The organism is Rhizobium sp. CG5, assembly GCF_023701945.1.
In the GTDB taxonomy this organism is placed as follows: domain Bacteria; phylum Pseudomonadota; class Alphaproteobacteria; order Rhizobiales; family Rhizobiaceae; genus Allorhizobium.
The window spans coordinates 57,672-110,129 of sequence record NZ_JABAEF010000015.1 but is presented as its reverse complement, the minus strand read 5'-3'; the positions used below and the strand labels follow the sequence as shown (position 1 = coordinate 110,129).

Annotated in this window: 48 protein-coding genes and 2 pseudogenes (1 of these 50 cut by a window edge); 19 read left to right on the top strand and 31 right to left on the bottom strand. The window is 57.8% G+C overall.

Annotation, left to right across the window (positions count from 1 at the left end):
- Together HGO38_RS22290 and HGO38_RS22285 are read right to left on the bottom strand one after the other, a co-directional pair.
- Positions 1–1,073: tartrate dehydrogenase (locus HGO38_RS22290; protein WP_250958070.1), on the bottom strand; the 1,073-nt coding region annotated here is incomplete at its 3' end.
- A 116-nt stretch (positions 1,074–1,189) separates the two neighbouring features.
- Positions 1,190–2,158 (bottom strand): tripartite tricarboxylate transporter substrate binding protein BugD, encoded by a 969-nt coding sequence (locus HGO38_RS22285; protein WP_060719965.1) that lies wholly within the window; start codon positions 2,156–2,158, stop codon positions 1,190–1,192.
- 148 nt (positions 2,159–2,306) lie between these two features.
- On the opposite strand from HGO38_RS22285, the gene HGO38_RS22280 reads away from it, so the two are divergent.
- Complete coding sequence (locus HGO38_RS22280) at positions 2,307–3,050, top strand: GntR family transcriptional regulator (protein WP_156551357.1); 744 nt, start codon at positions 2,307–2,309, stop codon at positions 3,048–3,050.
- Here the strand turns inward: HGO38_RS22280 and pyk are convergent.
- Genes pyk through HGO38_RS22260 form a run of 4 tightly spaced genes read right to left on the bottom strand, consistent with a single transcriptional unit; the run spans position 3,036 to position 8,175 of the window.
- Positions 3,036–4,484, bottom strand: a complete 1,449-nt coding sequence (gene pyk / locus HGO38_RS22275; protein WP_060720094.1) for a pyruvate kinase — start codon at positions 4,482–4,484, stop codon at positions 3,036–3,038. The genes HGO38_RS22280 and pyk overlap by 15 nt on opposite strands.
- Before the next feature lie 8 nt (positions 4,485–4,492).
- Positions 4,493–5,761 carry a glycerate kinase type-2 family protein gene (locus HGO38_RS22270; RefSeq protein ID WP_071201628.1) on the bottom strand — a complete coding sequence of 423 codons (1,269 nt, stop codon included), beginning with the start codon at positions 5,759–5,761 and terminating at the stop codon, positions 4,493–4,495.
- Positions 5,758–6,852 (bottom strand): tartrate dehydrogenase, encoded by a 1,095-nt coding sequence (locus tag HGO38_RS22265; RefSeq protein ID WP_071207341.1) that lies wholly within the window; start codon positions 6,850–6,852, stop codon positions 5,758–5,760. The genes HGO38_RS22270 and HGO38_RS22265 overlap by 4 nt, the downstream gene beginning before the upstream one ends.
- Before the next feature lie 21 nt (positions 6,853–6,873).
- Positions 6,874–8,175: an MFS transporter gene (locus tag HGO38_RS22260; protein ID WP_046802348.1), complete on the bottom strand. Its 1,302-nt coding sequence runs from the start codon at positions 8,173–8,175 to the stop codon at positions 6,874–6,876.
- A 123-nt stretch (positions 8,176–8,298) separates the two neighbouring features.
- Here HGO38_RS22260 and HGO38_RS22255 point away from each other — a divergent pair, with 123 nt between their 5' ends.
- Entirely contained in the window at positions 8,299–9,213 is a 915-nt protein-coding gene (locus HGO38_RS22255) for a LysR family transcriptional regulator (RefSeq protein WP_071201483.1), read from the top strand.
- Between the two features lie 243 nt (positions 9,214–9,456).
- Here HGO38_RS22255 and HGO38_RS22250 read toward each other — a convergent pair whose 3' ends face one another.
- The 10 genes from HGO38_RS22250 to HGO38_RS22205 are packed head-to-tail and all read right to left on the bottom strand — an operon-like array spanning position 9,457 to position 17,201.
- A complete protein-coding gene (locus HGO38_RS22250; RefSeq protein ID WP_070149870.1) occupies positions 9,457–10,095 on the bottom strand; it encodes an ATP-binding cassette domain-containing protein in 639 nt (212 codons plus the stop codon).
- An 8-nt stretch (positions 10,096–10,103) separates the two neighbouring features.
- Positions 10,104–10,868 carry an ATP-binding cassette domain-containing protein gene (locus HGO38_RS22245; RefSeq protein ID WP_070149958.1) on the bottom strand — a complete coding sequence of 255 codons (765 nt, stop codon included), beginning with the start codon at positions 10,866–10,868 and terminating at the stop codon, positions 10,104–10,106.
- Positions 10,861–11,706 (bottom strand): alpha-D-ribose 1-methylphosphonate 5-phosphate C-P-lyase PhnJ, encoded by an 846-nt coding sequence (locus HGO38_RS22240; RefSeq protein WP_062553581.1) that lies wholly within the window; start codon positions 11,704–11,706, stop codon positions 10,861–10,863. Before HGO38_RS22240 ends, HGO38_RS22245 begins: the two co-directional genes overlap by 8 nt.
- A complete protein-coding gene (locus HGO38_RS22235) occupies positions 11,699–12,760 on the bottom strand; it encodes a carbon-phosphorus lyase complex subunit PhnI (protein ID WP_070149869.1) in 1,062 nt (353 codons plus the stop codon). Before HGO38_RS22235 ends, HGO38_RS22240 begins: the two co-directional genes overlap by 8 nt.
- The gene (phnH, locus tag HGO38_RS22230) at positions 12,744–13,319 is read right to left on the bottom strand and encodes a phosphonate C-P lyase system protein PhnH (RefSeq protein WP_070149868.1); all 576 of its coding nucleotides are present in this window, start codon (positions 13,317–13,319) and stop codon (positions 12,744–12,746) included. Before phnH ends, HGO38_RS22235 begins: the two co-directional genes overlap by 17 nt.
- Positions 13,316–13,795 (bottom strand): phosphonate C-P lyase system protein PhnG, encoded by a 480-nt coding sequence (gene phnG / locus HGO38_RS22225; RefSeq protein WP_070149867.1) that lies wholly within the window; start codon positions 13,793–13,795, stop codon positions 13,316–13,318. Before phnG ends, phnH begins: the two co-directional genes overlap by 4 nt.
- Positions 13,770–14,285 carry a hypothetical protein gene (locus tag HGO38_RS22220; RefSeq protein WP_062553577.1) on the bottom strand — a complete coding sequence of 172 codons (516 nt, stop codon included), beginning with the start codon at positions 14,283–14,285 and terminating at the stop codon, positions 13,770–13,772. The genes phnG and HGO38_RS22220 overlap by 26 nt, the downstream gene beginning before the upstream one ends.
- 20 nt (positions 14,286–14,305) lie before the next feature.
- The gene (locus HGO38_RS22215) at positions 14,306–15,058 is read right to left on the bottom strand and encodes an ABC transporter ATP-binding protein (RefSeq protein ID WP_070149866.1); all 753 of its coding nucleotides are present in this window, start codon (positions 15,056–15,058) and stop codon (positions 14,306–14,308) included.
- Positions 15,055–16,107 carry a FecCD family ABC transporter permease gene (locus HGO38_RS22210; RefSeq protein ID WP_070149865.1) on the bottom strand — a complete coding sequence of 351 codons (1,053 nt, stop codon included), beginning with the start codon at positions 16,105–16,107 and terminating at the stop codon, positions 15,055–15,057. The genes HGO38_RS22215 and HGO38_RS22210 overlap by 4 nt, the downstream gene beginning before the upstream one ends.
- Positions 16,104–17,201 (bottom strand): ABC transporter substrate-binding protein, encoded by a 1,098-nt coding sequence (locus HGO38_RS22205; RefSeq protein ID WP_070149864.1) that lies wholly within the window; start codon positions 17,199–17,201, stop codon positions 16,104–16,106. The genes HGO38_RS22210 and HGO38_RS22205 overlap by 4 nt, the downstream gene beginning before the upstream one ends.
- 82 nt (positions 17,202–17,283) lie before the next feature.
- On the opposite strand from HGO38_RS22205, the gene HGO38_RS22200 reads away from it, so the two are divergent.
- Entirely contained in the window at positions 17,284–18,231 is a 948-nt protein-coding gene (locus HGO38_RS22200) for a LysR family transcriptional regulator (RefSeq protein ID WP_070167286.1), read from the top strand.
- Between the two features lie 223 nt (positions 18,232–18,454).
- On the opposite strand, the gene HGO38_RS22195 is transcribed toward HGO38_RS22200, so the two are convergent.
- The 7 genes from HGO38_RS22195 to HGO38_RS22165 form a co-directional block, all read right to left on the bottom strand.
- Positions 18,455–18,964 (bottom strand): hypothetical protein, encoded by a 510-nt coding sequence (locus HGO38_RS22195; protein ID WP_070149862.1) that lies wholly within the window; start codon positions 18,962–18,964, stop codon positions 18,455–18,457.
- The gene (locus tag HGO38_RS22190) at positions 18,957–20,267 is read right to left on the bottom strand and encodes a hypothetical protein (protein ID WP_156629846.1); all 1,311 of its coding nucleotides are present in this window, start codon (positions 20,265–20,267) and stop codon (positions 18,957–18,959) included. Before HGO38_RS22190 ends, HGO38_RS22195 begins: the two co-directional genes overlap by 8 nt.
- Complete coding sequence (locus HGO38_RS22185) at positions 20,264–21,022, bottom strand: ABC transporter ATP-binding protein (protein ID WP_250958069.1); 759 nt, start codon at positions 21,020–21,022, stop codon at positions 20,264–20,266. The genes HGO38_RS22190 and HGO38_RS22185 overlap by 4 nt, the downstream gene beginning before the upstream one ends.
- The gene (locus HGO38_RS22180; protein ID WP_081344225.1) at positions 21,019–22,071 is read right to left on the bottom strand and encodes a FecCD family ABC transporter permease; all 1,053 of its coding nucleotides are present in this window, start codon (positions 22,069–22,071) and stop codon (positions 21,019–21,021) included. Before HGO38_RS22180 ends, HGO38_RS22185 begins: the two co-directional genes overlap by 4 nt.
- Before the next feature lies 1 nt (position 22,072).
- Complete coding sequence (locus HGO38_RS22175; RefSeq protein ID WP_070167313.1) at positions 22,073–23,158, bottom strand: ABC transporter substrate-binding protein; 1,086 nt, start codon at positions 23,156–23,158, stop codon at positions 22,073–22,075.
- Positions 23,159–23,472: 314 nt separating this feature from the next.
- Entirely contained in the window at positions 23,473–23,787 is a 315-nt protein-coding gene (locus HGO38_RS22170; protein WP_156629847.1) for a VpaChn25_0724 family phage protein, read from the bottom strand.
- Between the two features lie 94 nt (positions 23,788–23,881).
- Positions 23,882–27,181, bottom strand: coding sequence for a DEAD/DEAH box helicase family protein (locus HGO38_RS22165; protein ID WP_197434239.1), 3,300 nt, complete (start codon positions 27,179–27,181; stop codon positions 23,882–23,884).
- Positions 27,182–27,458: 277 nt separating this feature from the next.
- On the opposite strand from HGO38_RS22165, the gene HGO38_RS22160 reads away from it, so the two are divergent.
- From HGO38_RS22160 to HGO38_RS22120, 9 genes are all read left to right on the top strand, one after another.
- Positions 27,459–29,090, top strand: a complete 1,632-nt coding sequence (locus HGO38_RS22160; RefSeq protein ID WP_156629849.1) for an AAA family ATPase — start codon at positions 27,459–27,461, stop codon at positions 29,088–29,090.
- Positions 29,090–29,968 (top strand): hypothetical protein, encoded by an 879-nt coding sequence (locus HGO38_RS22155; protein WP_156629850.1) that lies wholly within the window; start codon positions 29,090–29,092, stop codon positions 29,966–29,968. Before HGO38_RS22160 ends, HGO38_RS22155 begins: the two co-directional genes overlap by 1 nt.
- A gap of 66 nt (positions 29,969–30,034) precedes the next feature.
- The gene (locus tag HGO38_RS22150) at positions 30,035–30,643 is read left to right on the top strand and encodes a DUF2026 family protein (RefSeq protein WP_156629851.1); all 609 of its coding nucleotides are present in this window, start codon (positions 30,035–30,037) and stop codon (positions 30,641–30,643) included.
- A gap of 177 nt (positions 30,644–30,820) precedes the next feature.
- Positions 30,821–31,888: a hypothetical protein gene (locus HGO38_RS22145; RefSeq protein ID WP_156629852.1), complete on the top strand. Its 1,068-nt coding sequence runs from the start codon at positions 30,821–30,823 to the stop codon at positions 31,886–31,888.
- A 93-nt stretch (positions 31,889–31,981) separates the two neighbouring features.
- Complete coding sequence (locus tag HGO38_RS22140; protein ID WP_156629853.1) at positions 31,982–34,213, top strand: hypothetical protein; 2,232 nt, start codon at positions 31,982–31,984, stop codon at positions 34,211–34,213.
- A gap of 104 nt (positions 34,214–34,317) precedes the next feature.
- Positions 34,318–36,246, top strand: a complete 1,929-nt coding sequence (locus HGO38_RS22135) for an ATP-dependent nuclease (RefSeq protein ID WP_156629854.1) — start codon at positions 34,318–34,320, stop codon at positions 36,244–36,246.
- Positions 36,243–37,973: a UvrD-helicase domain-containing protein gene (locus tag HGO38_RS22130; protein WP_250958068.1), complete on the top strand. Its 1,731-nt coding sequence runs from the start codon at positions 36,243–36,245 to the stop codon at positions 37,971–37,973. Before HGO38_RS22135 ends, HGO38_RS22130 begins: the two co-directional genes overlap by 4 nt.
- A 102-nt stretch (positions 37,974–38,075) precedes the next feature.
- Positions 38,076–39,317, top strand: coding sequence for a phosphoribosyltransferase-like protein (locus HGO38_RS22125; RefSeq protein WP_156629855.1), 1,242 nt, complete (start codon positions 38,076–38,078; stop codon positions 39,315–39,317).
- A gap of 181 nt (positions 39,318–39,498) precedes the next feature.
- Entirely contained in the window at positions 39,499–40,674 is a 1,176-nt protein-coding gene (locus HGO38_RS22120) for a reverse transcriptase family protein (protein WP_156629856.1), read from the top strand.
- 192 nt (positions 40,675–40,866) lie between these two features.
- Here HGO38_RS22120 and HGO38_RS22115 read toward each other — a convergent pair whose 3' ends face one another.
- Entirely contained in the window at positions 40,867–42,006 is a 1,140-nt protein-coding gene (locus HGO38_RS22115) for an RHE_PE00001 family protein (RefSeq protein WP_156629857.1), read from the bottom strand.
- 179 nt (positions 42,007–42,185) lie between these two features.
- Here HGO38_RS22115 and HGO38_RS22110 point away from each other — a divergent pair, with 179 nt between their 5' ends.
- Genes HGO38_RS22110 through HGO38_RS22095 form a run of 4 tightly spaced genes read left to right on the top strand, consistent with a single transcriptional unit; the run spans position 42,186 to position 44,255 of the window.
- Positions 42,186–42,479 (top strand): type II toxin-antitoxin system Phd/YefM family antitoxin, encoded by a 294-nt coding sequence (locus HGO38_RS22110; protein WP_250958067.1) that lies wholly within the window; start codon positions 42,186–42,188, stop codon positions 42,477–42,479.
- Positions 42,476–42,853 carry a type II toxin-antitoxin system VapC family toxin gene (locus HGO38_RS22105; RefSeq protein ID WP_250958066.1) on the top strand — a complete coding sequence of 126 codons (378 nt, stop codon included), beginning with the start codon at positions 42,476–42,478 and terminating at the stop codon, positions 42,851–42,853. Before HGO38_RS22110 ends, HGO38_RS22105 begins: the two co-directional genes overlap by 4 nt.
- Before the next feature lie 11 nt (positions 42,854–42,864).
- Positions 42,865–43,113, top strand: coding sequence for a type II toxin-antitoxin system Phd/YefM family antitoxin (locus tag HGO38_RS22100; protein WP_250958065.1), 249 nt, complete (start codon positions 42,865–42,867; stop codon positions 43,111–43,113).
- Positions 43,110–44,255: a tyrosine-type recombinase/integrase gene (locus HGO38_RS22095; RefSeq protein WP_250958064.1), complete on the top strand. Its 1,146-nt coding sequence runs from the start codon at positions 43,110–43,112 to the stop codon at positions 44,253–44,255. The genes HGO38_RS22100 and HGO38_RS22095 overlap by 4 nt, the downstream gene beginning before the upstream one ends.
- A 179-nt stretch (positions 44,256–44,434) precedes the next feature.
- On the opposite strand, the gene HGO38_RS22090 is transcribed toward HGO38_RS22095, so the two are convergent.
- The 4 genes and pseudogenes from HGO38_RS22090 to HGO38_RS22075 form a co-directional block, all read right to left on the bottom strand.
- Positions 44,435–44,689: a GlsB/YeaQ/YmgE family stress response membrane protein gene (locus HGO38_RS22090; protein WP_250958063.1), complete on the bottom strand. Its 255-nt coding sequence runs from the start codon at positions 44,687–44,689 to the stop codon at positions 44,435–44,437.
- Between the two features lie 729 nt (positions 44,690–45,418).
- The gene (locus tag HGO38_RS22085) at positions 45,419–46,633 is read right to left on the bottom strand and encodes an acyltransferase family protein (protein WP_250958062.1); all 1,215 of its coding nucleotides are present in this window, start codon (positions 46,631–46,633) and stop codon (positions 45,419–45,421) included.
- A 374-nt stretch (positions 46,634–47,007) separates the two neighbouring features.
- Positions 47,008–47,408: pseudogene (locus tag HGO38_RS22080) on the bottom strand (plasmid maintenance toxin (PemK-like)).
- Between the two features lie 16 nt (positions 47,409–47,424).
- Entirely contained in the window at positions 47,425–47,694 is a 270-nt protein-coding gene (locus HGO38_RS22075) for a type II toxin-antitoxin system Phd/YefM family antitoxin (RefSeq protein WP_250958061.1), read from the bottom strand.
- A gap of 74 nt (positions 47,695–47,768) precedes the next feature.
- On the opposite strand from HGO38_RS22075, the pseudogene HGO38_RS22070 reads away from it, so the two are divergent.
- The 3 genes and pseudogenes from HGO38_RS22070 to HGO38_RS22060 all read left to right on the top strand — a co-directional run.
- Positions 47,769–47,966 (top strand): annotated as a pseudogene (locus tag HGO38_RS22070) (integrase); the annotation flags it as partial.
- Positions 47,967–48,286: 320 nt separating this feature from the next.
- A complete protein-coding gene (locus HGO38_RS22065; protein ID WP_250958060.1) occupies positions 48,287–48,472 on the top strand; it encodes a hypothetical protein in 186 nt (61 codons plus the stop codon).
- Between the two features lie 66 nt (positions 48,473–48,538).
- On the top strand, positions 48,539–49,504 hold the full coding sequence (locus HGO38_RS22060; RefSeq protein ID WP_250958059.1) for a helix-turn-helix domain-containing protein: 966 nt from the start codon (positions 48,539–48,541) through the stop codon (positions 49,502–49,504).
- A 283-nt stretch (positions 49,505–49,787) separates the two neighbouring features.
- On the opposite strand, the gene repC is transcribed toward HGO38_RS22060, so the two are convergent.
- From repC to repA, 3 genes are all read right to left on the bottom strand, one after another.
- A complete protein-coding gene (gene repC, locus HGO38_RS22055) occupies positions 49,788–51,044 on the bottom strand; it encodes a plasmid replication protein RepC (RefSeq protein ID WP_250958058.1) in 1,257 nt (418 codons plus the stop codon).
- Between the two features lie 155 nt (positions 51,045–51,199).
- Positions 51,200–52,195 carry a plasmid partitioning protein RepB gene (gene repB / locus HGO38_RS22050; RefSeq protein ID WP_250958057.1) on the bottom strand — a complete coding sequence of 332 codons (996 nt, stop codon included), beginning with the start codon at positions 52,193–52,195 and terminating at the stop codon, positions 51,200–51,202.
- A gap of 84 nt (positions 52,196–52,279) precedes the next feature.
- On the bottom strand, positions 52,280–52,458 hold the 3' portion of the coding sequence (repA, locus tag HGO38_RS22045) for a plasmid partitioning protein RepA (RefSeq protein WP_250958056.1). 1,012 nt of this gene lie beyond the right edge of the window; 179 of the gene's 1,191 nt are visible here — the last part of the coding sequence; the start codon falls outside the window, past its right edge; it ends in the stop codon at positions 52,280–52,282.

The window sequence follows — 52,458 nt, the reverse complement described above, 5'->3', positions numbered from 1 at the left end:
ATGATATTCGATCCTGCGATTGCGTTGCATACGGCTTCGGTGACTTGGCTGGTGTTGGCGGTGCCACCCACGTCAGGGGTCAGGATACCCGCTTCGGTCACGCGCTCGACGGCGCTCATCAGCCGTGCGGCGGCGTCGCGTTCACCGAGATGCTCGAGCATCTGCGCGGCAGTCCAGAAAGTGGCGATCGGGTTGGCGATACCCTTGCCGGTAATGTCGAAGGCAGATCCGTGGATCGGCTCAAACATTGATGGGAAACGGCGCTCCGGGTCGATGTTGGCCGTCGGCGCAACCCCGAGGCTGCCAGCGAGAGCACCAGCCAGATCCGACAGGATGTCGGCATGCAGATTGGTCGCCACTATCGTATCCAGCGTCTCCGGCTTCAGCGTCATGCGCACCGTCATTGCATCAACCAGCATCTTGTCCCAGGTGACATCCGGGAACTCCGTCGCCACTTCGGCCGCGATCTCGTCCCACATCACCATGCCATGGCGCTGGGCGTTCGACTTGGTGACGACAGTCAGCAGTTTGCGCGGGCGCGCCTGGGCCAGCTTGAAGGCGTAGCGCATAATGCGGGTCACGCCGACGCGGGTGAAGATCGCCACTTCCGTGCCGACCTCTTCCGGAAGGCCCCTATGGGCGCGGCCGCCATGGCCGGAATACTCGCCTTCGGAATTCTCCCGCACGATGACCCAGTCGAGATCGCCTGGACCGCAATTGCGCAAGGGCGGCGTGATGCCGGGCAGGATCTTCGTCGGGCGCACATTGGCGTACTGGTCGAACCCCTGGCAGATCGGCAGGCGCAGGCCCCAGAGCGTGATATGGTCGGGAACGTCAGGGGCGCCGACCGCACCGAAGAAGATCGCATCGAACTTCTTCAGCGTGTCCAGCCCGTCGGCCGGCATCATCACGCCGTGCTTCTTGTAATAGTCCGAACCCCAGTCGAAGGTTTCGGTATGGATCTTGAAGTCGCCGCTGCGCTGTTCCAGCGCCTCCAGAACCTGAAGACCCGCAGCTATAACCTCAGGACCAATCCCATCCGCAGGGATCGCTGCAATCTTGTATTCACGCATGGGAAGTTCGCTCCTGTTCAAGGGCTAGCGCTCAGGGTCAAGCGCCGGACGCATGGCCCGTGGCCATGACGAATGATGGATCGGCGGCTTATTCTCAGCCGCCGACCAAACCGAGGTTACTTGCCGCTTTCGCTGATCAGCTTCGTCAGTCGCTCGACTTCAGACGCGAACTTCTGGTCAAGCGCCGCCGGTGTCGCCAGATCTTCCGATACCGGTGCGGTTCCAAGGCTCGCAAAACGCTCGATCACGACCGGATCCTTGAGTGCGGCGCGCAACGCTTCCGCAAGCTTGCTGCGGATGGCTTCAGGCGTTTCCTTGGGTGCCCAGAGCGCATGCCAGGCACTGAGCTCGAACCCTTGCAGGCCGCTCTCTTCCACAGTCGGAAGATCTGGCAGCACGCCAATCCGCGCCTTCGTTGTCACCGCATAGGGATGAACCTCACCGGCCTTGATCTGGGTCGTGGTGTTGGTCGTCTGGTCGCAGGCGAGATCGATGCGACCTCCAATGAGATCGGTCATTGCGGGGCCCATGCCCTTGTAAGGGACCAGAGTGATCTTGGTGCCGAGCGCGTCCTGCAGCAACCTGCCGCAGAGATCGGAAACGGCACCCGTGCCGGCGGTCCCGAAGGTGACGGCAGGCCCGTTTGCCTTCACATAGGAGAGGAGATCGGTGAACGTCTTCGGCTCGAAGTCCTTCCTGCCGACGACCGTCATCGGGACCTCGGTAATCAGCCCGACGCTCGAAAAGTCTTCGATCGGCTTGTAGGTCAGGTTCGGGTAGAGCGCAGCGAAAGTGGCCACCCCGATATGGTAGAGCAGCAACCGGTAGCCATCGGGGTCCGCCTGCGCCACTGTTGCGGCACCAAGCGAGCCGCCAGCGCCGCCCATGTTTTCGATCAGCACCTGCTGGCCAAGGGTCGTGGACATCGACTGCGCCACCAGGCGCGCCACGGTGTCACTCGGTCCACCTGCCGCTGCAGGCACCACGATTGTGATGGGTCGATCAGGATAGTTCTCCTGCGCCAGCACCATATGGCTGGACATGGCAAACAGGACACCTGTGAGGGACAACAGTACCTTTTTCATCGCGCTTTCCTCCCTGAGATCGCGAAGGATGCCTCCACATCCTTTTCCATGCTATCTTGCATGCAAGCTTACATTTATTGATGCGCGCCCGTTTGTCAAGCTCCAGGAGAGCGGCTATAACGAGCCTTGAAACAACGACAGGCAGTTCATGATCAGGACGATCGACATTCCCGGAGCCGCGCCACGCGATCCGGCCACAGAACAGAATTCAGCAAACTCCGACATCAACGGTTCGGGTCGGGTTTCTGCCGCCTATCTCGCCATCAAGGAGGCGATACGCTCCAATGCGTTTCCCCCCGGGTACCAAGCCGCAGAAATTGAAATTGCGCGTCAGCTCGGCATGAGCCGAACCCCGGTGCACGAAGCCATGGCGCGACTGCAGGAAGACGGACTGGTCCGGATACTTCCCAAGAAGGGCATCATCATCTGCGCCCTGTCTCCCGCGGACATCGAAGAAATCTACGAAGTCATCACCGCGCTCGAGGGTGCCGCGGCGGCACGGCTCGCCCGGCTGCCGATGGAGGAACGCGCGCCCGTCATCCAGCTTCTGAAGGCCGCCACAAAGCGGATGATTGAGGCATTGGCCGACAACGACCTTCCACGATGGGCTGTGGCCGACGAGGATTTTCATCAGACTCTCGTAATAGAGAGCGGAAACAGCCGCCTCATGCGGATGGCGGGGACCGTCGCCGATCAATTGCATCGCGCCCGCATGTTCACCCTCAACCTACGGCCCTTGCCGCTGCACTCGGCCGGTGAGCATGCGGAAATCATAGAAGCAATCGAGCAGGGTGATGGGGATGCGGCGAGCCGCGCCGCACGGCTGCACCGCAAACATGCTCATGACGCATTGATCCCCCTTATTGCTCGATACAATCTACGCAATCTCTAGGTTGTCGGTTGCGGCGATCTGAACGACGCGGAGATTGTTGGTGCTGCCCTGTTGCGCAAATGGAAATCCCGCCACGATGACAATGTGATCGGAGGGACTTGCCAGCTTTGCTTCCTGCACCGCCTGTTGCGCATGAATCAGCGACGCCTCATAGGTGTGGACATCTTGTGATCGCACGCCGACAACCCCCCAGAACATGTTGAGCCGGCGCGCGACTTGTTCGGACGGAGTGAGAGCCAGAATTGGCAATGCCGGTCTGGCACGCGAAATTCTGGCCGCGGTTGTTCCGCTCGATGTATAGGCCACCACAACCGGCGATCCCAGAGCCACGGCAACGTTGGCTGCTGCAGTGGCAACTGCATGCGGCGGTGATTGAGCGACATCGGGTTCCGTTGCCTCAAGGATCGGCCGGTAGTGCTTGTGCTTCTCCGTCTTCTCGATGATCCGGTTCATAATTTCGACCGCCTCCACCGGGTAGGCGCCTGTTGCGGTCTCGGCGGAAAGCATGACGGCATCTGCCCCATCATAGATGGCACCGGCAACGTCCGAGGCTTCAGCGCGCGTCGGCGTTGGCGAACTCACCATCGAGTCGAGCATCTGTGTGGCGACAATCACGGGCTTGGCCGCTAGCCGGCATGCACGGATGATTTCCTTCTGCTTGCCCGGAACGTCCTCCGGCGGGATCTCCACGCCGAGATCACCTCGCGCAACCATGACGCTGTCCGAAAGCCTGACAATATCCTCGATGTCATCGAGGGCAGACGGCTTCTCGATCTTGGCAATGAGGCCAGCCCTGTCTCCAACGAGGGACCGGGCTTCGATCATGTCGCGTGCCCGCTGAACGAAAGAAAGTGCGACCCAGTCGACGCCAAGCTCGAGCCCGAATTCCAGGTCCTCACGATCTTTCGCCGTGAGCGGGGAAATGTCCAGGACAGCGCCGGGCACGTTGACACCCTTGCGGTTCGACAAGGCGCCTCCATTGAGGACCTCGCAAACAAGCCGCCCGTCCATCACCTCCATGATCCGGACTTTTATTCTACCGTCGTCGATCAGGAGGTCCATTCCGGGCACCGCCACCTCGAAGATTTCCCGATGAGGTAGCGGAATATCGTTCATTCCTTCACCACCCTCACGGCCAAGGATAAATCCGATGGTGGATCCAAGTGCGAGATCGAGCCTGCCATGTGCCAGAACTCCGATCCGGATCTTCGGACCCTGAAGATCCTGCAGCACGGCGATAGCAGCATCATGCTCCTGCTCAAGAGCCCGGATGTTCCTATAGACTTCCGCGTGATCGGCCCGGGCACCATGGCTGAAATTCAGCCGGAACGTATCGACACCGGCGAGAAACAGTGAGCGAAGCATGTCGGGCGAACTTGACGCCGGTCCGACCGTCGCGACGATCTTTGATCGCCGGTTGTTGCGTATGAACATGTCCAAACCTAACCTATGAGAATTGCGCGGATGTCGTTGACGTTCGTAAGCGTTGGGCCTGTGACCACCAGGTCGCCGATGGCCTTGAAGGCCGTGTAACTATCATGGGCAGACAAGGTCGCCCGTGGATCGATACCAGCATCGCGCATTCGGATAAGACTGTCCGGCGCGACCAGCGCACCGGCAGCATCCTCGACACCGTCGATACCATCAGTATCACCGGCGATGGCCCAGATGCCGGAAGCTCCCTTAAGGGCAACCGCAAGGCTTAGAAGGAATTCCGTATTTCTTCCACCTCGCCCGTCGGTCATGCCACCAAGGGACACAGTGCCCTCACCACCGGACAGGATGATGGCAGGTGCTGCTATAGGCAGGCCCTTGTCGCGCGCGGACAGCGCGATGCCCGCCATGACACGCCCCATTTCGCGAGCCTCACCTTCCAGGGCATCTCCGAGGATAAGTGGACACAAGCCGGCATCTAGCGCAGCCGCGGCGGCCGCATCGAGCGCTATCGAGGGGGCAGCAACCAGCCGAATCTCGCCTGCGACCCCCTCTGCCTTAGGCGTCTCGTTGCCTTGCACCAGCACTGCGCGCGCAGACTCGGGCAGGTCAATGCCGTAGCGGGCGACGATGGCTGCTGCGTCTGCCAAGGTGGTCGGATCCGCGACCGTTGGACCCGAGGCGATCTCCGATGGATCATCACCCGGCACGTCGGAGATGACCAGTGTCACCAGTTTTGCTGGCAGTGCTGCGCGGGCCAGACGGCCTCCCTTGATAGCGGAAAGATGCTTACGGACGGTGTTCATCTCGGAGATGGTAGCACCGCTGGCAAGCAGTGCCTGATTGACCGCCCTTTTGTCGGCCAAAGTCATCTTGCCCGCAGGCGATACAAGCAATGACGAACCGCCGCCGGAGATGAGAGCCACCACGAGATCGTCCGGACCAAGGCCCTGAACCGCAACGAAAATCTTCTCTGCAGCCTTGATGCTCATCTCATCCGGGACGGGGTGGGAGGCCTCCAGGATTTCGATGCGTCCCGCCGGAACGGCGTGGCCGTAGCGAGTGACCACGATGCCCGAGAGATCGACATCGGGCCAGGCGGCGTCGACCGCAGCCGCCATCGCAGCCGACGCCTTGCCCGCTCCCACCACAACGCAGCGACCTCTGGGACGCTCTGGGAGGTTGTTGACAACAGCTATTTTCGGATCCGCGCTGGCAACGGCTGCGTCGAAAATTCGACGCAGCACCTGGCGAGCGGACACATCGTTCCAGGTCATTCTGCAGCGGCCATCTTCAAGATATTCGATCCTGCGATTGCGTTGCATACGGCTTCGGTGACTTGGCTGGTGTTGGCGGTGCCACCCACGTCAGGGGTCAGGATACCCGCTTCGGTCACGCGCTCGACGGCGCCCATCAGCCGTGCGGCGGCGTCGCGTTCACCGAGATGCTCGAGCATCTGCGCGGCAGTCCAGAAAGTGGCGATCGGGTTGGCGATACCCTTGCCGGTAATGTCGAAGGCAGATCCGTGGATCGGCTCAAACATCGATGGGAAACGGCGCTCCGGGTCGATGTTGGCCGTCGGCGCAACCCCGAGGCTGCCAGCGAGAGCACCAGCCAGATCCGACAGGATGTCGGCATGCAGATTGGTCGCCACGATCGTATCCAGCGTCTCCGGCTTCAGCGTCATGCGCACCGTCATTGCATCAACCAGCATCTTGTCCCAGGTGACATCCGGGAACTCCGTCGCCACTTCGGCCGCGATCTCGTCCCACATCACCATGCCATGGCGCTGGGCGTTCGACTTGGTGACGACAGTCAGCAGTTTGCGCGGGCGCGCCTGGGCCAGCTTGAAGGCGTAGCGCATAATGCGGGTCACGCCGACGCGGGTGAAGATCGCCACTTCCGTGCCGACCTCTTCCGGAAGGCCCCTATGGGCGCGGCCGCCATGGCCGGAATACTCGCCTTCGGAATTCTCCCGCACGATGACCCAGTCGAGATCGCCTGGACCGCAATTGCGCAAGGGCGGCGTGATGCCGGGCAGGATCTTCGTCGGGCGCACATTGGCGTACTGGTCGAACCCCTGACAGATCGGCAGGCGCAGGCCCCAGAGCGTGATATGGTCGGGAACGTCAGGGGCGCCGACCGCACCGAAGAAGATGGCATCGAATTTCTTCAGCTTGTCCAGCCCGTCGGCCGGCATCATCACGCCGTGCTTCTTGTAATAGTCCGAACCCCAGTCGAAGGTTTCGGTATGGATCTTGAAGTCACCGCTGCGCTGTTCCAGCGCCTCCAGAACCTGAAGACCCGCAGCTATAACCTCAGGACCAATCCCATCCGCAGGGATCGCTGCAATCTTGTATTCACGCATGTCTTTTCTCCACTTTGAGATTTAACGATGTTGGACCGGGGCGACTTTGCCCCCGTTTTCCGGTGCGGTACGCGACAACACGAGCGTCACGATCGCGGATACGACCAGCAAGCCGGCGACGAAGTAGAGCCCGCCCGCAAAGCTGCCCGTAGTGTCTTTGATCCAGCCGATCATCGAGGGACCAACGAAGCCGCCCAGGTTACCGATCGAGTTGATGGTAGCGATACCGGCTGCGGCCGCTGGTCCTGACAGGAAGAGCGTGGGCATGCTCCAAAGCGGCGGCTTCGAGCAGCTGATGCCGATGTTAACCAGCGTCAGCGCAATAAGGACGGTGAAGACGCTTGTCGCACCCGTGGCAAAGGCAAGCCCGACGGCGGCAAGCAGACACGCGCCAACCACATGCCAGGTCCGTTCACCGGTCTTGTCGGAATGACGCGCCCAGAGAACCATTGCAACAACTGCGAAAATGCCCGGTACCGCGTTGATAAAGCCGACCTGAAGGGACGATAGGCCGAACTCCTTGATGATCTGCGGCGCCCAGATGCCGAGGGTGTAAAGGCCGGCGGACGTACCGAAATAGACAAGGGCGAGCGCGATAACCCGAATGTCAGCGAGCCCTGCAAGAATGCTGTGGCTGGCCTTGCCCTTTGCGGCCTGCTCAGCGTTCATCGTCTTCACAAGCCAGTTGCGCTCATCTTCCGAGAGCCACTTGGCTTTTTCCGGACGGTCGGTGAGGTAAAAGAGGACGACGACGCCGAGGATGACCGCAGGAGCGGCTTCAATCAGGAACATCCACTGCCAGCCGGCAAGACCGAGGAAACCATGCATCTCCATGAGCGCTCCGGAGATCGGCGAACCGAGGACGGTCGAAAGCGGGGCTGCGGCCATGAAAATCGCTGTCACTGCCGCACGTCGACGAGCCGGAAACCAGAAGCTCAGGTAAAGGATAATCCCCGGGAAAAAGCCCGCCTCGGCAACGCCGAGAAGGAAGCGTAACGCATAGAAACTTGTTGTTCCCTGTACGAACGCCATGAGGCCGGACACGATCCCCCAGGTGATCATGACGCGGGCAATCCAGATGCGCGCACCGACTTTGTTGAGAATGAGGTTGGACGGAACTTCGAACAGGAAGTAGCCGACGAAGAAGATGCCTGCGCCGATACCGAAGACGGTCGAGGAAAAGCCGAGATCCTCGTTCATGGTCAATGCGGCGAAACCGATATTCACCCGGTCCAGGAACGCTACAAAATAGAGCAGCATGATAAATGGCACGATGCGCAGAGTGATTTTGCGCAGAACGCGCGTCTCCAGGTCGCTGTTCATAGCGAACTCCTCCCAATGATCCGTTGGGCGCACCTCCTGCGCCTTCAGGAAAGACGTTAATTCTTACTTTCCTCCCAAGCGACAATGCTTTAATTATATAATTAAATGTTATAAAGGCATGTCATGGAACTGGAACAATTAAAATGCTTCGTCGCTGCGGCCGAAGAACTGCATTTCGGTAGGGCTGCGCAGAAAATGGGAATATTACCGGCATCGCTGGGACGGCATTTAAGACTGCTGGAGGAGTCCCTCGGCACTCGCCTCATGTCCCGGACAACCCGAAGTGTCGCCTTGACCGAAGATGGAGTCGCCCTGCTAGAGGAGGTGAGGCCCCTTCTTCATCGTCTCCAGACACTTGCGGAAGAGTTTCGATCAAGGAAAACGCAGCAGGCGACCGTGCTCCGCATAGGTGCGATAGACAGCGCTGCAGCAGGTCTTATACCGCCGCTGCTGCATGATTTTCGGGAGCGATTCCCCGGGATCATCACGCAACTTGTCGAAGACAAGTCGATACGTCTCATTCCAAAACTGATTGCCGGGCGTCTGGATATCGTCTTTATTCGACCTCGAGACGGACTGAACCGGAACCTGGTCGTTCGCACCCTGACGCAGGAAACACCCGTTATTGCACTGCCTGTCACGCATCCGCTCGCGAACCGCGAGCGGATCTCCGTCGATGAACTGCGCGAGGAGCCCCTCATCGTGCCAGAGCGTCGCTCTCGTCCCCACAGCTATGACCTGACCATGAAACTCTTCGAGGACGCCGGACTACACCCGCGCATCGCTCAGATTGCTGACGAGAAACAAACGATTATCAACCTCGTTGCGGCAGGAATCGGATCCGCCATCGTCCCCCGCTGGACCGCGAAACTCGCGGTATTCGGGGTGACTTTCGTTCCCCTCATGACGGTTGGCGGCATTTCACTCCGGAAACTGCCTCTTGCCGCAGCCTGGGCAAAAGCTGTTCGTGATCCCGGACGCGACCAGTTGCTGGAACTTCTCGACACAAACATCGACCGATATGCCGAGCAGGCGTAGGCTCGCCCGCCTCTTCATTCCATCTGTCTGCACCCGATAGAGAGGCGGACGCCAACATCTGGTTCCTCTTCGCTCTTGAAGGGTATCGAACCCTTGACGCGTAGTTTTCGAACCGCAACCTACAGAAACTTCAGCGCCCCAACTCTCAACGTGTCGATGCGCAAGATCCCTAATTGTATCGGGCCCGCTCCCCAATTGCCGGAAATCAGGCTAATCCGTCGAAAACTCACAAGACATGCCTGATCAATCAAGGACAACCAGTGTTTCTGCCCCTGCTGTAGAGGAGCTTGCCTTATGGACCCCAAGCAATATTGCGGAGCCACCATCAGCCAACGCCGATAGAACCGACCAAACGACAGGGTGCAGTGCTTCATCCAGCGCGGAGAATGGCTCGTCGAGCAAAATTAGTTTTGGCTTGCGAAGGGCAGCGAGCGCTATGTTCAGGCGCTGTTTCTCGCCGCCAGACCATGAAGACACCGGCAGGGTCCAGAGTCGTTGCGGCAAGGCCAATCGATCCAACAGCTCGGTGATATCGGCCGAACTTGTTTCTGCGCAAGCAGCTTCATTTGCGAGGTCTGCTGCCAATTTTCCGGGGATCGCCGGCAAAAATTGGGTACAGTAACCAATGGCCACGCTTCGAATTGAAACGAGTTCCGCGACCGATATGTCGAAGAGATCTCGCTGCCCGTCACCAACACACAAGAAGGCACTTCCTCGGCTCGCTCTTTTTGTCCCATACAGCACATCGAGCACCGTCGATTTTCCCGACCCTGAACCGCCGACGATCAATCCTATTTCACCGGCCCTCAATCTAAAGCTCACCGGACCGACGGCTCGTGCTTCGTAGTCCTTTTCCAGGTTCTCGACACGCAAGATGTCCATAGCCGTCCTCAAATCATTGCCGCGACGAGGTCGCGGGCCGCAGGATGACAAGGATCAGCGATGAGCCGGTCTGGTGGAGCCTCCTCGACGATCCTGCCTTCGTCGAGCACGATCACGCGGTGGGCGATCAGCCGGGCAATCCGGAGATCATGTGTCACAAGCAACATGGCGACGCCCGTTTGGCGCTGAAGCCCCGAAAGCAATGAAAGAAGACGGACCTGCACCGAGGTATCCAAACCAGTCGTCGGCTCGTCCAGACAGAGAACCTTCGGTCCGTGGACCAGCGCTCGCGCAATCTGCAAGCGCTGCTGCATGCCACCGGAAAACAAACTCGGCAGGTCGCCCATCCTTGCGACATCGAGATCGAGTGCAGCGAACCAGTGCTGCGCTGACGCCATCGCTCGGCCAAAATTGCGCTCGCCATTGTCGAACAGAGGCTGAACGATGTTCGCGGCGGCACTTTGTGCCATATCGAGGGTGTCACGAGCATTCTGAGCGACTATCCCGACGTTCCGACGTCGCTGTGAAACCAAAGCCTGCTCGGGAAGCTCATAGATCGAGATCGGGCCATCGGCGGATTGGTGTAGCACCCTCCCCTCGTGCGGACGCAAAAGCCCGCCCGCCATGCGCAGCAGCGTCGACTTTCCCGCTCCGGATTTCCCGACGAGACAAAGCACCTCTCCAGGATAGAGGACGAACGACGTGTCCGGCGCAATCCGCCTATCATATGAAACGCGACCAAGCGTCAGGACGGGAGAAGGTAGCCTAAGCACCGGCAACCTCCTTTGATCTTTGTTCGCAACATTCGGTATCGGAGCATACCCATTCGCTTGTCCCATCATCCTTCTGGAGAAGGTGGTCGAGATGACTGGTTGCGCATCCGCAAATGACACACTGCCGTCCGTCATCAGGATAGCCGGGGTCAAAAGGTATATCGTCGAATGCAAGGCTTTCGACATGGGTGTAGGGTGGCAATGCATAGAGCCGACGCTCTCGCGCCGCGCCGAATATCTGAATTGCCGGCGAACGGTGGAGACTAGCGTTATCTCGCTTCGGTATCGGTGACGGAGACATCAAATATCGCCCTTCGACCATAACCGGGTAGTCATACCCTGGCTGGACTGCACCACGACTACCGGTTCTTTCCTCGAACAGCCGAGCGTACACACGGCCGTAATCCGCGTGTGCGTGCATGCGAGAGGCCTCCTTGGCCGAGTTGACGAAGGCGCGCAAAGGGTCTGGTCTCGGCACCTGATAAACGACGATCTGCCCCTCCTGGAGCTTTGCCTCGGGGACACGCTGGCGGACCTGTATGAGTGTTGCCTCAGGCGTGCGGGTCGTGGTGGTTACGAAAGCCGTCCTCGTGAAGAAGGACCGAATGTTGACCGCATTCACCGTGTCGTCTGAGCCATGGTCGGTAACCTTCAGCAAGTCCTCCTCATTGATCAGGCTTGCCGTGACCACCATGCCCCCTACCCCCCAACCGTAGGCTATCGGCATTTCCGGTGCGACGAACGGCACCTGATAGCCCGGGATGGCCAGGGCCTTCAGGATTGTTCGTCTCACAGATCTTTTGCTGTCCTCATCGAGGTAGCCGAACGTTTCATTCATGCGTAGACCTCGCACGCCGGATCAGCTCCAGATCGGATTGAAAGTCGGAATAGTGAGGCAATTTAAGGTGCGATACGTAGCCGGCTGCTTCCACGCCGTCGCTATGGGAAAGCACCAGCTCAGGATCAAGCCCTGCTTTCAGTGCCTGATCCACGGTGGCCATAGCGACAGCTTTCCTCTCGTTCGTCCCGAACGCAACACCGAAGCCTGGCGAGAGATGGGATTGCTTGCCGTCCAGAACCGGCGCCACCATACGGCAGATAGTGATGTCTATATCCCCGATCGAAACGGTAAGCCCCAGATCCTCCAGCTCGACCAGGATCTCAACCTGACCTGCCGACAGCTCTTCCACATAGGGATGGGACGCGCCGGCAGTGCGCAGCCGTGTGTAGGCAAGACCAGTCAGAAACCCCTCTTCTCCACGAACCAGATGGCCGAGCGTCTCGGATGGTCCGTAAGGCGGGCGGACCGGGACACGAGTGATATCGACTGGTTCATAATCCCGGTTCCCGCTCGGCTCGCAGTCTGGGGAAACAAGCAAGTCCTGATAGGGTGATGTATGCAGTGCTAGCGCGGCAGAATCTTGGACGAAACCTCTTTCATCCTGCAACTCATCGTCAACCACCGCGCGATCAGCGCAGGAGCGCGCCTCTAGCAAGGAAAAATCGAGAAGCCTATGGGTGTAGTCGTAGGTCGCTCCAAGGATCTGGCCGCCGGCGAGCTCTTTCGTGGTCGCGGAGATATGCCGATCGAGGCAAATATCCGTGAATTCTATGGGCTCGCAATGGCCCATGCGCCGAAGCGTGGCGCGGTGAGCCCGCAATAGGAAGGTCGCCTCCGACAGATCGCCTTGCGCCTGCTTCAGAGCGAGAGCCGCGAGGTCTCGATCGTAAAGGGCGCCTTCCGTCATCACCCGGTCCACTGCACCCCGCATCTGCTCCCTTATCTGGGCGACGGTCAATTCCGGCACATCGGGATCGCCACGCCGGGCACGCGCTAAGGCTTCGAGGCTCCTGGCAATGGCAACTTCTCCCCCCTTAGCCGGCACATACATCGGCGATCTCCAATCTGACGCTTCGGGGGAGACATGCGCACAGTTCACCCGCCGTAAAGATCACATCGATTCCGAGCGGGTAGAGCGCGTTATTCTGCGCCCATGCGGCAGGAAACATTTTCGGCAATCCAATCGGCGCCAGGCTAGCGCCGTTTGGCCCTACTCCCGGGCCAGCAAGCCGCCATGGCTCACCACCGGTGAGTGAAACGACTTCTATGAGCATGGTCGTGGAAAGGTGCGGGTCGACAAGCGTTCCGACGGGAAAGCCATCGAAGCCGTTAAAGCGTTCTCCGCTACAGAGTGCGAAAACACAGTTTACCCGACTCGCACTCGGCAACTGTGCCTTGGTCGCATTCGCCTTGATTTCGGCGAAGCCTTCATCAATCCAGACCGGCGTCGTCGTATCCGCGAGTGTCATGAGGATAGCGGCATGGGCGAGGTGTCCTCCGCGCACACTCATCATCTTGCCCGGATAGGCGAATGCCTGAAGGAGGTTTCGATAGGCCTTTCGGTCCTCGTAAGCTTTCTGGGGTCCACGCTGATCGATCGCAATTTTCACGGCGTTTTACCCCCTCGCGCGGCAGTGAAAAAATGTGCCGCTGTCGCTTGAGCCGTATTTGCCCGGCGCTGCCGGCTCACCGAGATGGCGGACTCGGCCGGCTGCAGCAATTTCGGCCTGAGTTCGCCATACATCTGAGGATCCTGGAGCAGCGCATCGAAAACCGCCACAAGCTCAGCCCTTTCAAGATCGCTGCCCAGGACCACGCCATAACCACGCCGACCGGCCAGCTCTACAACGCAGCGCGATACGGTCGCTTCGCCGAGATGAAATGCGGTTTTCGTCACGGGTGTTTTCGCACGCAGCTGGATCAGACCAATCTCTGGCCCCACAAGCCGACGTACATCAGCGCACTGCGGACAGTCTTCAAAAGATGCCCGCAGCAGATCAATGGGCGCGCGGGCGAGCACAGCCATCCAATGGCGACGCTCGCTCTGGACGCAATCGGGATCAGGCGCGGCTGACTTTGGCGTCATAAACATCTTCCGGAGCGAGCGGAACGAGGCGATCGCCCATTTCGCGCTTCAGTGCGGCAAGGCGCACTTCATCGTCGGCGGTGCGATTTTCCTTGCGAGCAAGCTCAAGGAATTCGGGCCGCACATGACCTGGGCGGATCGTAACCTCGACTACCGTACCGCGGTATGTAAAACGGAAATAATACCGTCCCTTCGGGCTTTCCTCGATGCCGTCCCAACCCAGCGAACGGTCGACCACGTACCGACCGTCGGTCAGCCCTCTGGTAACAAATTCGAAGGCATCACGTCCACCAGGACCCGGAAACGCCGTATCGATACGGATTTCACGCCGTTCGACGGGACGTCCTTCATCCAGTAGCGGAAACGCCCGCTGCATGACCTTGAGGCCGTGCGCAACGCCACCGGGAAAACCGGGACCATGGTATTTGAGGAGTTCGGCAAAGCTCACGGTGAAGGCTTCGCCATTCTCAAGATAGGTAATCGTGTCCAATGTAGGCTCCTGTTCTTGGTTTAGGATGAAAAGACGGTTGCCCCAAAGATCGGGGAAACGATATCAGGTCGGCCAACAGCGCCGGTGTGCCGCACGAAAGGCACCCCGTAGAGGCGGGCGAGCTCGCCATCCGTCATCATGTCGGCCGTGGGGCCATAGAGAACCTCGTCTCCGGCATGCATCATCAAAGCCCGATCGGCGAGGATCAAACCATGCTGTGGATGATGGGTGGTGAAAACGATCGTGTGGCTGCGAGCCTGCCTCAGCCGCATCAGGACACCGAGCAGCAGGTTTTGATTGGCAAGATCAAGGGAAGCTGCGGGTTCATCGAGCACGAGAACTTTGGCCTCTGTCGCCAATGCCCGCGCAAGCAGGACGATCTGTCGCTCGCCGCCGGAAAGGTGACCGAAAGAGCGTCCTGCAAATTGAGAGGCGCCGACTGTGGCCAACGCGGACAAGGCAGCGATCTCGTCAGCCTTTCCCGGCAGCCCGAAGAGCCCCAGGCGCCCGGCTCGCCCCATCATCACGATGTCAAGGCAACGATGCTGATCTCCGCCACCTTGTGACTGCGGTACATAACCGACAACGGCAGGCATCGTTCGGGTGCCTTCACTCAGCTCCAGGGATCCTAGCAAGGTGCGCAGAAGCGTGGTTTTACCGCGGCCATTACAGCCCAGGATCGCCAACACCTCACCATGCGGCAGATCAAAGCTGACATCGCGAAAAATCCAGCGCTGACCCCGCCTCATTCCTGCATTTGAGAGTGCGATCATTGGGTCGCCCCAATCCGCGCCTGCCTTGTGCAGAGGAGGTAGATGAAGACCGGTGCACCAATGACAGCCGTAAGAATGCCAAGCGGCAGCTCGGCGCTGATAATTGCTCGTGCAAGCGTGTCGATCACCACCATAAAACTCGCCCCAAGCAATGCGGCCGTGCCATGAAAGCGCCGATGCCCTTCCCCGACAAGGAGGCGCGCCGCGTGCGGAATGACGAGCCCCACCCAACCGATGACACCGGCCACGGCTACAGAACCGCCAATGATCACCGAGATTACGGAAAAGACGAGCCAACGCGAAAAGCCGACATTCACACCGAATGAACGCGCTTCTTCGTCACCCATCGACAGGACCGCAATCCGAAAGCGCAAACGATAAAGAATGATGATGGCAAGCAGGATCACCGGGCCATGTTCGCCGACCTTCCTCCAGCTTGCCGATGAGAAACTGCCCATCAGCCAGAAGACGATCGCAGGAAGCGAAGTTTCCGGATCAGCCACGTATTGCGTCAGCGAGATCATCGCTGAAAACAACGCATCAATGACGATACCTGCCAGCACGATCGAAAGGATCGTGCGCCCTGCTACACGTGAGATGACCGCAACCAGCACAAGCGCGAAAAGAGCCGAGCTGAAGGTAGCGGCAAACAACACGGTAGCGCCACCGCCGACCAGCAGCGTCAGCGCCCCACCGAGCGCCGCCCCCGATGAAACACCTAGCACACGCGGCGACACGAGTGGATTGCGGAACAGAGCCTGAAGTGCTGCACCGCATAGAGCAAGTCCTGCACCAACGATCGCCGCCAGCAAGATGCGTGGCACACGAACGTTGATGAGAATGCGCTCCTCCATAGTTTCTGGCGCAAGCGCGCCAGAAAGCCAACGAGCCGCGATGTTCAGGACATCAGCAAGCGGTATGCTGAACCGGCCAACTGATGCCGAGACAACGATCGCCACTACAAGAAGCAAGAGCAATGCCGACCAATGTATGACCGCGCGTGCGGTCGACTGATCCGGATGATCGGTTCCGGCAGGGGCCAGTGTCATTTGCGAGCGAACTGTTGATAGTTCGAAGCGCTGGCGTTGAGATCGAGCTTCAAGACAGCGTCGATTTCGTCTTCCGTAGGAGAATAGTTGTAGAGCCGTTCAAATCCCTTTTTCACCTCGGCGCGCAGATCGAAATGGAAGAGGTTCGGATGAGCAAGGTTTGCAAGCCACATCCAGGTAAACGGGCTTTCGTGGCTGGCGCTATCCCATACATATCCACCATTCGGTGTCTTGTAGACACGCCCGGTCTTGGCGGCGGTAGTCTGCGACAAAACTTCGTTCTCGAGTATCGTTTCGCGTCCGGCGTCAGTTTCCGCAGCTGTCAGCATGATAAGGTCGGGGTTCCACGCTGCAATTTGTTCTGCGTTGACTTCTGCCTGAACACCCAGGCCCTTGCCAACATTGTCGCCGTCAACCAGCGTGATGAAGAAGTTCTGGTAGCTCTTTTCCCCCGTCGCAGTGAATTTGCCTTTGGAGGAGCGCAGGTGAAGGATCTTCGGCTTGCGTTCCGCTGGGTGTGCCGCAAGCGTGGATTTGACGTCTGCAATGACTTCGTCACGCCACGCAAACAGAGCCCTCGCCTTTTCCGGTTTGCCAAGAATGTTTGCCACGAGGCTGATGTTTTCGCGGGCGAGCTCTTCCGTACCGCCATTGCCGCCTCCGACCATCAGCGCGACCGGAATACCGGCGTTCCGCAGTGGCGCCACGAGTTCGTCTCCTCGACCGCCCCATTGGATGACGAGATCGGGCCTGAGCGCCGCGATTGCTTCGACATTCGGCATCCAGCCATTGCCGCCCTCCGCGACGATACCGCTTTCAATGGACGCGGCATCTGGAAACATCTTCTTGAGTAGGCCGGTTTCGAATGCTTTGCGTGAGCCGGGGTTCATGCCGACGAGATGTTCCGACGTCCCATCAACCGCGATCACTGTCGCAGCACCCGGCTGCGGCAACGTTACGATACGCGTCGCGGGCTTCGGAAGAGTGACTTCAGCGCCAGTCACATCCTTGAATGTGATGGGGTCCGCAAGCAAGGGCGCCGGCGCCAGAGCCAGAATCATTGCTGCGGAGGAGAGAAGAAACTTCGAAAACATCAGGCACCTCAGAATATGAGTGTTGCAGTCATGTTTTTCGTATATAGGGAGAAGCGTCTTATCAAGTCGAACAAATCGGACAATGCGAGAAGAAATATCGAACAGACTTGCCTCCCTTTCCATCCGTGATCTGATGTTGGTTTTGGCCGTGCATCGGTGCGGAGGTTTTCGCGCGGCTGCCGAGGAGATGGGTATCAGCGCCTCAGGGCTATCGCATCAAGTGCGCAAAGCCGAGACAGTGTTGGGCACAACTGTATTCGAGCGCGGCGCCCGCAAGGTCACTCCGACTGACGCCGGTGGCGACATCCTTCGGCGTATCGGCATGCTCCTCCAGCAAGTTGCTGCGCTGGGTCATGAGACCAGCCGAAGGACGGGGGCATTCGGCGGGCGCCTCCGCGTCGGGATGATCTCGACAGTCGGCCCATTCCTCATTCCTCAAACGGTCGGGTTCGTTCACAAGCGCTATCCGCGTCTTGAACTCGCGTTCATGGAAGGGAAGCACGAAGGCCTCAGCCGGCGACTTAAAGAAGGCGAGATCGATCTCGTGATCACGGCGTGCCCTGTACTCGATGAGGCGTTCCAACAGGTCGAGCTTCTCAACGAGCCGTTTCACCTCCTCACCAGCGTGGACAATCCGGTCATCCAACGTGATCAGATCGAACCAGCTGATCTCGCCAAACTCGATCTATTGCCCTTGAGCGAAGACGACTTTCCCATGAGCACGGAGGATTCCACTCTACGGTTTGCCGACCGCTCGAATGGACCGATCTTGCGCTCTTACGGGCTTAGCATCGAAACCCGAATACGCCTCGTCAGGGAGCAGGGATACTCTTGCCTAGTTCCGTCCATCGCGTGTGGGCAATCCATCAACGGGACGCAATTTGCGTTGGCAGAAATTAAGGGAAAGCCCGTTCGTAGGCAAATCTTCGCTCTTTGGCGGCGTAGTTCGCCATATCCGGTAGATCTTGAGAGCTTTGCTAAGGAGCTTGCCATCCTTCTAAAGGAAGGCCAGCGATCCGTCAGGTCTTGAACCAATTCGAACCCATGTGAAGCCATCCAGTCACGCAATATTGAACTTAAACAACTTCACTATAAGCAAGTTGGTTCATCGAGCGACCAAAGGACGCTCGCCGGCGACCATTTGGCGAACGCCTTGTCCCGACGGTCAATGCAGAACAGTATTCAGGCGAAGCTTACAAATTTTGACTGCAGCTCTTCACACCCGATATGTTGGATCTTCGGTCAGGTCTGGATCAAAGGATCCCGACGCCATACACTTCATGTGCAGGGATAGGCAGCAGGCGGTAAGCCATTTCCGCCTTCAGCTCTTCATGGCGGGCGATCTCATCTGGCGTCTTGTCCTTCTTGGCGCCCAGCGTGACGAACTCCTCCTTCACATGTCCCGGCTTGATCACCGCTTCGGCGGTGCGGCCGCGATAGCTGAAGCGGAATACGTAAGGTCCGGGCGGATCGGTGATGATGTCCTTGCCGCCGATCGACTTGTCGACAGTCAGCTGTCCCTCGGTCAGCGCCCGGGTCACCATTTCCAGCGCGTCGCGGCCGCCAGGTCCGGAAAAGGCGGTCACGATCGTCACCTCGCGCCGTTCCAGCGGTGTGTCGGACAGCAGCGGAAACGCCGCCTGCATGGCTTTGAGCGCATGCGCGACGCCGCCGGGAAAACCGCCGCCGTGATAGGCGTTGATGCCGTCGAAGGTGAAGCTGATCGGGTGGCCGTTGTCGAGCACGGTAATGGCATTAGACATCTGCGAAGGCTTTCAGGTTGGGAACGAAGCGGTCGAGGAAAAGGGTCGTGGCCGGCATGAAGTGGGAGCCGTGGTGGAACATCGGATCGAGCGAGGAGAGGATCATCGTCCCGGGCGTCGAGACCCTGTCCTCGTAGAGGATCGCCCGGCCTTCGCCGTCACGGGCCAGCACCGTGGCCCCGTCCGGCGGGACGAACCAGCCGTGCAGGTGCCAGGTCGCCTGCCTGTCGCCGATGCCGGCCATCAGCGGATGGCGGGCCGCGGCCTTGGTCACGCGCACGCCGAGATCGGCGGACGGGTCGAGCCACCACCACCAGTTCGTCGGCGTGCCGGTGAACTCGACATGCGGCAACCAGAGGTCGGAGCGGCTCTCGCCGAGCGCCACCACAGTCCCGCCGGCCGCAAGATGGCGGGCAACCGCTTCCTTCTGGGCGATCATGCGTTGCGCCGGCGTGCGGCACGGAACCCACAGAATGTCGCTGGGACGCAGGATCCCGGCAAGCTGTTCGGGCGTGCAGATGACGTCGAAGATCGAAGTATAGCGCGGTCCTCCAAGACTGCGGATGTGGTAATAGGTCCCGGACGATGGCGCAACGATACGCCGTTCCTGCCGGCTCGACAGGCGCATGCCGCCATAGGCTTCGGATATGGCGAGCGGCAGATCAGCGGCCGGCGACGACGGCGCTGAGGGCCACGGGTCAAAGCACGGGCTGCCGAGCGTCCATTCGATGATGCGCCGCGTCAGTTCGCCTGAAAGGTTCCATTCTAGCCCCAGCGAGCCGAGATCATTGCCCGCATGTGAAAATATCCGCCCGCCCCTTGGTCGCACCCAGACCCAGTCGACCGGCACCTGCGCCGGACCCAGACCATTGACCGCCACAGCACCTTCGGGCAGCGGATTGCAGCCCCGGCCGTAAAAGCCCGCCACGCCCTTGTTTGTCTCAAGCTTTAAAAGGTCGATGCCGGAGAACAACGGATGGGGATTGACCGAGGACAAATCCAAATCGGTGCGTTTTGGCGCCTCGATCGGCCGGTACTGGGCCATGCCGGCGACCAGTGGCCGCACCATGTGGCCATTGAAGAACCAGCGGCCGCCGGCGTCGAGGAAGGCAGCGAGCGCCTCGCGCATCAGCACCATGGCGTTCTGGTCGAGCTGGTTGTCGGTGATCAGGCCCTTGTGAGCCAGAAGCATGTCGGCATTAAGCGCCGACTGCTCGATGATCGTCACAGTTCCCTTGGCCGCCGCCGCCTTCACCACCTCGGACGGGGCCTCATAGGTCGATTTCAGATAGATCGCACTCATGCGGCCTCTATTCCGGCGAAGGCCGGCAGGATCGCCCGGCGTGTCTCGCCCGTCGGTCCGGTCACCTCGACCCAGCGCATCGACACGCCGTAGAGTTCGGAGAGAAGTTCGGGCTGGATCATCTCGGCGACGGTGCCGTGCGTTTCACGGCCGCCGGGCATCATCAGCAACACATCATCGGCCGCCGCCAGCGCATGATTGGGGTCGTGGGTGGTGAACAGGATCGCCTTGTCGCGGCGAAGCCTGAGCGTGTTCAGGAGCTCCAGGGTGCGCGACTGGTTGCCGAGGTCGAGCGCCGATGTCGGCTCGTCGAAGACGAGAGCTGGTGATCCGGTGGCGATGGCGCGCGCGATCGGCACCATCTGCCTCTGGCCGCCGGACATGCGGTCGTAGCGAAACTCAGCCAGATGGCCGGCGCCGACCTCGTCCAGAGCCGCCTCGGCCGCCGCGCGATCGTCTCCCGAGGGCTGGCCGAACAGGCCGAGCCTGGCTGCGCGGCCCATGATCACCACGTCCAAGCCGGAGAGCTTGGCCTGGGAGGCGCCGTGCTGCGGCACGTAGCCTGCAATTTTCGGCGCGGTGCGGCGGCCTTTCGCCAGCGGCTGGAAGCCGAGCAGGGCGCGCAGCAGCGTGGTCTTGCCGCGGCCATTGGGGCCAAGCACCGCCATCGACCGACCGATCGGCACGGTGAAGCTGATACCGGAAAACAGCGTGCGCGTGCCGAAGGACACGGAAGCGTCGTCAAGCCCGATCATGTGCGATTGGTCTCCCTGAAGTGGCGACGCAGCAGGTAGGCGAAGACCGGGGCGCCGACCAGCGCGGTCAGGACGCCGAGCGGAATTTCAGCTGCCGTCAGTGTCCGCGCCATCGTGTCGATGAAGGTGAGATAGGCCGCGCCCAGAAGCGCCGAGGCCGGGATCAGTGCGCGATGGTCCTCGCCAACGAAAATGCGCGCGGCGTGCGGCACGACAAGGCCGATCCAGCCGACAATGCCGGCCACTGCCACCGAAGTCCCGGTCATCAGCGAAATCGCGATGAAGATGTACCAGCGCTCGCGGTCGGGATTGACGCCGAGCGACCGTGCTTCCTGCTCCTCTAGCGCCAAGAGGTTGAGCCGGTAACGCAACAGCCAGACGGAGAAGAGGCCGAGGCCCATGCCCGGCACGGCAAGCCACAGCCGCGACCAGGTGGCAGTCGAGAACGAGCCCATAAGCCAGTAGACGATGGCGGGCAGGGAGGTATTGGGATCGGCGACGAACTGTACGACGGATACCAGGGCAGCAAACAGCGCCCCGACGATCATACCCGCCAGAATCACCGTGATCACCTCGGTGCGGCCGTTGATGCGGGCGAGCAGGCCGACCAGCACCAGTGCCGACAGGCCGAGGGTAAAGGCCATGCCGAGCAGGACGACGCCGGAATAGCCGAACAGGATGGCAAGCGCCCCGCCAAAGGCCGCGCCCTGGCTGATGCCGAGCACTTGCGGCGAGACCAGCGGGTTGCGGAACACGCCTTGCAGCGCCGCCCCGCCGACGGCAAGGGCCGCACCCGACAGCGCCGCAAGCAATACGCGCGGCAGACGCACGAGCAGCACAATGCGCTCGTCCATCTGCGTCGGCGCGGCATTCGGGTTGAGGGCCGTCGCGAGCAGGATCTCGCCGATCCGCGCCACGTCGACGGAAAAGCGCCCCGCACCGATCGCAAACAGCATGGCCGCGATCAGCGCCAGCACCATGAGCCCAAACGCGCCGATGCGGAAGCCGATCAGGCTTCGGCGCTCGCGCTCAGTCGCCGCCATCGCCATCTTACTTCGCCCTGAACTGGGCGTAGTTGGTCGCCTCGCCCTGCATGCCGATCCACAGGATGCCGTCGATGTCCTCGTCGGTCAGATCGTAATCGTAAAGTGTCTTGTATGCCTTTTTCATCTCGCCGCGCAGGTCGTACTGGAAGATGTCGGGGTGCAGGAGATTGGCGAGCCACATCCAGGTCAGCGGGCTTTCCTGGTTCGGCGGATCCCAGCGATAGCCGCCAAGCGGCATCTTGTAGACGCGCTTTTCCTGGGCGGCCTTGGTCAGCGACAGGATCGGGTCGTTATAGATCCGCTCAAGGCCGAGCTTGGCCTCGAAGCTGTTCAAGAGAATGATGTCCGGGTTCCACTCGGCAATCTGCTCGGGGCTGATCGTCGTGCCCTGGCCCTGGACATCGGCCGAGGCGGAGGTTGCGCCGGCCAGATTGATGTAGAAGGCGTTGTAATTGCCCTTGTCGCCGGAGGCGGTCAGGCCTTCGAGCGCACGGCCGAGATAGAGGATTCTCGGCTTCTTCTCGGCCGGAATGTCCTTCGATTTGGCGGCCATTTCGGCGGCCACCTGGTCGCGCCAGCCGTTGATCATCTCCGCCCGCTCGGGCTTGCCCATCGCGGTCGCCACCATGGCCTGGTACTGTTTGGTCTTTTCTTCCGTGCCGTAGGAAATCAGAAGCGCGGTCAGGCCGGCATTGACGATCGGGTCGACCAAGTCCGGGCCGCGATCGGCCCATTGGATGACCAGTTCGGGATTGGTGGCCGCCAGTTCCTCGACGTTGGGAATGAAGTTCGGCGCGGTGATGTCGGACGGGATGTCCTTGGCCTCGGGAAAGATCTTGCCCAGCACGCCTTCAACGATGGCCGACTTGGCCGTCGGGTTCATGCCGACCAGTTTCGAGGTTCCGCCGTCCATCGCGATGATCGTCGAGGCCATCGGGATCGGGATAGAGGCGATCCGCTCGACGGGCTTTGCCAACGTGACGGTGCGGTTTTCATGATCGATGATGGTGATCGGATCGGCGATTGCGGCTAGAGGCTGAGTGAAAACCAATGCGACTGTGATCGCGAGCTCTCTCGGTCTGAAAAGCATGAAAAAACCCTCAAAATATTCAGTGACGCACATCAAATCGTAAATATGATTTATTTTGTCAAGATAAATGCGCCGCTCGTGGGCGGCCGAGGGGCCGGCGATTACGCAGGGATGTTTCACGTCACCACAGTCGCGTTGTTACTGTGTCCGGAGAGGAAGCTTCGCTTACGTGGTTGGGCTCGCCTTGAACGGATACGAACCTAAAACCCGTAGCCTCGGCATCACTGCATTGATGTATCAATATGCTTTTGTTGGACGAAACCGGTCTAGCGCCTTCTAAGCCTGGCTTCGATGAAGCCTGAGCAGTAGATACACTATTTTCGCGTCGGGCGCCCCACTCCATCAACGATTTGCTTACCCTCGGCAACTCGTTCGCCCGCGTCTGTGATCGCGACGATCACGTACTCCTCGACCTTGTCTGTGCGTACCAAGCCGGATCGCTCAAGGAAACTTATGACCGCCCGAATTTCTTCCGGGGCTCCGTACATGCCGCATTTGTCCAAGCACACGCCCAAGATACTGTCATTAGAGCGACCACATGCTTCACGGAGCATCAGCACCTGCAAAATCTGTAGAGCTTGATATTCAGACTTGGCTTTGCGAAAGACGCTTTCTTCGTTACCGGCCATTCAATTTTCCTTTCGAAGCGGAAGCTGGACCGTCCATATCTAGCTCTCTCGAGGACTGACGCTTCCAATGTCCTGCAGGTTCAAAATCTCCAATTCAAGGGCTGCATTGGAACGTGAATGGTATGGCCCACGTGTCCATGAGCAGCGATTGCGTTGCCGCGAGAATTTCCAGCTGCCCTTTGTCCTGCTGTCGGATAGCCTCCGATTTCGAGTAGCCAGGCTGGACCGCGGTCATCTCAAAACGATAGTCGAACTCGCTCCAGCGGTTATGCCATTGGATCAAGTCGATAATGCTGCCCTTCTCCAGCCGCGATAGACCGTATCTCTTCTGTATCGCGGTCTCGCGCTTTCTAAGTCGAGCGAACAACAGGTCGGGCCGCTCCCTCCACCGGATTGCTTTCTGCGTCTGACCGCAGACCTCGTAAAGATCGCTGACCCTCGCTGACGGGGTGGCATCGCTCGCGTACTTGCAGTGGAACATCGCCACCGTAATGACGTCGCCCTCCTTCTTGATGGCCACGACGTCCGCGGATTCACCGGACCCGTCATCATCGAAAACAACGTCAAAGCCACCGCTTTGCAGAAGTTCGTCGATTACACGCCGCTGGATGCTGGTCGCGTCCTTGTCCCTACCCTGCGACTCCTTCCTAATATCTACGCCCGCCCAGTCTCGGACCACCAGACGCTCCGGATCGAACGGCGGAGCGTGGTCATCAGGCAGCTTGAGCAATTCGGAGGCCAAAAGCATGTTTCCGTCGGCGAAGTAGATATGAGGCGGATCGTCTTTGAACCATGAGACCAGATCCGTGGTCTTTTTACCGATGCGGACACCGCTCGCGGCCGTAGGGATATAGTGCGCACCGGAACCGTCTATGGTCATCGTGACATCGACAAACCTGTCATCTCCGCCGACCCTCATAACGATCTCGGTGCCCGGAACCTGAGACAGGATGCGGATATCGCTATTGTAGAACGGAACCGAGACGTCTCCGAAAACCAAATCCACCCGGTCGTCATCGACATGAAGGACCGCCTCTGGCCAATTGATGGCAACGGCGTGCTTTTGAGGCATCGAAGTAAGTTTGGTGGGCTGAACCAGGCGGCGCAGGATACCGTCGGGTTGGATGGATGAATCTTGCAGCTTGGCGCCGATGGTCTTGCACCACTCCATCCAGCCTGCGAACCCGTGAACGGACTCGTAAGACCAGATCTTACCCTTCGTGGAACACCCGATCGTCGACTTGCCGCTCGCCGTGTAACCCTGGCCGAAAATGTTCGTCTTCATCCGGCCGCGATTGGCAGGATCGTCGGTTAGTTGGGGAGCTATGTCGCTGCCCATGAACTGGGAATACCGGATCGGCTTCCGGACGGCCTCCGAAAGACCGAGATGGCTGAGGATCAAGCGCTTGTAGCCGTCGAGCACCCTGAAAACATCGTCGCCGCGAATTCGCTTCGCGTCGGTCCCGGCAACCTTTTCAGCCAGCCGGGCGTGAAGGTCGCTCAGGTTCGAACTGCTGACGTAGAGAAGCTGACGCTCGTCGTCCCAATGGCACGCGTAAAGGTGATACGCGGTATTTACCGGTTGCCTCATCGACGTCCATTTGAGCTTCTCGTCGGTCTTCAACACCCAGATCGCAAGCCGCTCGGCGTAGTTGATCGACGGACCTTCAATTATGGAGCCGGGCCCATAGGCGTCGACGATCTTGTTCGGGTCCCATCGTTCGCAAGTGGTCTCGTATACGACCGCACCGAGGCGAGGTGTCACCTGATCCAGCGGAAAATCCGTCGGTGGTAGATCGAAACCCTCGAATACTTCCTGCCGCCGCTCTTCGCGGGCGGTGTTACGGGTTCCGAGGCCTTCGAGCAGGTGGTTCCAGTCGGCGTCTTCATTATAGAGTGCCTGAAGACTGTCCCGCATGCCGGCGGCCACGACGTTGGCGATCACCGTCGCGTCGCCTAGATCTTTCCTCGTTCTGGTAAACCGCCCGACAAACTGAACGGTTATTGCTTCGCTTTGATGCTTGTCATGCAGCGCCGCGATCTTGAGTTCAGGAAGGTCGAAGCCCTCGCCCAACATATCGACGCAGACGACAATCCTGCTTTCTCCGGACCTTAGCTTCCGGAGAGCCTCCATCTTCGCCTTCGACGAGAGGCTACTATAGACGATGACGGGATTGTACTCCGGCAGAAGCTGACAATAGCGACGATACAGCTTGACGGCGGTATCGATTATCCGGCAGCGCGCCATGGCTAGATGAACATGGCCCTCTGCCTCGTCTTGAACCAGCGCGGCTTTGACGGCCTGAATGATCCGCAGGTCGGCGTCGTCCCGATCAAGCCCATAGATCGGCTTAAAGTGTATTTTCTTGAAGTACTTTTCAGCAAATGCCTTGGCGAGCGGGTAGTTGTAGATGAATTTGCCGTCGACACGCCGCCCGTCGGTCCGGTACGGCGTGGCGGTGAACTGAAGGACGATGCGGTTCGCGAACTGCGCCCTGAATTCCCGCCACGTCTTGGCGGCGATATGGTGCGCTTCGTCAACGAAAAGGTGGCTGACAATCTCTGCCATCCTCAACTGGACTTCTCCGCTTGCCTTGGCGACCGCGTCCATCGTCGTGACGACGACGTTGACCCGCCTGAAGATGTCGTCGACCTCTCCGACTGACTTGGGAATTTCATCGAGGGTCGCAACGATGGGCAATTTCGCATCGACAGCGAGACAGCCGCTGTCCTTTAGAACCCCGAGGCTCAGGAATTTCTCCGAGATCTGCGTCCGCAAGGCATCGCTCGGCACGACGACAAGAAGCCGCTCGACCTCGGCGACGACCATAAGCGCCAGCATCGTTTCGGTCTTGCCCGTTCCCGTTGGCATGACAATCGTCGCGGGGGCAGAAGAAGCGGTCCAATGGCCTAGGGCGGCATGGAGCGCACCTATTTGCGGCTTCCTGAGTCCAGGCTGGAAAACGATGTCGCCGACGATGCGCTCTTCGGTAAAGGTGAACGCTCCTCGCCAAGATCGGCGGATTTCGTCGCACCTGCCTTCGAGGTCCACGATCGAGATGCTGGAAGCATCCACTGCGGCGGGCTTGAGCCACACGCCGGGGGTTGAATCTTTCCGGAATTCCGCGAGGCTCACCGCTGCCGTGTGGCGCAATATCTCGTCGCTGGGCAGATCCACGTCGGTCTTTCGGGGGATCACTGCCACTTCGCGCCGTCCATCGGGAGTGCGGAGAAACAGTCCCCGAACTCGCTTTTCAGTAAACTCGTTCGCAGAGGCGATCAGCTTGCGGCTGGGATGACCGAGCTTTCGGACAGAGGCACCGTGGATTTTTCCAGCGATCGCGAATTGCGGCGGAAGCGAAATTTCGAGATCTTCTTTGAAAAGCGTATCCACGTCGCCTCCAGGCAAACGAAATGCGGACTCTTTGCTGTACCCTCAATGGTATTGCAGCTCCTCATCCGCTGCAACGCCGGGAAGGTGAGCCGAACTATTGCAAGCCGCCTGTTCCACAAGAGAGTTCGAACGGAACGATTGCATTACTCACCCCAATCCCTGTGCAAAAGGCTGCTACCATCGGGCGAGGCTAGTTTGCTTGCACGACCAAAATACGTATCATGCGTGCCACGCGAGCAGTCATTGGATTCCGCGACGATGACATGGAAATCATATTATGGTCTCGCCTTCAGAAACTCCGACAGAACAGTTCAAGCTCTTTTTCTCTTCGCAGACGCCCTCCGACGCCCGATCGATCGAAAATAATACTATTCTGATCACCCCGTCTGGAGACAGTTTCGACGATTTCCGCTTTAAGACGCGGATCAATATTTTCGTTCGCCGGGACTCTGCTCGCCTGACAGCCAATTTTTCTGGCATGATCGGCTTTCTCCAAAGCTCGAATGACGAGCTGAATGGCGCTGATCTCATCAAGAGTGCAGCTCCAGACAAAGCGGTGGTCCCCGAGGACGATTTTCCGAAATTCTTTACGTTACTACCCGACCTCGATGCCTATCGCAGGCTCATTGCCGACGCAGACGTCGCTGGTGCTCGCGAGGTCCTTCTAAAAACCTGCGATCTCGTTGCTCTGGGAGAGTTTTCCGCAAACTCTCCGATTGTGCGCGACGCGCCGAACACTGCGGTTTTCCAGTATTCCTTGACGCGAACCGCCGAAGCTTTTTTTGCTTACAAAAATGCGGGACCGATCCTGCGAGGTCTTGGCCATGAAGAAATTGGTCGAATGTCGCCGACGATCGCCGTGTCTTTTAAACTGACGGCTTTTGAAAACAAGCACGAGCTTAGGTTCAACTTCGACCATTCTGGCTTCTTGCCAAAGCGTATGGCGATCATCATCGGAAAAAATGGTGTCGGAAAAAGTCAGGCGCTTAGCACGATCGCGAAGCAGGCGATAAAAGGCAGCGGCCTAGTTGATCCGAAAACAGGGGAACGGGCTCAGTTCAATCGAATGCTGGCGTTTGCCCCAACGAAAGAAGCACTCTCTATCTTCCCGGGCACCGCGCGACGCCGACAATATGTTCGCTATTCACGTTATGCCCTGGCACGATCCTCCCCGACCCGGAAAGCCGGCGGTCTGATCAGTGCGATCGTCAGCGTCGCCAGATCGAACCAGGCGATCAAGGATCGCACCCGATGGCAGATTTTCCTCAATGCACTCGAAGCGCTGGGGGATCCGAAGTCAATTTGGCTCTGGACGAATGACGGCTTCATTCCATTGAGCTCATTGAACCAGGGCGGCGAACAGGAAAAACTTCGACGGTTTGCGTCGCTGAACACACGGCGCGATCCGGTGCGTTTCTCCGATGGCCATGCGCTTCGCCTAAGTAGCGGCGAAATCTCGTTTCTGAAGTTTGCGGCCTATGTGAGCTTGGAGATCGACAATAGTTCCCTTCTACTCTTCGACGAGCCCGAGACCCATCTGCACCCGAACTTCATATCGCGCTTCGTTTCGATCCTGGATAGCCTGTTGGCCCAGACCGGGTCCGCAGCCATCATTGCCACGCACTCTGCTTATTTTCTTCGAGAGGTTTTCAGAGAGCAGATCTCGATCCTAAGGGCTGACGCCGACAGACGGATAGAAGTCCGGAGACCGCGCCTTGCGACATTTGGCGCAGACGTTGGGGAGATCTCCTACTTCGTTTTCGGAGAAGACGAACCTTCGTATCTTGCGCAAGAGGTAGAACGAAACATCCAGGCCTCGGGCATGACCTGGGATGAGGTGCTCGAAAAATATAGCAATGAGTTGTCCCTGGAATTCCTGAACGAACTTCGGGCAAAGATTTCCGGCTGATGCGCAAACTCCCTTTTCCGATTTTCGATGACATCGCAGGCGTCGACGCACTCGTCGACAACCACAGGCTTGGAAGTTATCCGGGCCTACAGGCATTCCGGCAAGCCCTGAAGGCCGGCTATGTGCAGTATGACAGCGTCTCGGGGAACGCACAGGCGGTCGTGCATGTCCCGATCCCGGATCCACTGGATAAATGGCTGCGCAAACACTACAAAGATTTGCCCACCAGCCACCGCCCTATCGATGACATCCGCGAGGACAATCTTGCACTACCATGTTCGATGTGTGGCTCCTTGCATGCTCACACGCTGGACCACGTTCTGCCAAAGGAAGATCATCCGGCATTTGCGGTCTTCTCCAAGAATCTGGTCCCGGCATGTGATTGCAACCTGAAGCGTGGCCAGAACTATAAGGGCAATGCCGTGGGAGCGCGCATCCTCCATCCATACTATGACGCGTGCATGGACGAACGTCTTTACGCAGCGAAGTTTTCCGGTATGGATGCAACCGTGATCGTAGACCTCGAAATCCTGGTCGCCCTTACCCACCCGGACAGGCCCGCGATCGAATACCACCTGGATAATGTGATAAAGCGGACCGGCGCGCTAAACTGGCTGAGAAACCAGTGGGTCAAGTTCGTGCGCGCGCCGCGAAAGATCGTCGGGTCCCTGGACTTCATTCCTGCGAACCAAGCTGAATTGATCGCGGCTATCTGCGAGCATCGAGCGGCGCGTGACTATGCTCAGGGTTCTCTCAACAACTGGGAGTCAATGTTCGCTCACGGCCTGCTCGATCCTGCAGTCATAGCCTGGCTGTTCCCGAGACTATCAGCAGCCGGTCGCGACGTCGGGGACCCGGTGATTGCCGTGACGATGTAGACAGCTGGAAACCCGCCCCTGAAGACCTAACGCCTAGCCCAAACGAGCGCTGAAAGCACCCTTACCATGCTTATCAAACAAACGGACTATCACAGGATCTACCGGGTCATTAACAGCCTCGTTGTCAACGAAGGCGGCAATCCCGCATATGCCTGTATGTACTTCAGCACCTTCGGCGCCTTTATCCTCGAGCACCACTACAAGATCAAAGCGGTGCCCAAAGGCGGTCTCGCCGCCTACAATCTTGGTGGATCGATGCTCCTTTTTGCTGATCACCGCGAGGACGGTTATGTCACCGGCGCCGGTGAAAGCTTCCATTGCTGGATCGAGGCCGACGGCTGGGCGATCGATTTCATGGCCCCTGCTTTTTCAGAGACGGCCAGTCCGCTTGGCGTGCCGTCAAAAATGTTCCAACGACCCATTTCGGCCATGGCGTCGTCGATCAATGATCTCGACCATTCGGGCTCCTTCTTTTACCAATCGGAGCCTGAAGCGACGGCCGGCCGGTTTGCGGATTGGCAGGAGCTGCCGATGATCGGGGACCTCGCCAGCATCGCGGTGAAGTGGTTTCGTCGATCTCCCAAGCAAATGCTTCCCTCGATTTCGGTGGGAGACCAGAAAGGGAACCTCAAACCAGTACCCTTGGTTGGCAACCCTCTCGCTGGTTCGTGGTGAGCCTATTAATGAGATCAGAGCCCACAACCCCACTCCTCAACTGTCGCGTGGCTACCGATTGTCTCGGCAAACGAGGAACTTAGGAGATAGAGAGGAAGCCATCCTCTGTCCTTCGACATCCTGTTCAAACCGGATATCGGGCGAAAAGGTAGCCGGATCATCGTATAGGGCTTAGGGATGAAGTGTTTTCGCATCGATGAGGGCGGCTATACGGGGTTTGATTTGCTCAACGCCGATCAGCGCTTTCAAGGCGCGTCTGCAGTTGCCATTGATAATGATGAAGCTGAAAGACTCATAAGGGAGCATTTTCCAACGCTGCAAGCCTCAGAGCTTAAGTATCGAGCTCTTTCTCGAAGGCCCGCAAATCATCCGCGTTTGCTCGGCCTCCTGCGTGACATCCATGCACACTTCGACTGCACAACATCGATCGTGGACAAGCGCTACCTTCTGACCTTGTTCTTCGTCGATTACGGCGTTGAGCCGTATTACTATGAGCGAGGATTTGACCTTTACGCCGATGGCGGAAACTATGCTGCAGCATCACTTCTTTACCTCACAGGGCCTACGCTACTCGGTGAAGCCGAATTCGATGAATTGTTGCTAGCATTCCAGCTGGCCGTGAAGGCGAAAAGTCCCGCAGCTAGGATCAGGTTGATCTCTGCTGTCCGGAATTTGCGCTGGCAGGAATACCCCGAACTTCTAGGTCCGCTCGCCAAATATGCATCTCCAGAATGTTGGGATGCGATCGCTAATCCAGATGTCAACACAGACGCAGCGATGGTTGTTCTTCATTCCATGATCACGCGGCTCGAAATGATGACGACCGGGCCCTATCGTATTGAGCACGATCAATCCAAGAACCTGCTGACATATCATCCTCTGATCCGGCGTTTCATCGACCATGACCGTGATATCGAGTTCCGACCAACGGAAATCTCCACAATGAAATTCCCTCTAAAGCTCCGGGAAGTCACTCAGGTGGACTCGAAAGCAAGCCCTGCTGTGCAGATTGCCGACGTGATGATCGGCGCAGCACTGGAGATGGCAAGCAACAAGTCTGGATTGAATGCTGGCGGACTAAACCCCGGTGATATCGAGGAGCTCTACAGAGTCGGCCAAATGACGAGTATGCTACCGTCCCTTGACTTCGAGGGGCAGAAGCGTTTCCGCAAAGGCACACAGTCGTCCGAAATGATCGACTATCTTGCTGCAAACATAGTAGACCCCAATCCGTCTGATGTCTGATGCAGGTGGGAGAGATATGCTCTCGGAGCTCGAAGCCGTAGGCGCTCGCGCCTACCGGTCGTGAAAGACACTAATGGAAGCATTGTTCCGAACATGAGTGAAGGCCATCTTAGTGACGACGAAGTAGCCGCTTCACATCGAGCGGGGAGCATTGCTGCTGATGATTTTCGACGGACCCTTTCTGAACTCGTTCTAGAGACAACGTCAGCAGATCCATTAGAGTTTCTAGCCCGCGCCGTCATGATGGTCACGATCAATGGACTGAATCAATCCAAGCCGGAGAACAAATCCAACCTGCAGCTGTTCCAAGTCGAGCTGATTCAGGCGTTAGCGCTTTCACGAAAGCGCACCCTGCCCGATCCAGGCGCCGATTATCCGGAGGTTACCGAGCGTGTTACCGGTTTAATCCGCCAGAATGCCCAGGCGTATCAAGATCAGGTGAAGAGCAAGGCCTCACCCGACCCCGTAGAGAACCGCAAACAGGAGATGTTGAACCTTATCCAACGGTGGACGCTGGCCGTAAGGGGCGCGCGCCAAGATTACCAAACTCGGCAATACGCAAAAGAGCTTGCGACTTCGGTCAACCAATCGTTCCGACACTATTATGGCTGTGAAGCGACGGAGGTTGTCGCAGCGCTTTCGGCAATTATTGATTTGTGCCAAAGCCGTATCAAAGTGCACATGGAAGACATGCGCTCTTGGATGATGCCGAGAAACGCTGGAAAGGGGTTGCTTGATGCCTTTACCCGTGAGCTCAATCCAGAGGAAAAAGCAGAGATTACCACCCGCGCAGCGTCGGTCCGACATGATCGGAAGCAGCTCTTCGCGTTGCTTTGGAATATCAATGAGCAACGCTGGGCGAAACTTTTTCGGTTCTTATATGTAGATTTAGTTTCGACTGCCCCGCCTGACCAGGCGCAGGCGATCATCTCGGTGCTTGAGCAACTGTCACTCAATTTCGGTGACGTCACGGAGGCAGATCTTCAACACCTCCACCTCGATAATCCCATTCAGCGCAAGCCATTGATCAAGATGGACGGTGGCGAATTCTTCTGCGTCGGACCACAGATCCTAGGCGTGCATCTAGCTGAGATTGTCGAAAGCCTATGCGGGAAATATCCCAAACTCAAGAAAGCGGCGGAGAAAGCCCGAGCCGACTGGCTAGAAACGCGGCTTAGCGACACTGTTCGAACATTCTTGCCGCATGCCGAGGTCCGCGAACAAGTCAAATGGAGCGACGATGGTGGTGTCACCACTTGGGAGTCAGACCTTGTTGCAATCATTGACAAGACTGTCCTGATTTTCGAAGCAAAATCGGCAAAGCTTTGTGCCCCGGCTCGCCGAGGAGCGTTCCGCAGCTTGAAGGACGCGCTGAACGAACTAATCGTAGCGCCCTCTTCACAGTCCTTAAGATTGAAGCAACGGATTCTCGATGCAAACGCGCCTTTGTCATTCAATTCGCGCCAAGGCCCTTTTGAAATCCATCCAAAGGGAATCCGCGACATTGCGCGGCTGAACATTGTGCACGACGCGGTAGGCCCCTTATCATCACATTGGCCCCAACTTAAGCAAGCCGGCCTAATTCCTGAGGACGCGGATATCGCGCCGACGATGTCAGTATTCGATCTGGAGACTGTCTTTGAGCTCGTTCCAAGGGAGGTTGAACGCTGTCACTACCTGACCCGGCGAGCAGAGATCGAAAGAAACACGATCTACACGGCCGATGAGTTGGACCTGCTGGCTCTCTATTCAACAACCCGGTTCAATATTGGTGAGGACGAATATGATGGAGGCCAACTTGCATGGTACGGACTGTCTCGATCGCTGAGGTACATCCACGACGAAACCCGTGGGGTCCGGCTATCTGCGCGCCCGGCTGCGACTACGGAATTCTGGTCCAACATTCTCGAAGGACTTGAAACCACTCGGCCTGAGGGCTGGACGCGGTTCGGTCACCGGCTGCTCAACGTCGACATTTCCCAGCAAAAGCAGATCGAGAAGCTTGTGAAGGAGGGAATGAAGAAAACGCGTGGCCGGCCGGATCTCTTTTTTCACTCCGGCGTCACATTCGGTGCTCAAAAGAAGATGCAGACGATCGCCGTTGCAGTAGGAGCACCGGTTCCACCAACTCAGTTCGAGCAAAACCTCATAACATGTGCTGACAGTGCGCTCGAACAGGGCGGTCAGGATGAAGTCCTGATCTTGTATTGGTATATGCCGCGGACTTCCGAGCCTTACGACTTCATAGGTGTTGTAAAACAGCAGCGACTGAAATCACCACTTGCACAATTCAACGAGCCGTCATGGGTTTTGCGTGGTTGGTGATCTTTACAGGGCTCCCGCTTCGTTAAATTCAACGGTGGATTGCGCTGTCTCATTGTCGAAAAATCTCCAAACCCCTCGTATGATTGGTAAGATGGAGTAAAGCTATGTTTCTTAAGACGTTAAAGCTTCAAAATTTTCGTTCCTTCGAACAGTCTGCGATACAACTTCAGCCCGATCTCACCGTATTTGTCGGAGAGAACAATGGTGGAAAAAGCAATGCCATCGATGCGATGCGGCTTTTGACTGCTCCACTCGGAGGCCGAAGAGAGATTTATTGCGAGATTACGGATGTTCGTTTCCAAGCCACGGGTTCGCTTTTTGAAATCGTCGGCGAGTTCGAGGGACTGACGACAGCGCAGCAGGGCCGAATGATTTCCGTAGCAACTGATGCCTCTTTGAACAAAGCGGCATTTGGACTGACGTTCGACAAGGATCAGACGTACCCGAAACCATCACTTTGGGGTGGGAAACCCGGAAACAGCCCGGAGCCGGGATGCCACGATACTATAAGACATGTGTATCTCCCGCCGTTGCGAGACGCAAAACGTTCGCTTGCGTCTGGAAACCCAACCAGGATCATGGCCCTCCTGAAGCATTTCCTGGAGGGCTCTTCACCCGAGGCCCTAGCGAAAGAACTGGCGCGTACGCCGCGGCACGATGTTTTGAGCAAGGTCGATAGCGCTGTCGAAAAAGGACTTCAGGCTCTTACTTCGGGTGTTCGCCGGCAGTCTGCATCCATCGGCTTTGCTTCGGACGAGTCCCTGATCGACATCGCAAGAGACCTGCGGTTTCGTTTGGCTGACCACGGTGTAGATCCTGAGGATCTTCGATACTCGGGTCACGGCTACGCGAACCTATTGTTCATGGCCACGATCGCCGTCGAGCTCGAAAAGGTCCGCACCGCCGATTTGACGCTTTTCCTTGTTGAGGAGCCAGAGGCTCATCTGCATCCGCAGCTTCAGGCCGCGGCCCTCTCTTTCCTGCGCGACCAAGCGGCGCTATCTCGCAAGTCTCCGCCAACGGACGGATCCTTTGCGGGCGAGATACAAATCGTTGTGGCAACTCACTCCCCCAACCTTTCCGCTTGGGTATCGAGCGAGCGGCTCGTATTGTTCAAATCTTCACCCACCGTCACGACATCTGATCATAAGCCACAGCTAGACGCGGCGATTATCGAGGGTAGCGGAGGGTCGGCGCCGTCGGACGAATCGAGCGATGCCTCCGAAACCGTGGTTGAGGCGACGATTACTGCCGCAGCAGTTAGAAGATCATCGCGTGTCATACCGATGTGTGAGCTTCCCTTGAATAGCGTCGACCGCCGGAAAGTCGATCGCTATCTCGACGTAACCAAAGCGGCACTGCTTTTCGGGGGGAGAGTGCTGCTTGTAGAAGGGATCGCAGAGGCCATCTTGCTTCCCGTAATGGCACGCATGCACACCCTCAATGGCCATGAGGAAAAGCTGCGGCTTTTTATGTCGGCCGTTTTCGTTGCGATCGACGGGGTTGATTTTGAACCCTACGTGAAGCTCCTCCTTACGACGTTGAACGATGCCAGGATTGCTGAACGCTTGGTCGTTCTCACCGATGGCGATAAAGGGCTGACTCCAGAGGATGAAGAGGATGAAGAGGATGACGGAGACGAGGACACCGCGTCTGAAGGGGCCTCGCCCGACCCTGAGTTGATCCCAGGAGAGCGCAGACAAAAAGCCCTTACAGAGATAGCCGACAGGTTGGGTGCGAAGCCTTTTTTCGATGCCATAAATAGCACTTACTCGCTTGAGACGGAACTGATCGAGGCAGGCAATACTGATATTCTGCGAGCGGTCTATCTTGAGCTGCATCCAAAGTCGGCGAAGAAGTGGGACAGAGCCACCGCGCTATCGGGCGATGAACGTGCTAAAGCGATTCACAAAATCTTCAAATCCACCCGAAAAGGGGATTTCGCTCAACTACTGGCGAAAGAAATTGAAGATGGGAAACCGTTCAAAGTCCCTGCCTATATCAAGAAAGCTATCGAAGCGGTCGTCGCGTGAACGAGAACCCATACTCTCCCACCCCGGAACAGCTGGCCGTAATTAAATCCCCGGGCTCTGCATTCGTCGTTGCCTGTCCCGGGGCTGGCAAAACGCGCACACTTGTCGAACGAGCCCGCCATGTCTTGCGAGACGGAAACTCTCCTCGCGCAATCGCATTCCTGTCGTTTACGAACGCGGCGGTAGAAGAACTCGAAGCTCGATTGAAGTCACTCAACGTCCTGCCGCACCCGATTTTTCCAAGCTTCATTGGGACATTTGACCGGTTCCTCTGGCAATTTTTCATCGTTCCATTCGGCATCACCGGGACCGATGCGAAGCCAACGCTCGTCCCAGACAAGGGTCAATGGGAAGTCGTTCCTTTTGAAAAGGCTCAGTCGCTTCCTTTTGAAATTTTCGACCGATTAACGGGCGCCGTAGACGAAGATCTTGCCAGAGATGAGGGATTTGACGTCGATACCCGAAACATAACAGCATGGGAAACCCGGGCGCTGAGAATGCAGCAAAATGCACTCGCGAAGGGCTTGATCGATTTCGACGATGTCCGGACGATCGTTGCGACGCAGCTTGGGAACAGTGAATTTCGAAAGACCCTGGGCGCCGTGCTAGCAGCCCGCTTTGGAGAAGTGATCGTCGACGAATCGCAAGACTGCAACGCTACTGACTTGAGCATCATCGAATGGCTGAAAGAGTCTGGAATTGCAGTGAAAGTCATCTGCGATCCGAACCAATCAATCTACCGGTTTAGAGGTGGGGTCACCGATGAACTTTTGAAATTTGGTGCAAAATTCCCCAGCGACCAGCAGCTTTCAATGTCGGGGAACTTTCGCTCCTCACCAAGTATCTGTACAGCCGTTGTATCACTGCGCCCGTCAAAGGCAGCCCTCCCACCGGACGAAGCACTCGGCCCTTTTAAAGACGAACGGGCTTTAGTTCATCTCATCTCTTACTCAGGACTCAAGGTACCCAGCACGATCGGCTCCACATTCAACACCCTTGTAGAGCGACTTGGAATCCCGCACTCGCGATCACCCGTCATTGCCGCTACGCGCGCTAGCGCCGGGAACGCCATCGGCCAACCATCCCCGATCGATAGTCGAGACGCGACCCTCATGCTTGCAGAAGCGATCATAAAGTATCACTTCGCTTTTTCTGTTGGGAATCGGCGCGAGGGTCTCACAAATTTGCATCGAACGGTGCTTTTCGTTCAGGAACATATTTCGTCAATCGGCGCTTATCACACCCACATCTCAGAAGAACGCCTGGACGACGGCCGCTGGCGACCGCAAATCATCTCCCTCGCTAACGATCTCGCTTTTCTCGAAAACGATACGCCAGACAGCTGGTTGGATAGAGCAAGAACGCTGCTTGCGCCTGGGCTAAGGAGCGAGCGGTCAATTTCGCAACGCCTACGTAAGAACAAGGATCTGGCGGTCGTTCTATCGAGGCCGCCTTTGCAAGCCCCGCCTGCTCAAACCATTCATTCAGTAAAGGGCATGGAATTTCCGGCAGTATGTGTAGTTCTCACTGTCAGGTCGGCCGGCGGGATACTAGATCATCTTGAAGGTAAGCCCGCTGACCGCTGGGAAGAGGATGCCCGAAAGTTGTACGTTGCTGCGTCACGTGCACAGAGGTTTTTGGCTCTGGCCGTTCCGAAAAGCCGCATCGCACGACTTCGGGCTCATCTCAGTCAAGCTGGTTGCGGGACAGACCTTACTGAACTTTGAGAGCACAGCATCGCGATAACAGCCAAGTTATTTTAGCCACCTTTTTTGTGGTTCGAGCTTTTCTTTTCTCTCGAAACCGATGGACCGCGTAGTGGAGAAATAGTGACACAAAACTTCCTAGACAATAACCGAGTTATTGCTTGGCTGGCGAGGTTCGACGAAGCAGATCGCGCGAACGCTCGACTTCTTCTGTCCCTACTGAAACTCGTTTCCGCCGACGAGTTTCGGCAAGCCATGATGGAACTGTTGGAAAGACAAGCTACCGAGAGCGAACTTCCACTGGCGCTTTTCAACGAGACGGAACGTGGAAAGCGTAAAGGCAAGCCACACCGCCTATTCAAAGAAACAAAGGTCGGGAAAACGCTACGGGCGGAGGACAAGGTCGGTCCAGCCCTGGTGCCGCGCCAGCGATACATCGGAGAACAGATTGGCAGTGAGGGCGTGACCGCCAGCATCTTAACTCAATTCCAGAAACTGCATAAGCGCGACGTTCTCCTGAGCCCCGGCGCCCAGATCATTCGGGAGAGGAAGGTTCGACGCTTCGTACTAGCCACGGATTTTATCGGTTCGGGGGATCGAATAAATGACTTTCTCGAGGCTGCTTGGCGGGTCAGGTCCGTTCGAAGCTGGTGGTCACGTCGCGAAGCAGCTGGTCTTTCCTTTGATGTGATAGCCTTTTCAGGGACAACAGATGGCATCGAACGTGTAAGAAACCACCCATGTCAGCCTACGGTTCACGTGGCGGTAGTGTGCCCGACAATTCGATCAGTGTTTCCACCGTCGAAAGCTGCGGAAATTGAAGCTTTTTGCCAAAAGTACGTGCCCAAGCGACTGGCTGAGGTAGCTTTGGGTTATGGTCAAACAGGCTCGCTCATCGCCTTCTCCCATTCCATGCCGAACAACGCGCCGGCAATATTTTGGACGAAATTCAAAAGGAGCGAGCCACTATTCCCCTCGAGGGTGACAGTTGACGTGGGATCACCGTTCCCACTGGCTATTGGATCTGTCGCAGAGAAAGCGCGATTGGAAGCCGCGGTCGGGCTGCAATCAACCAGTGAACCTGCTCAACCGATCACAATTGAGACCATTGTGCTAGCTGCCTTGCAGCGAGGGCCAAGGCTTCCCGAAGCCATCTCCGGTCGACTTGGCTTAAATCTCCTTGACGTTAATGAGGCACTTCTGAAACTGAGAGACTTGAGTTGGATCGATGGCCATAACCAGCTGACAGATCGAGGCCGCATTGTTTTGCACAGGCTGGCACTGCCCTCTGCAGCTAAACTGCTTCCAAAATCAAGAAATGGGCATTACTTTCCAAAATCGTTGAGGGTTCCCCGCGATGTCTAGTGGATGTCGATTCGAAAGGATTGGCACCGATGGGCCTTCGGGCCTTGGGCCGTCGATTACGACGTGTTCGCGATCAAGCGTCCGCTTGATGATATCCTTGATCGAAACGTACGGCCATGGCCGCCGCAGCGCACGTCTCGCTTACGTCTCGATCAACGAAACCCTATGGGTGTCAAAGTAGATGGCGTGGAACTCTCAACGTTTTGTAAGAGCTGGCGAACTGGCCGGCGTTGATGCCGAAATACTCAATAATGCCGTGTCTATCGCCGAGCAAACCCTCCGGGTCCAATCGTCAGGCCCGCCGATTCTAACTTTGGGTCATCTCGGCCATCTGAGCGGCCAAAGCGTCAAGTATCTACGGAGCCTCGTGTCGCGCGAAGGCGAAGACCCCTACCGGCAATTCACGATCCGAAAACGACCAGTCCCCAACCAACCTCCTAGGCTCCGATTTATTGCGGTTCCCGAGCCGCAGCTTATGAACCTTATGCGCTGGATATTGTCTGAGATTCTCGAAAAGGCGCCCTGCCACCCAGCAAGTTCGGCATTTGCACCGGAAAGCAAGCTCTACAACGCCGCTTTCAAGCACCGTGGCGCCCAATGGCTGATCAAGGTTGATGTGCGCGATTTTTTTGAGTCCATAACCGAGATAGACGTCTACCGGGTCTTTCTAGAAAGAGGATATCAACCTCTCACGGCCCTCGAGCTCGCTAGAATTTGCACACGCCTGCGCGATGTGCATCGTGAAAAGGGAAGCATAGCGACCCGTAACAGGCGTAGCAGCATGCGAACGCCCAACGGCATTGGAGAATACAATAGCCGGATCATGGGAACCTTGGCTCAAGGGGCTCCAACTAGTCCGATGCTCGCAAACCTCGCAGTAAGGCCTCTCGACGAGAAGCTTCAGGGCGTCTCTGAGAAATTCAACTTGCGCTATACGCGGTATGCAGATGATATTATTTTGTCGACTACCGATAAGACGTTTGGCCGAGAACGTTCAATCCAATTAGTCGGAGAGATATACGCCGCGCTGGGCCTTTACGGCCTAGCACCTAACACTAGCAAAACTCTGATAGTACCACCTGGTGCGCGCAAGGTGGTATTAGGTCTGCTGGTAGACGGTTCAAAACCAAAATTGACCCGAGAATTTCGCGCCAAAATGAGGATGCATCTGCATTTTCTCCTGCATGAAGGCGTTGGACCTAAGGCGCACGCGGCTAACCGCGGCTTCTCGTCCGTCGAAGGCTTACGCCAGCACCTCCTGGGTCTTATCGCTTTTGCGGGCCAAGTCGATTTGCCCTACGCTATGCATTACAAAAATCAGTTCAGATCTATCGAATGGAACGTCGACGGCATTTGAAATCAAGCCAAAGCGAATCCCCTGCACGCCTGGGTTCGAGGCATCTTCTTGAACTGGCTGGCGCAACTCGTGGCTCAATTAGGCGTAGCCATCCCACATAATAGGCCCTTAGTTCCCGCCTAGATTCTCTCCATTGGAGTGGCATACAGTAACCTGAGCTCTGTCGCTTTGTCGTAACCGTATCGCACCGGATCAGACGATCCCCCATGCCCGAAACCTCCCCCTCCCCGTCATCTCTCTGAGGCCCAGCTCCAAAACAATCCGACGCGCCGCCTGCGGTGTCACATCGAGCGCCTTGGCCACCATCCCGGCCGACACCAATGGTTTTGCCATTACCAGCTCGACCAATTCCGGCAATTTTGACGACGTCCGGCGTCCGTCCAGCTTGCGCTCGAACATCGTGCGCGCCAACGCGAGCCGGTCATGCTCCTTGAGACCGAGCTCGACGGCCGCGATGAGGCCGTGGGCGATGGCGAGCAGCCGGGTCTCCCGATCACGATGCCGGCGCCGATCGACGGGAATGGTTTTCAGTCCGAGGTTGATGGCGGCGAGATGGGGGCCGGTCGTGACGCCGGCCTGGCGCAGGATCGACGAGGCCAACAACCGGCCGAGCCAGGGCGCATGCTGCAGGACCGAAAGCTCGTTCCAGGCATCGAGGGCGACAATCGCCTGCAGCGCCGCCGGCAAATTTTCGATCTGGCGCAACACGCCGCGCCATTCGTCGAGCCTGGAATCCTCGTCCCAGTCGAGATCATAGACCAACGGATTTTTTTCCGCCGCGCCGCCATGGCCAGGCCGCGTTGCGTTCTCGATCGCCGCCTCCGATCGGGCCAAAACCGCATCGATGGCGGCATAGTCGATGCCGGGAAGATTTTCGATGTCGTCGATATCTTCCCCCTCCCCTTCCGGATTAATCGCGGCCGCGGGCCGAATGACGCCGGCCGTTGTTGTCTCGTCCCCGCCGCCCGACCCGATATCCGAGGTTTTCCGCAGCGTCCGGATGCCATCGGGGGACAGCGCCCAACTTGGTAGCTGCGAGGCAATGCGCCGGCGGGTGCGCAGGACATCGCGGGCGATGGTGAGTTCATGGGAGGGTGTGCGAATATCGCGGGTGGCGTCATGGAGGACGAGGTCTTCGAGATGGACGAGTTCGCCGTCGATCCACAGTGAGGCGCAGGCATCGGTGAAGTGCGCGCGTTCGAGGAAGCCTTGGCCGACCGGCGAGCGGGCGATGCGCTCATCCAGACGCGCGAGGGCGATACCAGCGTCAAAAGCCGGCCGAGTCAGGGCTGTCATGCTGATTTTCGCGAGATCATAAGCCATTGAAATCATGGTAAACGATTGGTTAAACGAACGCTATTGGATTATTATAGTTCCCCACATGGTATGATTGGGAGTTGGCGCTCTCACCACCGATAAGTACCTCTTATCGGAGGCGATATGTACACTTTGATTGTACGCCCACGATTACCGTGCTATTATGCCTCCGAATGGCAAATTCGGAGCTCAGAATGCCCCAGACCAGCTACAAGATCAGCGAAGCCCGCAAGAATTTCGCAGAAGTCCTCGAGCGCGCCAACCAGGGCGAGGAAATCGTCATCATGCGCGGCAACGAGGTTTATGCTCGCATCGGTCCGGCCGCCGATGGCGGCAAGCGTCCGTTTGGTCTGCTGCGTCACCGTGGTCTGCCAGACGACCTATTCGAAAGCACAGATGCCGAGCAGGCCGCGATCGATGCAGGCGACTGGAATGACGATACCGGTGTCTGGCAAGGTCAATCCAGCAAGGATGACCGTAACCCATGAAAATCCTGCTCGACAGCCATGCCATCTACTGGTGGACGATCGGCAGCGATAGGCTCTCCGCGAAGGCACGGACGCTGATCGAGGACAAAGCCAATGCTATCCTCGTCAGCGCGGTATCCTTCTATGAGCTCGACAACAAGATGCGCCTGAACAAGCTCGACCTCAAGCCACAGGAACTGCGGGCAGCCGTCACAGAAAGCGGCCTGCAGACCCTGGCCATCAGCGATTTGCATGCAGAACTCGCAGCAAGCTTCGATTGGGATCACCGGGATCCGTGGGACCGCATTCTTGCCGCACAGGCGCGGCTCGAGCACTGCACTTTCGTTTCGACGGATCTGGCGTTCGACGCAATTCTGCACGAGCGGGTTTGGTAAAGGGCACGGCGGTGAAGGTATTCGTAGACATTGCCGAGGCAGCTGAACGACTTGAAGAGCTGATCGACCTTGTTTTACGCGAGGACGAGGTTGTCATCTGTCGAGCAGGCGGACCCGTTGCGGACATCGTACCCCTTGCGGGGAAGGGCCAGGGTACGATGGATGATGTCTGGGCGCTGGCGGCCAAGGGAAGACCTGCGAACACCGACCAGACCTCGAACCACGATGAATTTTATGACGAGAACGGATTGCCGAAATGAGCAGCTCGTCGTCGCGTTCGATCGAAAAACGCATCGAAACGTTGGACACGATCGCCGCCGTCCTGCCGATCGACCGCCGCGACGAACTGGCAGAACTGCTGACCGACCCGGACGTCGAAACGCTGCGCCACCTGGTCAATGAGGGCATGGGCGAAAACACCTTACGTGCGCTGACCTCCGATCTTGCCTATCTGCAGGCCTGGTCGCTCGCCGCGACCGGTGCTTCCCTCTCCTGGCCAGCTCCCGAAGCTCTATTGCTGAAATTCGTGGCCCACCATCTCTGGCAGCCCGAACAGCGCGAGATCGATCCTCACCACGGCATGCCGGCTGATGTCGAGCAGAGCCTGCGCGATCAACGCTTCCTTCGATCTTCTGGGCCGCATGCGCCCGATACGGTGCGCCGGCGGCTTGCCAGTTGGTCGACACTGACAAAATGGCGCGGGCTGACGGGTGTCTTCTCCTCCCCTTCGCTGAAGTCCGCGATCCGTCTTGCGGTGCGGGCGACGCCGCGACCAAGGAAACGCAAGAGCGCCAAGGCAGTGACCGGAGATGTTCTTGCAAAACTGCTCGCGACCTGCAGCACGGATAGCTTGCGCGACATCCGTGACAGGGCGATCCTGATGGTGGCGTTTGCGTCCGGCGGTCGCCGTCGTAGTGAGATTGCCGGGCTGCGGAGAGAGCAGCTCACAATCGAGCCCCCCATCGCCGTCGAAAACGGCCCTCCCCTCCCCTCTCTTGCCATCCATCTAGGACGCACCAAAACGTCCGGCTCCGAACACGATGCGGTCGTTTACCTGACCGGCCGGCCCGTGGACGCGCTCAACGCCTGGCTTGCGGCGGGAAGAATCGAGGGCGGGAGTATTTTTCGGAAGGTCGACCGTTGGGGCAATGTTTCGAAGCGGGCGCTGGAGCCGAGTGCGGTCAACCAGATCGTCAAGCAGCGGGCGGCGATGGCGGGGCTGGAGCCCGGGGAGTTTTCGGCGCACGGATTGCGGTCCGGGTATCTCACTGAGGCGGCCAATCGTGGCGTCTCGCTCCCTGAAGCCATGGAGCAGTCCCAACATAGATCGGTCCAGCAGGCATCCAGTTATTACAACAACGCAACCAGGCGAACAGGACGGGCCGCACGGCTTCTATCGTAGTCGTCATTTACTTTCGTGAAGGCACAGGTTCGATGCCCGCTTTCGGAATAGGCGAGCAGCCTATTCGCCGCAGTTTCGCTTGCCTTAATGCCGCAAGGGTTCACCGGTATAGGGCCCTGCTGCAAGGTTGCCCAGTCCCGCGAAACCGAAGTATCGCGGGACTGCAACGATCTTAGAACTTAAGCCCGTCTGATCAGCCGAAGCAGAAGCAGCAGTATGACGGCACCGAGTGCTGCAGACAGAATGGCCCCTGCGTAGCCGGCCCCCAAGCTTATGCCAAGACGCGGGAACAACAAACCTGCGATAAAGGCACCCACGATGCCCACAACGATGTTTCCCAAAAGGCCAAAGCCATAGCCTTTGACGATGAGACCGGCCAACCAGCCTGCGATCGCTCCGATGATCAGAAATATGACGAGACTTTCGATACCCATGATTCAGCTCCCTCTTCAGTGCCATGCTGGCAGCTTTGATATGGCCGATATCGCCGAGTGAAAGTCAAACTCAATAGGAAGGCCTCTATCACCAAACCGGAAATATGTCGGGAGAAGCGCCAGATCGCCACCGTAGACGGATTGGCAGAACTAGAGCCGGGCAAGTCCACGTTGACAGCTTTTCCTGACGGCAAATCCCTCGCACATGGTCATGGACGGCGGTGATTGGCGGCTGCTCGCCGCGGCAATAGATCTCCTGGATGGCGCAGGCAACTGCAGTTTCCTGTTCCGGAGATAAAAGTCGCCTCCCCTTTTCAGGGCCCGGCGTCTCATACAGCAGTGAACTCGTGACAGGCTTTCGTCGGAATTGGCCGAGTAGCTGATAGAACCTCGTTGGCCTGAGGCCCATTCGCCTGCAGGCAGAAGACCTCTCCTCGGCGTTCAGCGTCCCTACGAACGCGAGCGGACGAATAACCGCACGGGCCGCTTTTGCCAAGCGGTCTTGCTGATAAGCATCCTATCGGGTGTATGCGCCATTGAGACCTCCCAACCTACAAATCGGCTTGGCCACTATCAATCGCTGCTGATCTCAGAATGCTCGTGAACCATGACAACTGGAAGACGCTGCGTCGCGGTATATTTCTCCCCTCAAGACAGGACTGCTGTCGGCCCCTTGGCGGACATCACTGGTTGCGACGTTCAAGTTTCGCGATCAAGTCAGCACGACGCTTACTTCGACGACGACAGCATTTTATCCCGAAGATGCAGGAACGTTCGCTCTACGAAAAACCAGAGAACGACTGCGACAACAAAGCTTGCGATCAGGTAGACAACAAAGCCAAAGCTGCCTTGCAGATTCTCCTCTCCGACAACCATGCGGGTGACGTGAAAGACGGATTTGTGCGTCAGGTAAAGGCTGTAGGAGAGAGTCGCTACGAGAGCGGCACCTGGAACGGGCCAGCGGCTTAGAACGTGCTCAAGATCGAGCATGGCGCAGAACAGCAGTGCAATGCCGATCGAGATCAGCGGAAAGCCCGCGACCGCGCCGAGTTGCGCCTGAAACACCGGAAAGATGCCTTGTCCTGCAAGAGGTCCCCGATCAACGAAGCAGATGAGCGCTGCGATTACAAAGATCAGACCCGAGGGAATCGTGACCTTCGGCGGCAGATATCGCCTGCAATGCTCGGGTTTGAAAAAGCGGGAGGCCGCAAGCACCACGCCGAACAGCAGACCGTCGAGACGCGTATATGTTGGGTAGTAGACATCTCGGAGGTATGTCGCAAACGCGGGGCGAAACTGGCCTTCTGCGACAAGGGTGCCAACCTGCATATCCCAGATCGCGTAGCGCAGCACGATCCCGGCGATGGTCAACAGTCCTGCGAGGGCAAGGACCCATCCCGTGCCGATGCGCTTATACAGGAGAAGAACCAGCAAAGGCAGGACGAGATAGAATTGCTCTTCGACGGCAAGTGTCCATGCCTGAGAAAAAGCGTTGCCCTCCCTCGGATCGAATCCGAGATTGACGGTGAACGTCGCGAATTTCCAGAGAGGCTGCATCGCCGGATTGTCGCGAAGGACTGGAACTAAGGCATAAAGGCCAAGTACCACGAAGAAGGCGGGAAAGATGCGGAACGCACGGCGGAGATAAAATGATTTGAAGTCAACTGCCCCCGTGCGCGTCACTTCCTTGAACAGTTGCGTGCCGATCAGATAGCCACTGAGCACAAAAAAGATATCAACGCCGAGCCAACCATACTCGCGGACAGTCACCAATACGCCGGGGGTGGCGTTCAGCGGCAAGTGGACGAGCATCACCAGCAAGATCGCCAGTGAGCGCAAAATGTCGGGGCCAACCATCCGTGTACCAGTTGCCACGACACTCACCTGCGCGTGCCACGGAAGACCATCCGCATGCGAATTGTTACTTGTGGCAAGCATGGTCATGCGCAACGCTCCGGAAGTTTCATGGCAAAGGCTGATGCCCCCTACCTTACGGATCTGTGGTTGCAATGGAACGGCCCAATATCGAAACCGCCAATTAACCTAAATTTTTTGTAAAATTGTAGCGAAGGCCGTAATTTTCTTTTCTGCGCTATCGCAGACGAAGAATTTTTGCGATAGCCGCGATGGTCGGTATTGGCATTCCTGCCGACCAGGAAGATTCCGGTGAACTTGGATGAGCAAAAGCGATATCATTACAACGAAATGTATTCCGCTCAATCAGGCCAATCGACAACGATAGAACCGGGGCAAATCACAGCCCCGAGGCAGGAAGGCGTGTCCCTATGGCGTTTAAATTGTTGAAAATGGGAGACGGACTATTCGCTGCACGCAGACGCCTGGTGCCGCCGGCTTCTCGCCAGCTCGACAAAGCGACGCTTCACCTGATCGAAGAGCGCCGGCGGCAAAGGCCCGTGACAGCCGTTCTCGCTGTCGATCGGCCGCACATCGGCCCCGGCCAGACAAAGCGATTACTTTCCGTCAGCATGACCCATGAACGATAGTCGTCCAAACCGAGGCGTCGCTTGGTGGCCGACGGTATCTCGATGGCGTCCGCGGGATCGGACAGTGGCGTGTGGGTTATTGGCAGCACGCGCACAATGGGCGTTCCATCCTCAAGTGCTGCAACCAGCGCCAGCACGAGAACCGGGCGATCCTTGTCGCATTCTTCACGGCCTTCCAGATGCTGCCAGTGCCAGTGGTAGGAATAGCGAAAGATCCAGCCGACCTTCGGTTCAGCCGTTGCTCGTCACCAGTTCGCAATCGAGATCATCTAAACCCGGCTCCATGTCCGGCGCCTCGACCACTGCCAGATCGTCGTCGCCCAGCATCGCTGTGACCTCGACGCGCCGATCGCGGCGTGCCAGACGCAAATAATCCTCGTAGGCGATCAATACCGTCCGCGGCCGGCCGTTCTTGGTAATGATCACCGGCTCGCGCACGGCGGCGTCCTGATAGGTGCCAAAATTCTTGGATACGGCAGCCGCCGTCACGGTCGATGTCATTTCCGCCTCCTATTTCCCGTAAAATGCGGGATTTCCGGACTTTGTTCAAGTCCCAGCAATGTCGCGGATAGATCATGACCAGTAACCCGCTTTCCAACAACGCCACACTTGGACGCGCCGAAGAACTCAATACGATCGCCGCGGTGCTGCCAATCGATCGGCGTGACAAGCTTGCCGAACTCTTGACCGACCAGGACGTCGAGACGCTGCGGCATTTCGTCAGTGAAGGCATGGGCGAGAACACGCTGCGGGCCCTAACCTCCGACCTTGCCTAGCTCGAAGCGTGGTCGTTTGCCGCGACCGGTTCTCCCCTTCCTCAGCCACCTGGGTTGGGAGGCCACTGGTAATGGGAGCTGTGATCTTCGATGTCCTGATAAAGCCAAAGCGGCGACGAAAGGCCGTTGAGGCAATAGCACAAGGCTAGGCTCCCGACTGGGGCCGATGGGGAAGGCACCCTTTGGACCTGCCGGTCGTGGAGGTGGGAACGCACCAGCCTGTTGCAAACCTGCCCGCTGTCGTCCGCTCGCATGACAGGTCAGCGCGCCTCTCCATGCCAGGATGCGTGGACGAGAGCACCCTGACCGGAGGAATCATGGACATTTACAGTCTCGCCATCACACATATTCACACCGGGGCCCGACCGGTGGGGATGAGTGCCCGGGCCGAGGAATGCTACTACTCAAGCCAGTTCGCCCTGCCGCGTCTGAGCCCGGGATTGCTCAGGCCGATCGTGATCGGGGCCAGCGTGACCCTGATCCTTGGCATAGCGCTGATCTGAGGTCATTCCATATCTCGTGATATCAGGCATGCTATGCTGCGACCCCACGTCAATGGAGATTGCTGGATGGACGAAAGCGAGGTCGACAAGACCGCGATCCTGGCAGTGATCCGCAGCGAAACCGAGGCCTGGCTGCAGCGGGACTTCGAGGCTTTGGCGAGCCATTGGGTGCATTCACCGCAGACCCGGCGGATGGAATACTATGCTTCGCTCGGCACCCGGGTCGACGAAGGCTGGGACGCGATCGCCGCGCGACTTAAGACGATCGTAGAGCGCTTCCCGAAGAAGCATGACGATATGGAGCGCGTTCGGTGGGAGAAGGTCAACATCGTCGTCGCCGGGACTATGGCTTGGGTCACCTACGACCAGCTCGGAATCGACGCTGGCAACGATCTGAAACGCGAACTGAAAATCCGGCATAAGGTCGACGGTGTTTGGAAGATCGGCTGCATGGTGATGATGGAGAGCGCCGTTGAACAGTCGAACTACCCGCTGATCGAGGTCGACGCGGATGCCCGCATCCTCTGGATGAACCGGCTCGCGCAGGAGCGGATTTACAGCCATCCGGGGCTCGCCAGCGCTGGCGGATGCCTTCGCGCCCGTCGGCGCGAACGTGACGCGGGACTTCGCGACGCCGTGCGTCTGGCCTTTCGCGAGTTGCAGGGCCAGACACGGATAAGCTTGTCGCCGAAGCAGGCTTGGGCGGTGGTCCTTGGTGAGGACGCGGCAGGGGCGCCGCTCTACTGCTGGGTCCGGCTCGAAGATGGCAAGGCACTGGTGTCGTTCGACGATGCGGAGACCGTCGCGCGTCGGATCGATGGCGCCCAGGAGATCTATGGTTTGTCACCGGCGCAGGTCCGGCTTGCCCGTCTGATCGTCGATGGCCACGACCTTGCGGATGCCGGGAAACTCCTGGCGGTCAGCGTCAACACGCTGCGCACCCAGCTGCAGCGTATTTTCGACAAGACCGGGGTCCGCAGCCAGGCTGCCTTGGTGCGTGCACTGCTCAGCGTCGAGGTGCTCAACAAGTGACATAGCGTCGTGCAGACCGCTGCACTCTTCGCCAAAGACCTCACTTTCCAAACGCGGCACGTCCACCTCCCACTCCAGCTTCACTGGATTCGGTGAAGATGCGCAAATCAACACTATTGGCTGACGTCCCTTTTAAAATCGATACTCACGTTCATATAGCGTAACTTATTGAAGCTACGATCAAAAACATGAAAGAAAACGGCTGACAAGTTTTGCTATGGCTCAAACCGCAGCTCTTGGAGTGCCTGTGTTGACAAACGCTCCACTGTCATTCGCTCCACCTTCAGCCCGCGCGACGCACTCCCTCGCCGGTTGCCTTCAACAGCGAAATGAGCATCGGCCCCAGCGAAAACTCGCCACGCTCTGAACGCCTCGTCAGATCACGGAGATACCCCCCTGCAGAGTTGATGAAATTCGATCTCTCAAGGATACACGCCATTGCCACCGCGGCATTTTCAGGCCCCATGGCATCGCAGGCTTCCTCATAGGCCGACGGGCTCACACCGAGCATCGACCGAACGACGACGGCTGCGGTCATCAATTCGCGCCAATGCGAAATGCTGCCGCCTGGTCCATAGTCAACAATCTGCGGGCAGGCTCGAAGAACCATGCCCAGCGGAAATGACTTGATCGGCTCCAGCCTTGCCTTTGCCTTTGCCTTTGCCTGTGCAGGCTTCACACTCGCTGCCTGCTGCTCTTCCGGCAAGCTTTCGCCCTGCTCTTGGTTAGAGCTAGGTTCAAGTTCATAGATGGATTCGGATTTTGAATTCTGTATGTGGCGATCATTTTGAACGGCATTGCCATGCATATTCTCAGTATTTAGCTGCATTTCCAGGAGGTTGAGGACATCTTCGCGCAAAAGTTCCATTTCATCGAGTGCTGCTTCGACCTGGATTCTGTCCGGATAGCGAGGAAGCCGGCCGAGAATGACCACATACATCGTCTCGATATTCCCCCAATTGCCTAACGCACCCTCCTCAATCGCCGCTGTGATCAGCTTGCGGACATCGCGGCGGCAGATCGTGAGGGCTTCTTTTGCCCGGCGGAAGCGCATGCGTTCTGCGGCGACGTCCTGCGCCAGGACGGCAAGCTCAGTGGCCCGCGCCAGCAGCGGGCTCAGATCGAAACCATATGCCTGCTCGATTTCACCATCGCGGTTGCGATACGCGTAACGCTTACCATTCGGACTATCGCGACGCTGGATAAGTCCGGCATCGACAAGGGCCCCGAGCTGCCGGCGGAGTGTGCTTTCCGTGATCCCATGGGCGCGGATGGATAGCTGCGCGTTGGATGGGAATACGACAAGTCCATGTTCACCGTCGAGCTGTGGCTCCGGATAGAACGTCAACAGGGCATCAAGAACGGCAAGGGCTCTGTCCTGCAGACCGAAGCGTTCCCGTGCCTCGCACACGTCACGAAAGACTTTCCACTTTTCAACGCGCCCGCCGGGATGCGAGTCTGCGATCGCCAGTTGGCCTTTGACCAAGGCAAGCGTCATCGGCCGCCGCCCGAAGGGCGTCGTTACATGTCTCGTCTGCATTTTCTCTTACCTTTCTCTAGGCAAAAGAAATTCGCTCACCAAATCGGTGCCAAGACTCTTGACTGTGATTCCGGGAAATGCGATTCTCGATCCTGCTAGAGATGACGAGAGAGGCTTCCACGGTTTACCGTTTGGGGGCCTTTTTCTTTTGCGGTTTAGTCTCCGTTGTTTCCGTGTTTCGATCCTTTGTACTCAGCGTACAAACGATCCATATGGGCTGACAGCCAGTCGCTGAAGGGCTTCGCTTCGACATTCGAAAGCTCTATCGCAACCTTCTTCGATTTGGCATTCATTACGACATTCAGTGAACTGTCGCTCGACGTCCAGTCCTTTCCGGATGCACGGGCCTTGGGCCTCTTTGCCGCCGATTTGACCTTGTAGCGCTTCAGGTAGTCATGAAGGTCATCGAACCGCTTGTCGTCATCCAGTTCCAAGAACTCAGCGGTTCCGGAATACTCCACTGCAACCTTCAACAGGGCAGGGGCGAGAACCAATTGCCGAAGGCTCAGCCACCTGTCACGCCCAATCTTCTTGGACGCGCCGAGTGCCTGGATAATCGGGGCAGGGATCGCCTCGACGACGCCGAGCATCTTGGAGAGCATCGCCTCATCGATCGCCAGCGACGATCGAACCACATCCTTGGTCATTCCCGACGCAAGCAGGTTCTGAGCGAAGTATGCGCGCTCAATGAAGGACAGGTTCGAACGGGCTGCATTCTCCTGCCCTTGGACAATCGCTGAGGTGATGTCGTCAAGCTTCTTGACGACGGCCTTGACCGGGACTGCGAGCTCTCGAGCGACCTTGAGCCGGCGATGGCCAAACACGACCATGTACCTTTTTTCGTCCGTCGAACTGGGTCGAACCAGAATAGGCGTCGTTTGCCCAGACACTTTTATAGCTTGAAGCAGTTCTTGGAACTCTTCGTCATCGTCTGAAAGACGGTCGGCAACAAAAGAAGCGTCAATCAACCGCGGATCGAGATCCACGATGACCTCACCTTCCATCAGCTTCTTCGTGTTCTCCGCCATATCCTCGATGGACCGAACCACCGTCTTCGCTGCCCCTGTCATACCGTAGCCGGGCTTCGTCGGCGTCTGGTTCGCAGAGATGGAAGCCATGTCTAATTTCGCAAACGGATTTTCACGCGACATAACCGCCCTCCCGATCTGTCTTCAACCTCGATAAGGCATTGGCATTCATGATAAAATCGGCCAAAAAAACGGCTGACAAGCTCGTCATTTCCGCCCCCAAGCACCGTGAATGAGATCGACGATCTCTCCGTTAGCGGCATTCAGGCTTTCCATCGCGCGGTCGTAGGTGGACCGGACGAAACCGCCCCGCTCGACCTCATACAAGGTCTGCTTCTTGATTGAAGCATCCGAAATAGCCGTCGACTTCAAAACGTGATTTCGCA

Excerpts from the sequence above, each read along its gene's own strand:
- HGO38_RS22285 (WP_060719965.1), bottom strand. The coding sequence starts at position 2,158 with ATGAAAAAGGTACTGTTGTCCCTCACAGGTGTCCTGTTTGCCATGTCC.
- HGO38_RS22280 (WP_156551357.1), top strand. The coding sequence starts at position 2,307 with ATGATCAGGACGATCGACATTCCCGGAGCCGCGCCACGCGATCCGGCC.
- pyk (WP_060720094.1), bottom strand. The coding sequence starts at position 4,484 with ATGTTCATACGCAACAACCGGCGATCAAAGATCGTCGCGACGGTCGGA.
- HGO38_RS22270 (WP_071201628.1), bottom strand. The coding sequence starts at position 5,761 with ATGACCTGGAACGATGTGTCCGCTCGCCAGGTGCTGCGTCGAATTTTC.
- HGO38_RS22265 (WP_071207341.1), bottom strand. The coding sequence starts at position 6,852 with ATGCGTGAATACAAGATTGCAGCGATCCCTGCGGATGGGATTGGTCCT.
- HGO38_RS22260 (WP_046802348.1), bottom strand. The coding sequence starts at position 8,175 with ATGAACAGCGACCTGGAGACGCGCGTTCTGCGCAAAATCACTCTGCGC.
- HGO38_RS22255 (WP_071201483.1), top strand. The coding sequence starts at position 8,299 with ATGGAACTGGAACAATTAAAATGCTTCGTCGCTGCGGCCGAAGAACTG.
- HGO38_RS22250 (WP_070149870.1), bottom strand. The coding sequence starts at position 10,095 with ATGGACATCTTGCGTGTCGAGAACCTGGAAAAGGACTACGAAGCACGA.
- HGO38_RS22240 (WP_062553581.1), bottom strand. The coding sequence starts at position 11,706 with ATGAATGAAACGTTCGGCTACCTCGATGAGGACAGCAAAAGATCTGTG.
- HGO38_RS22235 (WP_070149869.1), bottom strand. The coding sequence starts at position 12,760 with ATGTATGTGCCGGCTAAGGGGGGAGAAGTTGCCATTGCCAGGAGCCTC.
- phnG (WP_070149867.1), bottom strand. The coding sequence starts at position 13,795 with ATGACGCCAAAGTCAGCCGCGCCTGATCCCGATTGCGTCCAGAGCGAG.
- HGO38_RS22215 (WP_070149866.1), bottom strand. The coding sequence starts at position 15,058 with ATGATCGCACTCTCAAATGCAGGAATGAGGCGGGGTCAGCGCTGGATT.
- HGO38_RS22210 (WP_070149865.1), bottom strand. The coding sequence starts at position 16,107 with ATGACACTGGCCCCTGCCGGAACCGATCATCCGGATCAGTCGACCGCA.
- HGO38_RS22205 (WP_070149864.1), bottom strand. The coding sequence starts at position 17,201 with ATGTTTTCGAAGTTTCTTCTCTCCTCCGCAGCAATGATTCTGGCTCTG.
- HGO38_RS22200 (WP_070167286.1), top strand. The coding sequence starts at position 17,284 with ATGCGAGAAGAAATATCGAACAGACTTGCCTCCCTTTCCATCCGTGAT.
- HGO38_RS22195 (WP_070149862.1), bottom strand. The coding sequence starts at position 18,964 with ATGTCTAATGCCATTACCGTGCTCGACAACGGCCACCCGATCAGCTTC.
- HGO38_RS22190 (WP_156629846.1), bottom strand. The coding sequence starts at position 20,267 with ATGAGTGCGATCTATCTGAAATCGACCTATGAGGCCCCGTCCGAGGTG.
- HGO38_RS22185 (WP_250958069.1), bottom strand. The coding sequence starts at position 21,022 with ATGATCGGGCTTGACGACGCTTCCGTGTCCTTCGGCACGCGCACGCTG.
- HGO38_RS22180 (WP_081344225.1), bottom strand. The coding sequence starts at position 22,071 with ATGGCGATGGCGGCGACTGAGCGCGAGCGCCGAAGCCTGATCGGCTTC.
- HGO38_RS22175 (WP_070167313.1), bottom strand. The coding sequence starts at position 23,158 with ATGCTTTTCAGACCGAGAGAGCTCGCGATCACAGTCGCATTGGTTTTC.
- HGO38_RS22170 (WP_156629847.1), bottom strand. The coding sequence starts at position 23,787 with ATGGCCGGTAACGAAGAAAGCGTCTTTCGCAAAGCCAAGTCTGAATAT.
- HGO38_RS22160 (WP_156629849.1), top strand. The coding sequence starts at position 27,459 with ATGGTCTCGCCTTCAGAAACTCCGACAGAACAGTTCAAGCTCTTTTTC.
- HGO38_RS22155 (WP_156629850.1), top strand. The coding sequence starts at position 29,090 with ATGCGCAAACTCCCTTTTCCGATTTTCGATGACATCGCAGGCGTCGAC.
- HGO38_RS22150 (WP_156629851.1), top strand. The coding sequence starts at position 30,035 with ATGCTTATCAAACAAACGGACTATCACAGGATCTACCGGGTCATTAAC.
- HGO38_RS22145 (WP_156629852.1), top strand. The coding sequence starts at position 30,821 with ATGAAGTGTTTTCGCATCGATGAGGGCGGCTATACGGGGTTTGATTTG.
- HGO38_RS22140 (WP_156629853.1), top strand. The coding sequence starts at position 31,982 with ATGAGTGAAGGCCATCTTAGTGACGACGAAGTAGCCGCTTCACATCGA.
- HGO38_RS22135 (WP_156629854.1), top strand. The coding sequence starts at position 34,318 with ATGTTTCTTAAGACGTTAAAGCTTCAAAATTTTCGTTCCTTCGAACAG.
- HGO38_RS22120 (WP_156629856.1), top strand. The coding sequence starts at position 39,499 with ATGGCGTGGAACTCTCAACGTTTTGTAAGAGCTGGCGAACTGGCCGGC.
- HGO38_RS22115 (WP_156629857.1), bottom strand. The coding sequence starts at position 42,006 with ATGATTTCAATGGCTTATGATCTCGCGAAAATCAGCATGACAGCCCTG.
- HGO38_RS22110 (WP_250958067.1), top strand. The coding sequence starts at position 42,186 with ATGCCCCAGACCAGCTACAAGATCAGCGAAGCCCGCAAGAATTTCGCA.
- HGO38_RS22105 (WP_250958066.1), top strand. The coding sequence starts at position 42,476 with ATGAAAATCCTGCTCGACAGCCATGCCATCTACTGGTGGACGATCGGC.
- HGO38_RS22095 (WP_250958064.1), top strand. The coding sequence starts at position 43,110 with ATGAGCAGCTCGTCGTCGCGTTCGATCGAAAAACGCATCGAAACGTTG.
- HGO38_RS22090 (WP_250958063.1), bottom strand. The coding sequence starts at position 44,689 with ATGGGTATCGAAAGTCTCGTCATATTTCTGATCATCGGAGCGATCGCA.
- HGO38_RS22085 (WP_250958062.1), bottom strand. The coding sequence starts at position 46,633 with ATGACCATGCTTGCCACAAGTAACAATTCGCATGCGGATGGTCTTCCG.
- HGO38_RS22075 (WP_250958061.1), bottom strand. The coding sequence starts at position 47,694 with ATGACATCGACCGTGACGGCGGCTGCCGTATCCAAGAATTTTGGCACC.
- HGO38_RS22065 (WP_250958060.1), top strand. The coding sequence starts at position 48,287 with ATGGACATTTACAGTCTCGCCATCACACATATTCACACCGGGGCCCGA.
- HGO38_RS22060 (WP_250958059.1), top strand. The coding sequence starts at position 48,539 with ATGGACGAAAGCGAGGTCGACAAGACCGCGATCCTGGCAGTGATCCGC.
- repC (WP_250958058.1), bottom strand. The coding sequence starts at position 51,044 with ATGCAGACGAGACATGTAACGACGCCCTTCGGGCGGCGGCCGATGACG.
- repB (WP_250958057.1), bottom strand. The coding sequence starts at position 52,195 with ATGTCGCGTGAAAATCCGTTTGCGAAATTAGACATGGCTTCCATCTCT.